At 62.2% G+C, this 57,029-nt stretch carries 54 protein-coding genes, 1 tRNA gene and 1 pseudogene (2 of these 56 only partly in view); 42 read left to right on the plus strand and 14 right to left on the minus strand.

Annotated elements, in window-relative coordinates; all coding sequences use genetic code 11:
* The 7 genes from infB to pnp all read left to right on the plus strand — a co-directional run.
* Window positions 1-710, plus strand: partial view of a translation initiation factor IF-2 gene (infB, locus tag FHS75_RS08875; RefSeq protein ID WP_179407309.1) — the end only. The gene continues 1,888 nt to the left of window position 1, outside the view; only the last 710 of its 2,598 coding nucleotides appear in the window; its start codon lies beyond the left edge, outside the window; the stop codon is at window positions 708-710.
* Between the two features lie 39 nt (window positions 711-749).
* Window positions 750-1,163, plus strand: coding sequence for a 30S ribosome-binding factor RbfA (gene rbfA / locus FHS75_RS08880; protein WP_179407310.1), 414 nt, complete (start codon window positions 750-752; stop codon window positions 1,161-1,163).
* Window positions 1,164-1,175: 12 nt separating this feature from the next.
* A complete protein-coding gene (locus FHS75_RS08885) occupies window positions 1,176-1,754 on the plus strand; it encodes a thymidine kinase (RefSeq protein ID WP_179407311.1) in 579 nt (192 codons plus the stop codon).
* A gap of 24 nt (window positions 1,755-1,778) precedes the next feature.
* Window positions 1,779-2,465: a site-2 protease family protein gene (locus FHS75_RS08890; protein ID WP_179407312.1), complete on the plus strand. Its 687-nt coding sequence runs from the start codon at window positions 1,779-1,781 to the stop codon at window positions 2,463-2,465.
* Window positions 2,462-3,451, plus strand: a complete 990-nt coding sequence (truB, locus tag FHS75_RS08895; protein WP_179407313.1) for a tRNA pseudouridine(55) synthase TruB — start codon at window positions 2,462-2,464, stop codon at window positions 3,449-3,451. Before FHS75_RS08890 ends, truB begins: the two co-directional genes overlap by 4 nt.
* A gap of 5 nt (window positions 3,452-3,456) precedes the next feature.
* Window positions 3,457-3,726: a 30S ribosomal protein S15 gene (gene rpsO, locus FHS75_RS08900; RefSeq protein ID WP_179407314.1), complete on the plus strand. Its 270-nt coding sequence runs from the start codon at window positions 3,457-3,459 to the stop codon at window positions 3,724-3,726.
* 165 nt (window positions 3,727-3,891) lie between these two features.
* Window positions 3,892-6,192, plus strand: a complete 2,301-nt coding sequence (gene pnp / locus FHS75_RS08905) for a polyribonucleotide nucleotidyltransferase (protein WP_179407315.1) — start codon at window positions 3,892-3,894, stop codon at window positions 6,190-6,192.
* Window positions 6,193-6,249: 57 nt separating this feature from the next.
* On the opposite strand, the gene FHS75_RS08910 is transcribed toward pnp, so the two are convergent.
* The 3 genes from FHS75_RS08910 to FHS75_RS08920 all read right to left on the minus strand — a co-directional run bounded on the left by FHS75_RS08910 (window position 6,250) and on the right by FHS75_RS08920 (window position 9,589).
* Entirely contained in the window at window positions 6,250-7,830 is a 1,581-nt protein-coding gene (locus FHS75_RS08910) for a hypothetical protein (RefSeq protein ID WP_179407316.1), read from the minus strand.
* Complete coding sequence (locus tag FHS75_RS08915; RefSeq protein ID WP_179407317.1) at window positions 7,827-8,351, minus strand: DUF1993 domain-containing protein; 525 nt, start codon at window positions 8,349-8,351, stop codon at window positions 7,827-7,829. Before FHS75_RS08915 ends, FHS75_RS08910 begins: the two co-directional genes overlap by 4 nt.
* Window positions 8,352-8,437: 86 nt before the next feature.
* Window positions 8,438-9,589, minus strand: a complete 1,152-nt coding sequence (locus FHS75_RS08920; RefSeq protein WP_229735521.1) for a GGDEF domain-containing protein — start codon at window positions 9,587-9,589, stop codon at window positions 8,438-8,440.
* A gap of 157 nt (window positions 9,590-9,746) precedes the next feature.
* On the opposite strand from FHS75_RS08920, the gene FHS75_RS08925 reads away from it, so the two are divergent.
* A complete protein-coding gene (locus tag FHS75_RS08925) occupies window positions 9,747-10,985 on the plus strand; it encodes a L,D-transpeptidase family protein (RefSeq protein ID WP_229735522.1) in 1,239 nt (412 codons plus the stop codon).
* A 2-nt stretch (window positions 10,986-10,987) separates the two neighbouring features.
* Window positions 10,988-11,668: a M23 family metallopeptidase gene (locus tag FHS75_RS08930; protein ID WP_179407318.1), complete on the plus strand. Its 681-nt coding sequence runs from the start codon at window positions 10,988-10,990 to the stop codon at window positions 11,666-11,668.
* On the opposite strand, the gene FHS75_RS08935 is transcribed toward FHS75_RS08930, so the two are convergent.
* From FHS75_RS08935 to FHS75_RS08955, 5 genes are read right to left on the minus strand one after another with little or no spacing between them, the layout of a single operon-like run.
* The gene (locus tag FHS75_RS08935) at window positions 11,669-11,899 is read right to left on the minus strand and encodes a hypothetical protein (RefSeq protein WP_179407319.1); all 231 of its coding nucleotides are present in this window, start codon (window positions 11,897-11,899) and stop codon (window positions 11,669-11,671) included.
* Window positions 11,896-13,335, minus strand: a complete 1,440-nt coding sequence (locus tag FHS75_RS08940; RefSeq protein ID WP_179407320.1) for a radical SAM protein — start codon at window positions 13,333-13,335, stop codon at window positions 11,896-11,898. The genes FHS75_RS08935 and FHS75_RS08940 overlap by 4 nt, the downstream gene beginning before the upstream one ends.
* The gene (locus FHS75_RS08945) at window positions 13,313-14,035 is read right to left on the minus strand and encodes a prolipoprotein diacylglyceryl transferase family protein (RefSeq protein WP_218845166.1); all 723 of its coding nucleotides are present in this window, start codon (window positions 14,033-14,035) and stop codon (window positions 13,313-13,315) included. The genes FHS75_RS08940 and FHS75_RS08945 overlap by 23 nt, the downstream gene beginning before the upstream one ends.
* Window positions 14,036-14,054: 19 nt before the next feature.
* Window positions 14,055-14,690, minus strand: a complete 636-nt coding sequence (locus FHS75_RS08950; protein WP_179407321.1) for a peptidylprolyl isomerase — start codon at window positions 14,688-14,690, stop codon at window positions 14,055-14,057.
* A 44-nt stretch (window positions 14,691-14,734) separates the two neighbouring features.
* Window positions 14,735-15,427: a GcrA family cell cycle regulator gene (locus FHS75_RS08955; protein WP_179407322.1), complete on the minus strand. Its 693-nt coding sequence runs from the start codon at window positions 15,425-15,427 to the stop codon at window positions 14,735-14,737.
* A 77-nt stretch (window positions 15,428-15,504) separates the two neighbouring features.
* Between FHS75_RS08955 and FHS75_RS08960 the strand changes: the two genes are divergently transcribed.
* Window positions 15,505-16,386 (plus strand): ABC transporter permease, encoded by an 882-nt coding sequence (locus FHS75_RS08960; RefSeq protein ID WP_179407323.1) that lies wholly within the window; start codon window positions 15,505-15,507, stop codon window positions 16,384-16,386.
* Window positions 16,387-16,416: 30 nt separating this feature from the next.
* Here FHS75_RS08960 and hspQ read toward each other — a convergent pair whose 3' ends face one another.
* Entirely contained in the window at window positions 16,417-16,797 is a 381-nt protein-coding gene (gene hspQ, locus FHS75_RS08965; RefSeq protein WP_179407324.1) for a heat shock protein HspQ, read from the minus strand.
* Window positions 16,798-16,956: 159 nt separating this feature from the next.
* Here hspQ and FHS75_RS08970 point away from each other — a divergent pair.
* The 12 genes from FHS75_RS08970 to FHS75_RS09025 all read left to right on the plus strand — a co-directional run bounded on the left by FHS75_RS08970 (window position 16,957) and on the right by FHS75_RS09025 (window position 31,895).
* Window positions 16,957-17,046, plus strand: a tRNA-Ser gene (locus FHS75_RS08970).
* A gap of 324 nt (window positions 17,047-17,370) precedes the next feature.
* Window positions 17,371-17,952 carry an ANTAR domain-containing response regulator gene (locus FHS75_RS08975; RefSeq protein WP_179407451.1) on the plus strand — a complete coding sequence of 194 codons (582 nt, stop codon included), beginning with the start codon at window positions 17,371-17,373 and terminating at the stop codon, window positions 17,950-17,952.
* A gap of 1 nt (window position 17,953) precedes the next feature.
* Complete coding sequence (locus FHS75_RS08980) at window positions 17,954-19,162, plus strand: ABC transporter substrate-binding protein (protein ID WP_179407325.1); 1,209 nt, start codon at window positions 17,954-17,956, stop codon at window positions 19,160-19,162.
* A 224-nt stretch (window positions 19,163-19,386) separates the two neighbouring features.
* Entirely contained in the window at window positions 19,387-20,814 is a 1,428-nt protein-coding gene (locus FHS75_RS08985; protein WP_179407326.1) for a CmpA/NrtA family ABC transporter substrate-binding protein, read from the plus strand.
* A gap of 32 nt (window positions 20,815-20,846) precedes the next feature.
* Complete coding sequence (locus FHS75_RS08990; protein ID WP_179407327.1) at window positions 20,847-21,893, plus strand: ABC transporter permease; 1,047 nt, start codon at window positions 20,847-20,849, stop codon at window positions 21,891-21,893.
* A gap of 30 nt (window positions 21,894-21,923) precedes the next feature.
* Window positions 21,924-23,603: an ABC transporter ATP-binding protein gene (locus FHS75_RS08995; protein ID WP_179407328.1), complete on the plus strand. Its 1,680-nt coding sequence runs from the start codon at window positions 21,924-21,926 to the stop codon at window positions 23,601-23,603.
* Between the two features lie 176 nt (window positions 23,604-23,779).
* Window positions 23,780-25,009 (plus strand): alginate export family protein, encoded by a 1,230-nt coding sequence (locus tag FHS75_RS09000; protein WP_179407329.1) that lies wholly within the window; start codon window positions 23,780-23,782, stop codon window positions 25,007-25,009.
* A gap of 286 nt (window positions 25,010-25,295) precedes the next feature.
* On the plus strand, window positions 25,296-27,785 hold the full coding sequence (gene nirB / locus FHS75_RS09005) for a nitrite reductase large subunit NirB (protein WP_179407452.1): 2,490 nt from the start codon (window positions 25,296-25,298) through the stop codon (window positions 27,783-27,785).
* Window positions 27,785-28,153 (plus strand): nitrite reductase small subunit NirD, encoded by a 369-nt coding sequence (nirD, locus tag FHS75_RS09010; protein ID WP_179407453.1) that lies wholly within the window; start codon window positions 27,785-27,787, stop codon window positions 28,151-28,153. Before nirB ends, nirD begins: the two co-directional genes overlap by 1 nt.
* 4 nt (window positions 28,154-28,157) lie before the next feature.
* Entirely contained in the window at window positions 28,158-30,731 is a 2,574-nt protein-coding gene (locus FHS75_RS09015) for a nitrate reductase (protein WP_179407330.1), read from the plus strand.
* Between the two features lie 37 nt (window positions 30,732-30,768).
* Entirely contained in the window at window positions 30,769-31,551 is a 783-nt protein-coding gene (gene cobA, locus FHS75_RS09020) for a uroporphyrinogen-III C-methyltransferase (RefSeq protein WP_179407331.1), read from the plus strand.
* 89 nt (window positions 31,552-31,640) lie between these two features.
* Window positions 31,641-31,895 carry a hypothetical protein gene (locus tag FHS75_RS09025; protein ID WP_179407332.1) on the plus strand — a complete coding sequence of 85 codons (255 nt, stop codon included), beginning with the start codon at window positions 31,641-31,643 and terminating at the stop codon, window positions 31,893-31,895.
* Between the two features lie 70 nt (window positions 31,896-31,965).
* Here the strand turns inward: FHS75_RS09025 and FHS75_RS09030 are convergent, their stop codons facing one another.
* Complete coding sequence (locus FHS75_RS09030) at window positions 31,966-33,279, minus strand: MFS transporter (protein WP_179407333.1); 1,314 nt, start codon at window positions 33,277-33,279, stop codon at window positions 31,966-31,968.
* 142 nt (window positions 33,280-33,421) lie between these two features.
* Window positions 33,422-33,622, minus strand: a complete 201-nt coding sequence (locus tag FHS75_RS09035; RefSeq protein ID WP_179407334.1) for a hypothetical protein — start codon at window positions 33,620-33,622, stop codon at window positions 33,422-33,424.
* Window positions 33,623-33,873: 251 nt separating this feature from the next.
* Between FHS75_RS09035 and FHS75_RS09040 the strand changes: the two genes are divergently transcribed.
* Together FHS75_RS09040 and FHS75_RS09045 are read left to right on the plus strand one after the other, a co-directional pair.
* A complete protein-coding gene (locus FHS75_RS09040) occupies window positions 33,874-36,375 on the plus strand; it encodes a TonB-dependent receptor (protein ID WP_179407335.1) in 2,502 nt (833 codons plus the stop codon).
* Between the two features lie 274 nt (window positions 36,376-36,649).
* On the plus strand, window positions 36,650-37,729 hold the full coding sequence (locus tag FHS75_RS09045) for an NADP-dependent oxidoreductase (protein WP_342356011.1): 1,080 nt from the start codon (window positions 36,650-36,652) through the stop codon (window positions 37,727-37,729).
* Window positions 37,730-37,843: 114 nt separating this feature from the next.
* Here FHS75_RS09045 and FHS75_RS09050 read toward each other — a convergent pair whose 3' ends face one another.
* Entirely contained in the window at window positions 37,844-38,599 is a 756-nt protein-coding gene (locus tag FHS75_RS09050) for an SDR family NAD(P)-dependent oxidoreductase (protein ID WP_179407336.1), read from the minus strand.
* Between the two features lie 296 nt (window positions 38,600-38,895).
* Here FHS75_RS09050 and FHS75_RS09055 point away from each other — a divergent pair, with 296 nt between their 5' ends.
* The 15 genes and pseudogenes from FHS75_RS09055 (at window position 38,896) to FHS75_RS09120 (ending at window position 53,706) form a co-directional block, all read left to right on the plus strand.
* Complete coding sequence (locus FHS75_RS09055) at window positions 38,896-40,140, plus strand: cytochrome P450 (RefSeq protein ID WP_179407337.1); 1,245 nt, start codon at window positions 38,896-38,898, stop codon at window positions 40,138-40,140.
* A 61-nt stretch (window positions 40,141-40,201) separates the two neighbouring features.
* Window positions 40,202-40,906 carry an EthD domain-containing protein gene (locus FHS75_RS09060; protein WP_179407338.1) on the plus strand — a complete coding sequence of 235 codons (705 nt, stop codon included), beginning with the start codon at window positions 40,202-40,204 and terminating at the stop codon, window positions 40,904-40,906.
* 480 nt (window positions 40,907-41,386) lie between these two features.
* Window positions 41,387-42,397, plus strand: coding sequence for a phosphotransferase family protein (locus tag FHS75_RS09065; protein WP_179407339.1), 1,011 nt, complete (start codon window positions 41,387-41,389; stop codon window positions 42,395-42,397).
* Window positions 42,398-42,399: 2 nt separating this feature from the next.
* Window positions 42,400-42,543 (plus strand): annotated as a pseudogene (locus FHS75_RS18245) (zinc ribbon domain-containing protein); the annotation flags it as partial.
* Window positions 42,544-42,603: 60 nt separating this feature from the next.
* Window positions 42,604-42,810, plus strand: coding sequence for a hypothetical protein (locus tag FHS75_RS17840; RefSeq protein WP_229735523.1), 207 nt, complete (start codon window positions 42,604-42,606; stop codon window positions 42,808-42,810).
* Between the two features lie 132 nt (window positions 42,811-42,942).
* Complete coding sequence (locus tag FHS75_RS09075) at window positions 42,943-44,034, plus strand: thiolase family protein (RefSeq protein ID WP_179407341.1); 1,092 nt, start codon at window positions 42,943-42,945, stop codon at window positions 44,032-44,034.
* Window positions 44,031-44,816, plus strand: coding sequence for an SDR family NAD(P)-dependent oxidoreductase (locus tag FHS75_RS09080; RefSeq protein WP_179407342.1), 786 nt, complete (start codon window positions 44,031-44,033; stop codon window positions 44,814-44,816). The genes FHS75_RS09075 and FHS75_RS09080 overlap by 4 nt, the downstream gene beginning before the upstream one ends.
* Before the next feature lie 10 nt (window positions 44,817-44,826).
* Window positions 44,827-46,350 carry a class I adenylate-forming enzyme family protein gene (locus tag FHS75_RS09085; RefSeq protein ID WP_179407343.1) on the plus strand — a complete coding sequence of 508 codons (1,524 nt, stop codon included), beginning with the start codon at window positions 44,827-44,829 and terminating at the stop codon, window positions 46,348-46,350.
* Between the two features lie 50 nt (window positions 46,351-46,400).
* Window positions 46,401-47,708: an acyl-CoA dehydrogenase family protein gene (locus tag FHS75_RS09090; protein WP_179407344.1), complete on the plus strand. Its 1,308-nt coding sequence runs from the start codon at window positions 46,401-46,403 to the stop codon at window positions 47,706-47,708.
* Between the two features lie 5 nt (window positions 47,709-47,713).
* Window positions 47,714-48,466 (plus strand): SDR family NAD(P)-dependent oxidoreductase, encoded by a 753-nt coding sequence (locus tag FHS75_RS09095; protein ID WP_179407345.1) that lies wholly within the window; start codon window positions 47,714-47,716, stop codon window positions 48,464-48,466.
* Between the two features lie 25 nt (window positions 48,467-48,491).
* Complete coding sequence (locus tag FHS75_RS09100) at window positions 48,492-49,502, plus strand: Rieske 2Fe-2S domain-containing protein (protein ID WP_179407346.1); 1,011 nt, start codon at window positions 48,492-48,494, stop codon at window positions 49,500-49,502.
* Window positions 49,495-50,232, plus strand: a complete 738-nt coding sequence (locus FHS75_RS09105) for a DUF2889 domain-containing protein (protein WP_179407347.1) — start codon at window positions 49,495-49,497, stop codon at window positions 50,230-50,232. The genes FHS75_RS09100 and FHS75_RS09105 overlap by 8 nt, the downstream gene beginning before the upstream one ends.
* Window positions 50,233-50,498: 266 nt before the next feature.
* On the plus strand, window positions 50,499-51,389 hold the full coding sequence (locus tag FHS75_RS09110) for an enoyl-CoA hydratase (protein WP_179407348.1): 891 nt from the start codon (window positions 50,499-50,501) through the stop codon (window positions 51,387-51,389).
* A 38-nt stretch (window positions 51,390-51,427) separates the two neighbouring features.
* A complete protein-coding gene (locus tag FHS75_RS09115; protein ID WP_179407349.1) occupies window positions 51,428-52,618 on the plus strand; it encodes an acyl-CoA dehydrogenase family protein in 1,191 nt (396 codons plus the stop codon).
* Window positions 52,615-53,706 (plus strand): acyl-CoA dehydrogenase family protein, encoded by a 1,092-nt coding sequence (locus tag FHS75_RS09120; protein WP_179407350.1) that lies wholly within the window; start codon window positions 52,615-52,617, stop codon window positions 53,704-53,706. Before FHS75_RS09115 ends, FHS75_RS09120 begins: the two co-directional genes overlap by 4 nt.
* An 18-nt stretch (window positions 53,707-53,724) precedes the next feature.
* Here FHS75_RS09120 and FHS75_RS09125 read toward each other — a convergent pair whose 3' ends face one another.
* The gene (locus FHS75_RS09125) at window positions 53,725-54,354 is read right to left on the minus strand and encodes a TetR family transcriptional regulator (RefSeq protein ID WP_179407351.1); all 630 of its coding nucleotides are present in this window, start codon (window positions 54,352-54,354) and stop codon (window positions 53,725-53,727) included.
* A 258-nt stretch (window positions 54,355-54,612) separates the two neighbouring features.
* Between FHS75_RS09125 and FHS75_RS09130 the strand changes: the two genes are divergently transcribed.
* From FHS75_RS09130 to FHS75_RS09140, 3 genes are read left to right on the plus strand one after another with little or no spacing between them, the layout of a single operon-like run.
* A complete protein-coding gene (locus FHS75_RS09130; RefSeq protein ID WP_179407352.1) occupies window positions 54,613-55,410 on the plus strand; it encodes an SDR family NAD(P)-dependent oxidoreductase in 798 nt (265 codons plus the stop codon).
* 28 nt (window positions 55,411-55,438) lie between these two features.
* A complete protein-coding gene (locus tag FHS75_RS09135) occupies window positions 55,439-55,891 on the plus strand; it encodes a nuclear transport factor 2 family protein (protein ID WP_179407353.1) in 453 nt (150 codons plus the stop codon).
* Entirely contained in the window at window positions 55,869-56,795 is a 927-nt protein-coding gene (locus FHS75_RS09140; protein WP_179407354.1) for an LLM class F420-dependent oxidoreductase, read from the plus strand. The genes FHS75_RS09135 and FHS75_RS09140 overlap by 23 nt, the downstream gene beginning before the upstream one ends.
* Window positions 56,796-56,817: 22 nt before the next feature.
* Here the strand turns inward: FHS75_RS09140 and FHS75_RS09145 are convergent, their stop codons facing one another.
* Window positions 56,818-57,029, minus strand: partial view of an acetyl-CoA C-acetyltransferase gene (locus FHS75_RS09145; protein ID WP_179407355.1) — the 3' end only. Its footprint extends 1,042 nt past the window's final position; only the last 212 of its 1,254 coding nucleotides appear in the window; its start codon lies off the right edge, out of view; it ends in the stop codon at window positions 56,818-56,820.

The raw sequence follows: 57,029 nt of genomic DNA on the forward strand, positions 1-57,029 counted from the left end.
CCGAGTACCGCCAGGAGAAGGCGACCGAAAAGCGCACCGCGATGGCTCCGGCCAGCCTCGACACGATGTTCTCGGCGCTTGCCGACAAGCAGAACGTCATCGAGTTCCCGCTGCTGGTGAAGGCCGACGTGCAGGGTTCGGTCGAAGCGATCAACAACGCGCTGCACAACCTGTCGAACGACGACATCAAGGTCCGCATCCTGCATTCGGGCGTCGGTGCGATTACCGAGAGCGACGTCACGCTGGCGTCGGCCTCGGGCGCGCCGATCATCGGCTTCAACGTGCGTCCCAACGCCAAGGCGCGCGAGCAGATCGAGCAGAGCAAGACGCGGATGATGTATTACGACATCATCTACCAGCTCACCGAGGAGATCGCCAAGGAGATGGCGGGCGAACTCGGCCCCGAGCGGATCGAGAACGTCGTCGGTCGCGCCGAGGTCAAGCAGGTCTTCCCTGCGGGCAAGAAAGACAAGGCCGCCGGGCTCCTCGTCGAGGAAGGCGTCATCCGCAAGGGCCTGTTCGCTCGCCTCACGCGCGACGACGTCATCGTCTCGAAGACCTCGATCGCCTCGCTCCGCCGCTTCAAGGACGACGTCGACGAAGTGCGCGCCGGCCTCGAATGCGGTGTCGTCCTCGAGGACACGAACGACATCAAGGCGGGCGACCGTCTCGAAGTCTTCGAAGTCGAGGAACGCGAACGCACGCTTTAACTTCAGCCCCTTCCGCCCGCGGGAGGGGAAGGACCACGAATGCCACGCCAGCAATTCACGCCAGAGCAGCATTCGGTTCGCCTGCTTAAGGTGGGCGAGCGCGTGCGCCACGTGCTTTCGGACATTTTCGCCCGGCAGCAGGTGCACGACGATGTGCTGACGGCGCATTCTGTCTCGGTCACCGAAGTGCGCATGACGCCGGACCTGCGGCAGGCGAAGGTCTACGTGAAGCCGCTGCTCGGCACCAACGAGGACGAGGTGGTCAGGGCATTGCGCCAGAACACTGCCTTTCTCCAGCGCGAGGTGGCCAGGCGCCTCGGCCTGAAGTTCGCTCCGAAGCTGCAGTTTCGCGCCGACGAGACGTTCGAGGAAGCGAGCCGGATCGACCGCCTGCTAGACGATCCGCGGGTGAAGCGCGATCTGGATGCGGACGAAGAGCGGGACGGGGACTGATCCGGCCGCGCCATGGCCAAGCTCTATTTCTTCTATGCCAGCATGAATGCAGGGAAATCGACCACCCTGCTGCAGGCCGATTTCAACTATCGCGAACGCGGAATGGCGACGATGCTGTGGACCGCCGCGCTCGACGGCCGGGGCGTCGACAGCGCCATCGAAAGCCGCATCGGCCTGGGTGCCGACGCGTACCGCTTCGATGGCGACACCGACCTCTGGGACCGGGTGAGCGCGGCCCATGCGGTCGAGCCGCTAGCCTGCGTCCTCATCGACGAGGCGCAGTTCCTCTCGCCCGGGCAGGTCTGGCAATGCGCCCGGCTGGCGGACGAGGCGAACATACCCGTGCTCTGCTACGGCCTTCGCACCGATTTCAGGGGCGAGCTCTTCCCCGGCTCGGCGGTGCTGCTCGGCATAGCCGACGCGCTGGTCGAGCTGAAGGCGGTGTGCCACTGCGGGCGCAAGGCGACGATGAACCTGCGCGTCGACGAAAGCGGCGGCGCGGTCCGGCGGGGCGCGCAGACCGAGATCGGCGGGAACGAGCGCTACGTCGCGTTGTGTCGCAGGCATTTCCGCGAGGCGCTGGCGCGCTGACCGGCGCGCCCCTATCTATCGGCCATGTCCGAAACCGTGCTCCTTGCGATCATCCTCATCCCCTGCCTGATCGTTGCGATCGTCTTCCACGAAGTCGCGCACGGCTGGGTGGCGAACGCACTGGGCGATCCGACCGCGAAGGAGCGCAAGCGGCTTAGCCTCAACCCGATCCGCCACGTCGATCCGGTGGGGACGGTCATACTTCCGGGCATCCTGGCGCTGACCGGTGCGCCCGTCTTCGGCTGGGCCAAGCCCGTCCCGGTCATCAAGCAGCGGCTCAACAATCCGCGCTTCGGGATGATGGCGGTTGCGGCTGCCGGGCCGGGCACCAACTTCGTCCTGGCCTTCATCGGCGCTATCGCGCTCGGCCTGCTGGCGGGATCGCTATCGGCGCCGCCGACAGGATGGCTCGAGATCCTCGTTTCGGGTCTCAATTACTTCATTGTCATCAATATCTTCCTCGCTCTTTTCAACCTGCTGCCGATCCCGCCCTTCGACGGATCGCATATCGTCGAGGGACTGCTTCCGCGCGAGGCGGCGGCGGCGTACGAAAAGCTGCGTCCGCTCGGCCTGCCGCTCCTTTTCCTGCTCCTGCTCGTCATCCCCTGGCTGTTTCCGGGCCTTGGCATCGTCGAGAACGTGGTCCTGCCGCCCGTCGAATGGGCGCGTGAGCAATTCCTCAAGATCGCCATTCTGGTGGCCGGAGGATGACCGCCCCCCACGGCTGGATCGTTCTAGACAAGCCGCCCGGTCTGGGCTCGACGCAGGCGGTGGGCGCGGTCAAGCGCAACTTGCGCGAGGCGGGGCTGCCCCGGGTCAAGGTCGGCCACGGCGGCACGCTCGATCCGCTGGCCGAGGGAGTGCTGCCGATCGCGCTTGGCGAGGCGACGAAGCTGGCCGGGCGCATGCTCGATGCCAGCAAGACCTACGAATTCACGATAAGCTTCGGGGAGGAAACCGATACGCTCGATGCCGAGGGCGAGGTGATCGCCCGGTCGGAGAGGCTGCCGCCACGCGCCGCCGTGGCGGGCGTGCTCGACCATTTCACCGGAGAGATCGAGCAGTTGCCGCCTGCCTATTCGGCTCTGAAGGTCGACGGCAGGCGCGCCTACGACCGGGCGCGGGCGGGTGAGGATGTGGAACTGAAGCTGCGCCGGGTCACGATCCATTCGCTCGAACTTGCCGGCGGCTACGAAGCGCGCCCGCTGCTCGACTCCGCCTTCGCGACCACGAGCGGCAGGCCCGATCCCTACGATCCCTCCGCCCCGCTCGAACTGGCGGAAAGCGCGACGCTGGTGGCAAAAGTATCGAAGGGTACCTATATCCGGGCCTTGGCGCGCGATATCTCCCATGCGCTCGGCACTCTCGGGCACGTGACCATGCTGCGGCGTACGCAGGCCGGGCCGTTCGACCAGTCGCAGGTGATTTCGCTGGACAAGTTGAACGATATCGGTAAGGGCGCGCCGATTGAACGAATACTCTTGCCGCTGGAGGCGGGGCTGGACGACATCCCGGCCATCGACCTTGGTCCGGAGCAGGCAGGGGCGGTCCGACAGGGCCGCGTTCTGACCGGGCTGTCCCTGAAGGACGGATTGTTCTGGGCACGATCGGGCACGGTTCCGGTGGCTCTCATGGAACTGGCGGGCGGCGAAGCCCGCGTCGTCAGGGGCTTCAACCTTCCCGATGTCGCGGAGTAAGATACATGTCGGTTACCGCCGAGAAGAAACAGGAAATCATCAAGGACAATGCCCGCGATTCGCAGGATACGGGCAGTCCCGAAGTGCAGGTCGCGATCCTCACCGAGCGCATCGCCAACCTGACCGAGCACTTCAAGTCCCATCACAAGGACAACCATTCGCGCCGCGGCCTCCTCATGATGGTCAACAAGCGGCGCAGCCTGCTCGACTACCTCAAGAAGAAGGATGTCGAGCGCTACAACGCCCTGATCCAGAAGCTGGGTCTGCGTAAATAAGCAAACTGGAAAGCGGCCCCGAGGCGGGCCGCTTTTCGCATGGGTCGTACCCGCAATCCGGCGGGTGGCCTTTGGGGCGAAGACAGGCCCCGCACCGGACCGGGACGGTATCCCGGCAGTAAACCCCGCGCGGCAATAGGGTCCGCGGGTCCAAGGAAAAACCAAATGTTCGACACGAAAACCGTATCGATGGAGTGGGGCGGAAAGACCCTCACTCTGGAAACCGGGCGCGTTGCCCGTCAGGCCGATGGCGCCGTTCTGGCGACCTACGGCGAAACCGTGGTGCTGTGTGCAGTCACCGCGGCCAAGTCGGTGAAGGAAGGGCAGGACTTCTTCCCGCTCACCGTCCACTATCAGGAAAAGTTCTCCGCTGCCGGGCGCATCCCGGGTGGCTTCTTCAAGCGTGAACGCGGCGCCACGGAAAAGGAGACGCTGACCAGCCGTCTCATCGACCGTCCGGTCCGCCCGCTGTTCCCCGAAGGCTTCTACAACGAGATCAACGTGATCTGCCAAGTGCTGTCCTACGACGGCGAGACCGAGGCCGACATGGTCGCGATGATCGCCGCGAGCGCCGCGCTGACCATTTCGGGCGTCCCCTTCATGGGTCCGATCGGCGGCTGCCGCGTCGGCTTCAAGGATGGCGAGTACCAGCTCAACCCGTCGATGGCCGAAGTGGCCGAGGGCAAGCTCGACCTCGTCGTCGCAGCCACGCACGAAGCCGTGATGATGGTCGAATCCGAAGCCAAGGAACTGACCGAGGACGAGATGCTCGGTGCCGTCATGTTCGCGCACGACGAATGCCGCAAGGTCATCGAAGGCATCATCAAGCTGGCCGAGCAGGCAGCCAAGGAGCCCTGGGAACTCGCCGCTTCGGACGACAAGTCCGCGATGAAGGAAGAGATTCGCGGGATCGTCGGCGATCGTATCGCCGCTGCCTACGACCTCGTCGACAAGCAGGAGCGTTCCAATGCGCTCAACGCCGCGCGCGACGCAGTGAAGGCGCACTACGCCGAGGCCGACGGCCAGACCACGATGACCGCCATCAAGCTCACCAAGAAGCTGGAAGCGGAAATCGTGCGCAACGCCATCCTCAAGGACGGCAAGCGCATCGATGGCCGCGCGGTCAACGAAGTGCGCCCGATCGAGGCGATGGTCGGCTTCCTGCCTCGCACGCACGGCTCCGCGCTGTTCACCCGCGGTGAGACGCAGGCGATCTGCACCACCACGCTCGGCACCAAGGATTCCGAGCAGATGATCGACGGCCTCGACGGCCTGAGCTATTCGCCGTTCATGCTGCACTACAACTTCCCGCCCTATTCGGTCGGTGAAGTGGGTCGCTTCGGCGCTCCGGGTCGTCGCGAGATCGGCCACGGCAAGCTCGCATGGCGTGCGCTGCGTCCGGTCCTGCCGACGCAGGAAGACTTCCCGTACACGATCCGCATCCTGTCAGACATCACCGAGTCCAACGGCTCGTCCTCGATGGCGACAGTCTGCGGCGGCTGCCTGTCGATGATGGATGCAGGCGTTCCCGTCACCCGTCCCGTCTCGGGCATCGCGATGGGCCTGATCCTCGAAGGCGAGGACTTCACCGTGCTGTCCGACATCCTCGGCGACGAGGATCACCTCGGCGACATGGACTTCAAGGTCGCGGGTACCGAGGAAGGCATCACCAGCCTCCAGATGGACATCAAGGTCGCCGGCATCACGCAGGAGATCATGAAGACCGCGCTGGCGCAGGCCAGGGAAGGCCGCGCGCACATCCTTGGCGAGATGACCAAGGCGCTTGGTTCGGCCCGTACCGAGCTTTCCGCGCATGCCCCCCGTATCGAGACGATGCAGATCGACAAGACGAAGATCCGCGACGTCATCGGCACCGGCGGCAAGGTCATCCGCGAGATCGTTGCCGAGACCGGCGCCAAGGTCGACATCGACGACGAGGGCGTGATCAAGATCTCGTCCAGCGACCTTTCGCAGATCGAAGCCGCCAAGAAGTGGATCGAAGGCATCGTCGAAGAGGCGGAAGTCGGCAAGATCTACACCGGCAAGGTCGTCAACATCGTCGATTTCGGAGCATTCGTGAACTTCATGGGCGGCAAGGACGGCCTCGTCCACGTTTCCGAGATGAAGAACGAGCGTGTCGAAAAGCCGACCGACGTCGTGTCCGAAGGTCAGGAAGTGAAGGTCAAGGTCCTCGAGATCGACAACCGCGGCAAGGTTCGCCTGTCGATGCGGGTCGTCGATCAGGAAACCGGCGAGGAACTCGAAGACACCCGTCCGCCGCGCGAACCGCGCGGCGATCGCGGCGACCGGGGCGGCGGCGACCGTCGCCGTCCGCGTGGCGATCGCGGTGACCGGGGTGGCGATCGCGGCGGCCGTGGCGGCCGCGGCGGTGGTCGCGGGCGCGACCGCGACGACAAGGGCGGTGGCGATCCGGACCACATGCCGGCCTTCCTCAAGGAAGACTGAGGCACCGGACAACCGGGAAACAAGGGGCCGGGGGAGCGATCCTCCGGCCCTCTTGCGTCAGCGCCTCTCGATCCTTGGCGCGTGGTCGGGCACCTTGCCTTCGGGGCCGGGCGGAAGCGAAGCCGCGCGTCCCGAAACCCTGGCCGCCACGTTCGGTCCGAACGATCCGCGCCAGACGAGCGGCGCGGCAGGCCGCAGGTTTTCGGCTTCGGCCAGCGGCGTGGCGCTGCTGACGATGTCGAGTGCAACGTCGTCGGTGAGCATGTCGCCCGGCTGGCCATCGCCTCCGGCAAGCAGCACGAACGCGTCGGTCGTCCGGTCGGTAACGAGCTCTACCCGGAGATCGACATGGCGCGCGCCTTCGCCGAACACGGCCGGGGACCCGAGGAAGAGCGCGGTGTCGACCAGCCGCAGCCGCCCCTTCAGCCAGGATCCTGCATAGGCCGGTCGTGAATTGCGGCACGTGATGTCGAGCGTACCCCAGGGTGCCTCGCCGGGGTCGACCTCGGTCGGGGCATAATAGCGCGAACGTTCGCTCTTGCCGTAGCGCCCGCCCTGGAGCGCGAAAGCCGATCCGCTGCCGCCGATGCCCTTCTTTCCGAAGCAGTCGACGATCTCGGTCGCGACGATCCGTCCGCCGCGTGCACCCATCCAGCCCTCGATGCCGATGAAGCAGTCCTCGATCCGCGCGCCTCCCACGTCGACCATGCATCCTGCAGTGTTGAGGCCCTGCGCGTTCGAATGCGCGAACTCCGAATTGCGGACGGTCAGCGTCGCGCCCGGATCGTTCGATGCATAGACCGTCTCTCCGCGCCACCCGGTGAAGCTGCAATCGACGATCTCGATGTCCCAGCCCTCGCGGTCGAGTTCGGACCAGATGCCCTTGTGCGTCACGTCCCACCCGTCGCCGGTTCGCGGATCGGCACCCGGCGCGGAATTGGCGGTGCGCTTCGTACCGCCGTCGACGACCAGTCGCTCGAGACGAAGGCGCTGGGCCTTGGGCCCGGTTAGGCTACCCTTCGAAAGGTCGACGCGTTCTGCGCCCGGCAGGTAGAAGCCCGAACCGCGCCAGACCTTGCCGTCGACCACCTGGAACGCGCGGCCCGGCTGGTTGCCTCCGAACGAATGCCCGCCGCGCGATCTGAACGCGAGGCGGGAGGGCTCGGTCCCGGTTCCGACGAAGGCGATGCGCTGGCCGGGATGCAGGACGATGGGCCGCCCGTCGAGGGTGCGATGATCCGCGCGCGGGTCGAGGTACCGTTCGGGACACCGGATGCTGTAAAGCGGCTGCGCCAGCGTGATCCTGGGAAGCGCGAAGGCTGCGGCGTAATCGACCGCGGCCTGGAACGCCGGCTGGTCGTCGTGAGCGTTGTCGGCGGCCGGGTCGCCCCGGGCCCCGGCCTGCTCCACGGCAATCGCGCCATCGGCAGCCTCCAGCCGGAAGTGCCTGCCGTTCGCGGTGGCGGTGCAGAAGCGGGGATGCTCGCGGGCCAACGCGGCGTCAGCCTTGTCGTCGGCGATGTACTCCGCCGCGCCAAGCCCGTGTCGAGACCAGCCCTCGGTGCGGATGCGCCGGACGTCTCGCGGGATCGACAGCTGCGCGAGGCCGATGAAGAGCCCGGCGTCGTCGGTCCTCAAGCGGGCTCGGTCCTGAGCGGGCCGTAATAGTCGGCCTTGCCTACCGGGACGCCCTGGTTGCGCAGGATCGCGTAGGCGGTCGTCACGTGGAAATAGAAGTTGGGGATCGAGAACGTCAGCAGGAATTCGGCGACGGAGAACGGCGCCCGGATCGCCTCATGCCGCAACTCGACGTCCTTGTCGGCGATGGTTTCGAGTTCTTCGGGCGTGACGGTCTCGAGGAAGGCGATGGCATCGCTCACCATCGCGCGCAGATCGTCGAAGCTGCAATCGACGGGGGCCAGGTCGGGGTAATAGGTACCTTCGCGCATGGCGCGAACGGCGCGTTCGGACAGCAGCACGACCTGGTCGATCTGCTTGGAAAAGTCCCACATGTCATCGGACAGGCTCGCGGCAAGCAGCGCCCTGTCCTCCATGTCGGCGTCACGGCAGTGCTGCTCGGCCTTGTCGAACATGCCGAGCACGTTGGGCAGCATGTGAAGGTAGGCCCCGACGGTCGCGTCGTGGAGGGATATCGGCATCGCAGGCTCCGGTTCGATTGTCCGGGCAGGCTAGGGCGTGCCGCATCGCGCCGCAATCCATTCCGCGTGAGCTCTTTCCGCGTCACCTATTCCGCAGTCGTCACCTCGCCAGCCCAGACGATCCTGTCCTTGCCCGCAGCCTTGGCGGCGTAAAGCGCTTCGTCCGCTGCCTTGAGGGCCTCGCGCGGATTGTCGTAGGCCAGCACGTCCGCCATCCCCGCCGAGAACGTGATGCGCCCGAACGGGATGTCGTTGGCGCGGTTCACCAGCTTGCGATTGCCGAGGGCGGTCCTTGCCCCGTCCAGCGTGGCAAAGGCGGCTTCGTGCGTTTCTCCCCGGAACAGGACGACGAATTCCTCGCCGCCGTGCCGGGCGACGTGGCATCGGTCGTCCGAAATCTTCGCCAGCGTGCGCGCGATCGTCTTCAGGATGCGGTCTCCTGCGGCGTGTCCGTGGCGATCGTTGATGCGCTTGAAATCGTCGACATCGCAGAACGCGATGGTCAGGGCCTCGTCGTTCGCGATGGCAGCGGCGTGCTCCTCCTTGAGCGAGGCTTCGAAGGCGCGCCGGTTTGGCAAGCCGGTAAGGTGGTCGATCTCGGCTTCGCGGCGCGCGGCTTCGAGGCTTTGCCTGAGCGCTAGCGTTTCCTGCTCGCTGCGCGCCATGTCCTCTTCGATCTCGCGCGTGCGGTCGAGCATGACGCGCGCGATGGCGGCAAGCTCGGTGATGACGACGCCGGCCTTGCCCACCTGCTCCAGTTCGCCGACGTGGGCTTCGAGGGCATCGTGATACTCGCTCGTCGCATGGCGCGCATCGCGGGTCGTGCTGCCGAATTCCTCGATCGAGGATTCGAGCTTGGACATCAGCTTCGCGAGCATTTCCGCGCCGTCTGACCGACCGCACTTGCGCGCCGCCTCGTCGAGCCAGCCCAGCGTCACGGGCGCGCGTTTTTCGACCTGCTCCTCGATCAGCACGGCCAGCCGAGGGTTCGCGCCGGTGATGACATCGTGCGCGACGGCCAGCGTGAACGTGTTCACCTCGAGCCGATGGGTGATGAGGAAGCTCGACACGTCGGCCAGCACCTGGCGCCTGCGCTTGTCGCGAGGATCGTGCGGCATGAGGTTCGTGCTCTCATCGCCATCGGGCAGGGGCGCCTCGTCCAGGCGGGCCGACCGGCGGTCGCGCCATCGGGAGAGCCAGCCGGCCTTGCGGGAAAGATCGGGATCGTGCGCTGTCATGGGTTGGTTAACGTCGCGTCGCGCCGGTTTTTAAGTCCGACAGGAGCGGTCCGCCCGATGCGACAGTGCACGCCATCGGGAGCCAAGGCATCGCCGAGGCGTTGGTGGTGTCGGGAGGCGGTTTCGGCCGCTAGCGACGGTTTCGGAGAAAAGACCAATGCGTGCAATTACTTGTGTCCTGCCGCTGCTGGCCGTGCTGGCCGGATGCAACGCCGATCCGACCGGCGCGGGATCGTCCGGAAAGGAAGCCGAAGTTTCTTCCAGCGCCAATCCCGAACAAACCGACGAGGACGCGCTTGCAGCGCGCGACCCGGCACCGGGCGAGCAGGCGCAGGTCGACATTCCCGACCCGGAGAAGCGACCCACGATGCAGATGCAGGTCGTCCTCGACCGTCTCGGCTTCACGCCGGGCGTGGTCGACGGCAGGATGGGCATGTCGACCCGCAACGCGATCGAGGGGTTCCAGGAGGCCAACGACATCGAGGTGACCGGCGAAGCTGACGAGGAAACCAAAAAGGCGCTGGAGAAGTGGAATAACATTCCCGCAACCCGCGTCGTCACTATTCCGGCGAGTTTTGCCAGCGAACCGTTCAGGAATATACCCGACAGTGCCGCCGACAAGGCGGAGATGGAACGGCTGGGCTACACCTCGCTCGACGAGAAGCTGGCAGAGCGGTTCCACACCACCGTCGATGTCCTGAAGCGTCTCAATCCGGGCGGGCGGCCCGCAGGCATGGAACAGGCCGGCGCTTCGCCATCCGAACCCGCGCGGCTGGGTCTTGCCTCCCCGAGTGCATCTCCGAGCGCCACGCCATCCGCCGATGCGGGCGGCGATGCCGAACGCGCCCAAACGTCGATGTTCGCCGCAGGGCAGCAAATCCGCGTCCCCAACGTCGGCAACGACAGGATCGAGGACGGCGCGGTCGAAAATGCACAGTGGCGCAGCACGCTGGCAACGCTGGGCATCGGCACGAACCAGCCCGAGGCCGCGCGTGTGGTGGTCAGCAAGTCGGGCGGCACGCTCAAGGTCTACGACGATGCCGACAAGCTGGTCGCCATGTACACGGCAACGATGGGATCCGAGCATGATCCGCTGCCGCTCGGCGAATGGAAAGTGGTCGGCGTAGCGCACAATCCCCCGTTCCAGTACGACCCCGACCTGTTCTGGGACGTTCCCGACAGCGAGGAGGACCGCATGCTTCCGCCTGGCCCGAACGGCCCGGTCGGCGTGGTCTGGATCGACTTGTCGAAGGAGCATTACGGCATCCACGGAACGCCCGAGCCGCAGACCATTGGCCGCGCGCAGAGCCACGGGTGCGTCCGGCTGACCAACTGGGACGCCGCGCGCCTTGCCGAAATGGTTTCGCCCGGCACGCAGGTCCTCTTCGAAGCCTGAGCATGCGGAAACGTCCGGGCACCCTGCCGCGCACCATCGCCGTGACGGCCATCGTCACGTCGATGGTGTGGATCGGCCTCGGGGCCTGGCTGTTCAACCGCCATATCGTCGCCGAGCACGATCAGGCAGGCTTGGTCGCCGATGCGGGCCTTCAGCAACCCGAACCGAGGGGAGCGCAACCTGCCGGGCCGGATCCCGCGGATTATCCGGCGCTCGGGATTCCAGTCGACCGCGTCAGGATCGCGGCATCGGGCCTCGCCATACCCGTAGCGGGCGTCGCCCAGTCGGACCTCGTTGATACCTTTGCGGATTCCCGCGCCGCCGGTGCGCGCAGGCACGATGCCATCGACATCATGGCTCCCGACGGAACGCCGGTGCTGGCAGCGGCGGAGGGCACCGTCGAGAAACTGTTCGTCTCGGACGCTGGCGGCAAGACGATCTACGTGCGCACCCCGGACGGTCGCCGTATCCATTACTACGCGCACCTTGCCGATTATGCCGCCGGGCTGAAGGAAGGCGAGACGGTTGCGCGGGGGCAGGTGCTTGGCATCGTCGGGAGCAGCGGCAATGCTGATCCCGAAGCGCCGCACCTTCACTTCGCCATCATGGCTACCGAGCCCCAGCGGTCGTGGTCGGACAGTTCGGCGGCGCTGAATCCCTACCCGTTGCTGGGCGGCCGCTAGCTATTGCTCTCGGTCGCTGCGGACCAGAGCAAGTCCGCCGACGATCATGGCGACGCCCAGCGCGAAGGGTATCCCGCCGATCGCAAGCACGGTGGGTATTCCGGACATGTCCGCCTCCCCGGTGGTGACGGGCCACAGGATAGTCGACAGCACCAGGCCGGTGCACAGCCCGCTGACGAGCGCGACAAGTATGCCGATCGCCAGCAGGATGCCTCCGAGCAGCTTCTTCATGGCCGTGCTCCTGCCCGCAACGCGCGGTGTCGCGCCACCACTGCGGCACCCTCCGCGTCTTGCCTGTAGAACGTGTTGTAGGTGTCGAACGGGACGATCTGGCCCTCGGGCGTCACGAAATGGACGCAGCTGCGCTTCACCGTGCCCAGATCGAAGTTGTAGCGATCGAGGAACTGCAGGATCACCACCCGGAAGCTGTTCGCGTAGGAAAGGTCTGCAGGAACAGTTGCTTGCGGCAGGCAGCACAGAACGCCTGCGAGCTTCTCCTCGGTATTGCACTGGCTGGTCGCGAGCGACAGCAGTTCGAGCAGCGATGCGCGCAGTTCGGGGTAGGCTTCGTAACTGATGGTGTTCGGCCCCGACAGAATCAGGTCGCGCGGCAGGAGCGAGGTGATCGCAGTGACGCTGCGACCCTGTCTGAGTCCGTACCCGATGCAGATCTGGTCGGGATTGCAGGGCAGGGGGATCATGTCCTCGATACCGAAGACGCCCGCCCTGGCCACTTCGCGCCTCAGCCGTGAAAGGATCGTGCGGTTGTCGCTTCCGAACCCCTCGTTGCGGCCTGCATCCTGCACCGGCTGGAAGGTCACGCCGCGCACACAGGTCCATTCGAGCGCGTGTTCGACGATGTCCGCCACCTCGTGATCGTTCACACCGGCTTTCACGACTGCGACCAAAGTCGTTGAAAGACCGACCCTTTCCAGTTCCTCCAGCGCACGCTGCCGAAGCCGGGACAGGCGCGCGCCGCGCAAGTCGACCAGCGCCTCGTCGCTGAGCGAGTCGAACTGCAGGTAGACTTCGAGCCTCGGTGCGTAAGTTGCCAGTCTCTCGACGAAATTCCGGTCCTGGGCGATGCGCACACCGTTGGTGTTGATCATGACATGGCGAATGGGGCGGGCCTTCACCGCGTCGAGGACCGCGAAGAAATCGGGGTGGATCGTCGGCTCCCCGCCGGAAATCTGCACGAGGTCGGGCTCGCCTTCGCTTGCGACGAGCGTGTCCAGCATCGCCTCGATCTGCGCAAGCGGGCGATGCGCGCCGTGCACGTCCCCGGCATCGGCGAAGCAGACCGGGCAGGCCAGGTTGCAGGCACTGTTGATCTCGACGATGGCGAGACACGAATGCTGTTCGTGATCCGGGCACAACCCGCAATCGAACGGACATCCCGCCTCGGTCCGCGTTTGCGTCGCGAGCGGCCTGTCGCCGGGCTTGAGCCAGAGCTTCTGCTGGCGCCAGTAATCGAGGTCGTCGCTGATCAGCGTCTTCTGCACGCCGTGATCTAGGCAGCGCTTCAGATAGAAGACGTTCTCGCCTTCGATGATAACCTTGGCGGGAACGGGCTCGAGGCAGGTCTCGCAGAGCGACGTCGTCTGGCCGTGGAAGATGTAGGGCGCCACCTTGCGCGGCGATGGGTCAGTACCGTGCGCCTGCTCCATTGCCGCGCTTCCACCAGGCGATCCCATATGCAGCAAGCCCCACCATCAGCAGGTGAAAGCTGTTGAAGGGCCCGAACACCGGCGGGTACGGCTTCAAGAACTCCCACGCGAAACGCTGGGCAGCATAGAAGATAACCAGCGCATGGAAAGCGTGTTCGCATGCCCACGCGCGACCCGCGATACGAGCGCGCGCACAGGCTGCCGCGAACCCGGCCATTGCAGCGCTCTCGTAAAGCTGGACGGGGTGCCTGCCGATGCCGTCGCCCAGGTCCACTGCCCAGGGCAGCGTTCTCGCCGTGCCATGGGTATAGTCGTCGATGCCGGAAAAGAAGCAGCCCAGCCTGCCGATTGCGATCCCGACCGCGATCGGCAGGGCGAAGGCCCCGCCGGTCGAATGCCGGATGCCATGCCGCCACTTCCAGGCCTCCACCGCCGCGATCCCCCCGACAAGCGCACCCGCGATGGAATGCGACGGCGCGGCGGCGAGGCTGCGCAGCGAATTGGCCGAGCCGAAGATCCACGCGCCCGCAACCGCGCCAAGGGCGAGCGCGACGAAGTAGGAGGGCGAGGTCACCTTTGAAAGGCCATGTGCCTGTGCCGGCCAGCGCCGGTGTTGCCAGCGCGCTGCCAGCGCCGCTCCGGCCCAGGCAACCGCGTCGCCGGCATAGTGGGCCCACCATGCCGTCGGGATGTCGATCACGGAAATGCCCGGAGAAGCGCTATTCGGCCTCGATCCGGCGCACGCTGACGATCTCGACCGGGTCCTCGATCATCTGGCCTTTCATCACGCCCACCCCCTTCGTCTGCGAGAGCGGCACGTCGTAGATGGCGTTGACCACGTCCATTCCCTCGACCACTTGGCCGAATGCCGCGAAGCCGAGGTTGTTCGAAGCCTCGTCGGCATCGAGCCCGGTCATGTTCGAGGTCATGATCGTGAAGTCGCCGGTCGCTGTCCCCGGATCGTACCGCGCCATCGAGATCGTGCCGGTCGTGTGGCTCAGACCCGTCTGCGATGTCGGCTCGTGCGCGATGGGAGGCAGGACCCGCTTCGGCGCATTCTGCGTGCCGCCCTGGATCAGTCCGGCGCGTTCGCCCCAGGGCATGCGCATGACCCGGTAGAACTCGGTCCCGTCGAAACGCTTCTCGTCCACGTACTTGAGGAAATTCGCGGTCGTCACCGGAGCGCGGCCTTCGTCCAGCTCGAGCACGATCGTACCGAGCCCTGTTTCCATAGCGACGCGGACGGTCTGCTCGACCTCCGCCTCGTCCGCCGGAAGGGGATCGGGCGGAGGCGGCGTGGCCGCCGTCAGCAGGAAGAGGACGGGAGCGGCGGCAAGGGCGAATCGCTTGAGCATGGGCCGATCATGGCCAAAGCCCGGGCGATGCGCCAGATGCCGCGTCAGCGAACTCGCGGGCCGCCGAACGGAAGCGGCGGAGGCGGACGGCGCGCACCACGCGGAAGCTGCGCCTGGAACGCCCGGCCGCAATGCTCGACGCAGTAGGGGAAGCCGGGGTTCACCTTCTCGCCGCAGAAGTGGAAATCGGGTTCGCCGGGGTGCCCCATCGGCCAGCGGCAGATACGGTCGTTGAGATCGAGCAGGCTCGTCTTGTCGGCGATTTCCGGGCTGGGCTTGGCAGGGACGAGGCGGCGCGGCGGTGCGGGCGGGATCGGTGCCTGCTGGTCGCCCGGTCCCTGGCGAAGGAAGCCGCCGGGGCCGACCGAGACGATCCGCGGCTGCTCCTCTGCCGGCTTCTGCTCCGGCTGCGGGGCAGGCTCCGAGGGCGCGGCCTTCGGTTCGGCGGCGGCGGGAGCCGGGGAGGGTGCGGGCGATGCCTGCGGAGTCGGCTTCTGCGGCTCGGCCTTGGCGGCGGGCTTGGGTGCCGGCGATGCCTTCTTCTTCGCGGACTTGGGCTTTTCGGCCTTGTCTCCCGCCTTGACCGGCGAGGGGCGAGCCTTGAGGCCGAGGCGGTGCGCCTTGCCGATAACGGCGTTACGGCTGACGCCGCCAAGCTCGTCGGCAATCTGGCTGGCGGTCGCGCCGCCTTCCCACATCTTCTTGAGTTGCTCGATGCGTTCGTCGGTCCAGCTCATCAATTATCCATTCGTCAAAGTCGGCGCCCGGTGCGCCGGTCTTGCCACGGCAAGCGGCAGCCGATAGTCGCCGCGCCATGGCCGATCAATCCTTAACGTCCGACGACTTGCGAAACCCCGCATCGCATTCCGGGGAGCGCAGGTTTCCGGCGCAGGGAGAGCCCGTGATCCACCAGGTCAACTGGGTGGGCTTGCGAACGCTCTATATTAAGGAAGTACGGCGGTTCTTCAAGGTTCAGACGCAAACGATCTGGGCTCCCGCGATCACCACGCTCCTGTTCCTCGTGATCTTCAGTCTCGCACTGGGACGAGGCGGGCGCGAAGTGCTCGGCGTCAACTTCGCGACTTTCGTCGCGCCCGGCCTGATCGTCATGGGCATGATGCAGAACGCGTTCGCCAACGCCAGCTTCTCTTTCCTTGCCGGGAAGATCCAGGGCACGATCATCGATTTCCTGATGCCGCCGCTGTCGGAAGGCGAACTGATGGCGGCGATGACCGCCGCCGCGGTCACTCGCGCGATCCTCGTCGGCCTTGCGCTCTACCTTGCCATGCTGCTCTGGCCGGGCGTCGACCTGTCGCTGGCCCACCCGTGGGCAGTGGCGTGGTTCGGCCTGATGGGAGCGATATTCCTGGCGATGCTGGGGTTGCTGTCCTCGATCTGGGCGGAGAAGTTCGATCACAACGCGGCGATCACCAATTTCATCATCGCGCCGCTCTCGCTGCTGTCGGGCACGTTCTACGTGATCGACAACCTCTCGCCCGTGTTCCAGGCGATCAGCCGCGCCAACCCGTTCTTCTACATTATCTCGGGATTTCGCTTCGGCTTCCTCGGAGAAAGCGACATCGGCAATACCAATACCGCGGTGCTGCACGCCGCGATCGGCATATTCGTGCTGAACCTGCTGATTGCTCTCGTGACTTACGCGGTGCTGCGGTCGGGCTGGAAGCTCAAGAGCTGAGCGCCCCCGCCGCACTCTGCGAGGTCGCGATCAGTGCGTCAGGCCCAGCCTCAGGCGATAGCGCCCGCTGTCGTATTCCTCGAACAGCTGGTCGAGCGAGGGATGCTCGACCGGACCGGCTTCCCCGTCCTCGAGCAGGTTCTGCTGGCTGACGTAGGCGACATAGCTCGAATCGCCGCTCTCGGCGAGCAGGTGGTAATAGGGTTGCTCGCGGCTCGGCCGGACGTCCACGGGGATCGACTGATACCATTCCTCGCTGTTCGCGAAGACCGGATCGATGTCGAAGACGACCCCGCGAAAGTCGTGATTGCGGTGGCGGACGACGTCGCCGATGGCGAAGCGGGCCCTCGTCTGGCGGGGGGCATCGATCACCCGCCCGGCCTGAGGAGAATAGAAGGTCGCACGGTTCATGACCCCAGATATAGGCCTTTGAGGACGCACGAACAAGCGAGCGTGCCCTTTCGTCCCCCGAAATGGCGCTTGCAGGGGCTTGGCAAACGCATCGCTCTCCGCTAACCGCCGCGCTTCGTCGACCGGGGTGGTCCCTCGAACCGCCCCTCGCGCTTCTGCGGAGAGGTGCCGGAGTGGTCGAACGGGGCGGTCTCGAAAACCGTTGTGCCCTTACGGGTACCGAGGGTTCGAATCCCTCCCTCTCCGCCATTGATAAGCCAATGATGACGAACAAATTTTCTCGCGGCTCGGAAGGGTGCGATCCAGCGGCGCTTGGCCGCCTTCTGGCCGCTTTTCCCTTTCGGGCGGTGACATGTCGGCAAGGTCTAGGTGAGGGCACCCGCGAGGCGCGATGAACACCTGCGGGTTGCGCGCCTGTCAGGCAGCCACCTGCCATTCGTCCAAGGTCAGATATTGTCGGGCAGGGTGGTCCAAAGCGGATCGCAGTCGGTGAACGTTGCCAATGTGCTGCAGATCGAGGACCTAGCCCTGCGCAGGGATTGCATCGGCCTTGCTGCAGTGCAATATAAGCTGATGCGCATTGCCATTGTCGATGAGAGCGCCGCGCGCGCAACGATCATTGAGGAAGGCTTGGCCAATGTCGACGATTGCGAAATATTCGTTGTCAACGAGCGGCGCGGTCTGGTGGCGCGGATCGAGGACATCGCGCCCGACATCGTCCTGATGGATCTAGGAAATCCGTCGCGCGACGTACTGGAGGAGTATTTTGCGGTCAGTCGGGCGCTTGCGCGGCCGATCGCGATGTTCGTGGACGATTCGGACGACGAGGCCCTCGTCGCCTCGGTAGAGGCAGGGGTTTCCTCGTACGTCGTGGATGGCCTTTCGCCCAACCGGATCCGGCCCATCCTTGACCTTGCGATCACGCGCTTCAATGCCTTTTCGCGCCTGCAGAGCGACCTTGCGGAAGCGAAAGGCAAGCTTGCTGAGCGCGAGATGATCGACAAGGCGAAGCGCATTCTCATGACGTCACGCGGGCTACCCGAACCCAAGGCCTACGCCGAGCTTCGCAGTACCGCGATGAATAAGGGCAAGCGCATCGTCGACATCGCGGAAGCGATCGTCACCGCACAGAAACTCTTGGAGGGGGGAGCATGAAGTGCCCGACGAACTGACCATCGGTTTCCTGCCGCTCGTCGATGCCTGTTTGCCTATCCTTGCCCACGAGCACGGGTTCGCCGAGGAAGAAGGGCTGTCGCTTCGGCTCGTCAAGGATGCGACGTGGGCAACGGTCCTCGATCGTCTGCTTTACGGGCATAGCGACGCGGCCCACATGGTCGCGCCCCTGGCGATTGCTGCCACTTTGGGCCGAGGTCGACCCGCGCAGCCGATTTCCGTTCCATTCGTGCTCGGGCTGAATGGAAATGCGGTCACCCTGCACCCTGAACTGGCGCGCGAGGTACGACCAGAACCGGAAATGGGCGATCCGGCAGAGACGGGCGCGCGATTGCGCTCGATCGCGATGCGCAGGTCCAATGCAGGCGATCCCGTGCGGTTCGGTGTCGTACACCGCTATTCGAGCCACAACTACATGTTACGGTACTGGCTGGCCGCTTGCGGGATCAGGCCGGACCGGGACGTCATCATTTCGACCATTCCGCCGCCGTTTTGCGCCGATGCGCTTGCTGCCGGGGAAGTCGATGGCATCTGCGTGGGAGAGCCCTGGAACAGCGTCGCGGTTGAGCGGGGAGCGGGCGAGATCGTGCTTGCGACTGCGCAGATTTGGCGGCGTGGAGTGGAAAAGGTACTCGCATTGCGGGAAGAGGTGCTGGAGGAAAAGCTCGATAGCGTTCAGCGTCTGATCCGCGCCCTGTGTCGCGCCGCATCGCATTTCGTCGATCCGGTCCACTGGGAGCGCAATGCAGCCATCCTCGCGCGGCCGGAGTATCTCGACGGGCACGAAGGCCTGATCCGCCGGGCCATATCGGACCGGTTGCTACTCGCCCGGGGAGGCAGCCTCATCACCTATCCCGACCTGATGTTCCAGTATCGCGAGGCCGCGAACTTTCCGTGGGTGAGCCAGGCCGAGTGGCTCTACACGCAAATGGCGCGTTGGGACGGCACTCCGTTCGATCCGGCCGAGGCCGCGAAGGCGGCACGGGTTTTCAGGCCCGACGTGTATCGCAATGCACTCGTCGGGACCGGGGAACCGCTACCCGGAGCCAGCTCGAAGGTAGAGGGCAGCTTGGGATCGGCCACCGCAGTGACGACACAGCAAGGCAACATGACACTGGAATCAAACCGCTTTTTCGACGGCATGATTTTCGATCCTCACCATTCGAAAGAATACCTCGAATCCCTGCCATGATCAAAAAATCATGCCGCATTGCAAAAAAGGGCTTTGCGTTTAGCGAGCGAATCGCTTAATCAGGCTGCATCGCAACCGGTTGGGCCCCAAGGGTGGGATGCCCGGACGCCGGACTGCGAAACTTCTGCAATCAGTGGCAACGTCGCCGCCCGTCAGGTCCTCTCCGGGACCCTGTCGAGGCGGTTTTTTGCGTTGGCCAGTCGCGAAACGGGGTTGGAAGCAAGATGGTCAAGGATCGGGGTTTCAGGTTCAGCAGGCGCTCGGCGATGGTGGCGCTTCTCGCCAGCTTGGCGCTTGCGGGTTGCGGCAATACCGGCGATGCCGCCACGGCGGAAGCGGCAGGCGCGAATTTTGCGGCAGGTGCGGTGGAGAAACCGGTCCTCAAGTTCGGCTTCATCAAGCTTACCGACATGGCTCCGCTCGCGATCGCCAAGGAGAAGGGCTTCTTTGCGGAAGAGGGCCTCAACGTGACCCTCGAACCCCAGGCGAACTGGAAGGTCTTGCTCGACGGTGTAATCGGCGGGCAGCTTGACGGGGCGCACATGCTTGCCGGGCAGCCCATCGCAGCCACCATCGGCTACGGTACCAAGGCGGATCTGATCGCACCGCTCAGCCTCGACCTCAACGGCAACGCGATCACGGTTTCGAACAAGGTCTGGGAACAGGTCAAGCCCAACCTGCCAATGGAAGGTGGCAAGCCGAAGCACCCGATCAGCGCTTCCGTGCTCCAGCCCGTGGTTGCAAGCTTCAAGCAACAGGGCAAGCCATTCAACATGGGCATGGTCTTCCCGGTTTCGACGCACAATTACGAATTGCGCTACTGGCTCGCGGCAGGCGGCCTCAACCCCGGCTACTACACGCCCGGCGACGTCGGTGGCACGGTAGACGCAGACGTGCAGCTTTCGGTGACGCCGCCGCCACAGATGCCGGCGACGCTCGAAGCGGGAACGATCGAGGGGTATTGCGTCGGCGAGCCATGGAACCAGGCGGCCGTCCAGAAAAAGATCGGTGTCCCGATCATCACCGACGACGAAATCTGGAACGACAATCCCGAAAAGGTCTTCGGCCTGCGCAAGGATTTCGCGGACAAGTACCCGGCCACCACGGCTGCCATGCTGCGCGCAATCATCAAGGCCCAGCAGTGGCTGGATGCCGACAACGGCGCCAACCGGGTGGAGGCGGTCAAGATCCTGTCGCAGCCGAACTACGTCGGTGCGGACGAGGAAGTGATCGCCGCCTCCATGACTGGCAAGTTCACCTTCGAACCCGGAGACACGCGCGATGCGCCTGGCTTCAACATCTTCTTCGACAAGTACGCCGGCTATCCGTACTACTCCGATGCAATCTGGTACCTCACGCAGATGCGCCGCTGGGGCCAGATTCCGGAAGACCATCCCGACCAGTGGTACTTCGAGCGGGCAAAGGCCGTGTATCGCCCCGATCTTTACCTGACGGCAGCCAATGCCCTCGTCGAGGCGGGTACGATCCCGGCGGATTCGGTCCCCAAGACGGATGGTTATCGCGGCGAGCAGTCGGGCTTCATCGACGGCATCACCTATAATGGCAAGCAGCCCAACGCCTACCTGGCGAAATTCAAGATCGGCCTGAAGAAGGGTCAGAAAGTTTCGGCGTCCGGCGTGACCGGCAGCTGAATTCAGCGGACACGAAAGCAAGGAGACGTCCCATGGCCACCGCTTATGCAGATCTCGCGGGTTCTGGCGAGACTTGCCAGGATCGCCGCACGATGCCGGAAACCGGGACTGAAGCGACAGGGAGCGAAGGCGCGGTGCGCTCATCACCGGTCCCGCCCGTCTTCAACATGCGGGCAATCACCTCCAAGTTCGGATTGAGCCTGGCAGCACCGATCCTCGGTGTCGTCGCATTCCTGATGGCCTGGGGCGTTCTGGCTCCGCAGGTCGATACTTCGCTCGGGGCGTTGCCGGGGCCGGGCGAGGTGGCCGAGCAGGGTGTAGCCCTGTTCGAGGAATGGCAGGCCGCCAAGCAGTCCGAAGCCGATTTCTATTCAGCACAGGATGCCCGCATTGCAGCCGGAACGCAGCCACAGGCCTTCGACTATGCCGGACCGCCGACCTTCCTCGACCAGATCGTGACCTCGCTTCAGACCGTGGCGCTGGGTTTCGCCCTTGCCAGCATCGTGGCCGTACCGATCGGTCTCGCCGCGGGCCTTTCACCGCTCTTCAATGCCGCGATCAACCCGCTCGTGCAGATCATGAAGCCGGTCAGCCCGCTTGCCTGGCTGCCCATCGTGACGATGGTCGTGTCCGCCACGATTACCAGCGCCGATCCGACCCTGGCCAAGAGTTTCGTGATCTCGGCGATTGTGGTGATGCTCTGCTCGCTCTGGCCGACGTTGATCAACACCGCCGTGGGAACGGCTTCGATCGACAAGGATTTGCTCGCGGTCGGTCGGGTCCTCAAGCTGGGCACGTTCGCGAAGCTTACCAAGCTCGTGCTGCCCAGCGCGCTTCCCTACATCTTCACCGGCATGCGACTGTCGCTGGGCGTGGGCTGGATGGTGCTGATCGCGGCCGAGATGCTCGCTCAGAATCCCGGCCTTGGAAAGTTCGTCTGGGACGAGTTCCAGAACGGCAGCTCGCAGTCGCTCGCGCGGATCATGTTCGCGGTCATCGTGATCGGCCTCATCGGTTTCCTGCTCGATCGCCTCATGATGGGCGTGGAGAGGTTTGCCGGTCGCAACCGCACTGTCTGAACGGCAATTACGAACGCAGGGAACATATTCATGGCAACGATCCTCTCCATCAAGGGCGTGACCAAGAGCTACAAGGGCCAGACCGGCGGCGTGACGCAAGTTCTCGACGGCATCGACCTGGACGTGGAGGAAGGCGAATTCATCGCGATCCTAGGCTTCTCGGGTGCGGGCAAGACCACGCTGATCTCCTCGGTCGCCGGGCTGGTCGAGCCGGACGCCGGAGAGATCCTGCTGCACGGAAAGCCGATCGAAGGTCCCGGAAAGGAGCGTGGCCTGGTTTTCCAGTCCTATTCGCTTTTCCCCTGGCTGGCTGTCGAGAAGAACGTCGCGATGGCGGTGGATGCGGTGCACAAGGACCGCACGCCGGCCCAGCGCGCAGAACTGGTGAGGCAGAAAGTCGAGCTTGTAGGGCTCGGTCATGCCATGGACCGCAAGCCCGCGCAGCTTTCTGGTGGCATGCGACAGCGCGTCTCGGTGGCGAGGGCACTTGCGATGGAGCCCGAAATACTGCTCCTCGACGAGCCGCTTTCGGCTCTCGACGCGCTAACCCGGGCCAAGCTGCAGGACGAGATCGAGCGCATCCGCAAGGAAGAGAAGCGCACGATCATCCTTGTGACCAACGACGTCGACGAGGCACTCCTGCTGGCGGATCGGGTGGCCATCCTGACGCCGGCCCCGGCAGCGCGGATCGGGCGGGTCTTCGATGTCGACGTTCCACGTCCACGCGATCGGGAGGCAGTAAACGACGATCGGCATTTCCAGTCGCTCCGCCGCGAGATCGTCGGCTATCTCGGCAAGCTGAACGAGCAGGGTTCGACCGTAGGCGAGAGCGCGACGGAGCTTCCCAAAGTCACTCCGCTCGACCTGGCGCCCCCGCCCAAGGCCTATCGCGAGGCGGGCCAGTCTCCGGTCGAGACACGCTATCTGGAGTTCTTCAAGCTCTCGAAAGTCTATCCTACGCCGAAGGGGCCGCTGACGGTGGTCGAGGACTTCAACCTCCTGATGGACAAGGGGGAATTCGTTTCACTCATCGGCCACTCCGGATGCGGCAAGTCGACGGTTTTGACGATGGCGGCAGGCCTTAACGAGATCAGCGGCGGCGGAATCGTGCTGAACAATCGCGAAATCGCCAGGGCAGGTCCGGACAAGGCGGTGGTATTCCAGGCTCCGAGCCTGATGCCCTGGCTTACCGCACGGCAGAACGTCGAGCTGGGAGTGGAGCGCGTCTATCCGCATGCACCGAAGGGCGAACGCCGCGATATCGTCGATTACTACCTCGATCGCGTTGGGCTGGGCGATGCCAAGGAAAAGCTTGCCGCAGAAATGTCGAACGGGATGCGCCAGCGCGTCGGCATTGCGCGCGCGTTCGCCCTCAGTCCGCGACTGCTGCTGCTGGACGAGCCATTCGGCATGCTCGACAGTCTGACGCGCTGGGACCTCCAGGATGTGCTCGTCGAGACCTGGAACCGCACGAAGGTGACTGCGATCATGGTGACCCATGACGTGGACGAGGCAATTCTGCTCGCCGACCGGGTGGTGATGATGACCAACGGTCCGAATGCCACGATCGGCAAGATTCTGAAGGTAGACCTGCCGCGACCGCGCAACCGCAAGACGCTTCTCGAGGATGCGAGGTTTTACCAGTATCGCCAGGAGGTCCTGCATTTCCTTGCGGAATACGATCACGGTCCAGCCGCGAAGGCTGCCTGACGCAACAGCGCAGGGTCCGCGAACGGGCCCCTGGCGGACAAGGGGGTCCGCCGGCAAAGCGCAAGAACGACCCCGCCGGGGGGTGGGAACATCCGGGAAAACCCGACGGGCAATGGCGCCTGTCTTCGATCCAATCGCATCGCAGCCAGCAACGGCTGCAGTCGGAGACTTTGCGCATGAAAACCGTACTTTCGCTTTCTGCTCTCGCTGCTTCCCTGGCCCTCGCGGCACCCGCCGCCGCCAAGGCGGGCGATCCGGTGCAGGTGAACGACACGCTCACCATCGACCCGATCATAGACGGCCGGGTCCGCTACGAAGGGGTCGACCAGGACAATGCGGCTGGCGATGCCGACGCATTCACGGTGCGGATGAGAGCCGGCGCGGAAGTCTCGGTCGACGGTTTTTCGGTGCTTGCCGAGGCCGAAGCCACGCTTGCGCTTTCAAACAACTACAATGACACCATCCCCGGCAACAACGGGTACCTCGGCGCAGAGCCCTATTCGGTCGTCGCCGATCCGGAGAGCGTCGAACTCAATCGACTCCAGGCGGGCTACAAGGCAGGCGGATTGGGCCTGACGGTCGGGCGCCAGCGGATCATTTACGATAACGCCCGCTTCGTCGGTAACGTTGGCTGGCGGCAGAACGAGCAGACCTTCGATGCCATTCGGGGCGAGGCGAAGTTCGGCCCGGTCGCATTCGACGCGACCTATGCGATTTCGCAGCGCACCATCTTCGGCAGCGAAAGCCCCAACGAGCGATTCAAGGGAGACATCGTGCTGCTTAACGCGGGTCTCGCCAAGGACTGGTACAAGTTGAAAGGCTTTGCATACCTCATCGGCTACGACGACCGGATCGCCTTCTCGAGCAAGACATTCGGTGTCCTTGCGAACGCTTCTGTACCGCTCGGCTCGTCCTTCAAGGTCGACATTCAGGCGAGTTACGCAAGACAAAGCGACTACAAGGACAATCCGGTCGATTATTCCGCCGACTATATCCAGGCGGAACTCGGAGCGTCGATCGCGGGCTTCGGTGTCAAGGCCGGGTACGAGGAATTGGGCAGCGACGATGGCGTCGCCGCCTTTCAGACCCCGCTCGCCACGCTTCATGCCTTCAACGGCTGGGCCGACCTGTTTCTGACGACACCGACTGCCGGTCTGCGCGATTACTATGCTTCCGTGGGCAAGACCCTTGGCGATGCAGGCCCGCTCAAGGGCCTGAAGGCAGCGGTCGTCTATCATAAGTTCGAGAGCGACGTCGGCGGCCTCGACTACGGTTCGGAATGGGATGCGAACCTCGGATTCAAGCTCGGGAACTACGGCATCCTCTTTAAATATGCTCGTTACGACGCCGAGGACTTTGCGGTCGATACCGAGAAGTTCTGGGTTCAGGTCGAGTTTTCGTACTGATCCCGTGTTGTGAAGGCAGGCGCAATCCCCAATCTTGGACCGGCGCCCGCCACGCCCTCCTCGAAATCTACGCTGCAACGCAAAAACGGCTTGTCGCGGAGACTTCGGGCGGGTACATCAGGTGAAGGCAACCGTGCGCCGTCCGACGCTGGACGATCGAGCGCCTGGCCTTCAAGTTTAAGTCATACGCGTGGCAATGGAGCCGCCCGTGCATTCCCGCAAGGAATGCTCGTGGCGGCTTTTTCATTGTGCGTGTCGCAGACGGAGTCGTGACGTGAATGCACCCATGAGCATCAAGGGCCGGAGCAGCCCGGCACGAGGTCGGGAGAGGCTCGTAGTCATTGGCAACGGAATGGCAGGGTGCCGAGCGGTCGAGGAAATACTGGCCCGCGCACCCGACCGCTACGACATCACGATCTTCGGCGCGGAGCCGCGCGTGAACTACAACCGGATCATGCTTTCGCCCGTGTTGGCGGGCGAAAAGCGGTTCGAGGAAATCGTCATCAATCCGCAGGAGTGGTACGATGACAACGCGATCACGCTCGTTTGGGGCGATCGGGTCGACTATATCGATCGCGAGCACAAAAGCGTCGTCGCTCGATCCGGCCGGGTCGAACCCTATGACCGGTTGCTGATCGCCACAGGATCCGACCCCTTCATCATTCCCGTTCCAGGCCATGATCTCGACGGCGTGGTCACCTTTCGCGATCTCGACGATGTCGACAGGATGCTCGCCGCCGCCGAAACGGGCGGCGACGCGGTGGTGATCGGCGGTGGCCTTCTCGGACTGGAGGCGGCGCATGGCCTCTCGCTCCGCGGGATGAAGGTCACCGTCGTTCATCTCATGCCCACGCTCATGGAGCGCCAGCTCGACGAAGCGGCCGGCTGGCTGCTCAGGAAAGAGCTTGAAGGCCGGGGGCAGACCATCCTGACCGGCGCCAACACGAAACATATCCACGGCGTCGACGGGAGGGTCGTCGGGATCGAGCTTGAAGACGGTACGCGCGTCAAGGCGGACATCGTGGTGATGGCTGCCGGCATCAGGCCCGCGACCGGACTCGCCAAGGCAGCGGGCCTCGACGTCGAGCGCGGCATCCTCGTCGACGATCACATGGTAACGTCCGATCCGGCGATCCTGGCAGTAGGCGAATGCGTGCAGCACCGCGGTCTTTGCTATGGCCTCGTGGCACCGCTGTGGGACATGTGCCGTTCGCTCGCCGACTTCGCAACCGATGCGCCCACCGGCTACTCAGGGTCGGTTACCTCGACGAAGCTCAAGGTCTCGGGCATCGACCTCTTTTCGGCGGGCGATTTCTCGGGCGGAGAAGGCTGCGAGGACATCGTTCTTCGCGACGCTTCGCGGGGCATTTACAAGCGCATCGTTCTCAAAGACGACCGGATTGTCGGCACGGTTCTCTACGGAGATACAGCGGACGGTAACTGGTATTTCGATCTCATGCGCAGGCAGGAGGACCTCTCGGACATTCGCGAGGGACTCATCTTCGGTCAGGCATTCGCGTCCGGAGGTGCGCTGGCGGACCCTAGTGCGGCCGTTGCGGCGCTCTCCGACGATGCGGAGATCTGCGGCTGCAACGGCGTTTCCAAGGGGACCGTAGTCAAGTGCATCGAAGGTGGGGCTCATTCGCTCGACGCGGTTCGCGCAGGCTGCAAGGCGTCAGCATCGTGCGGATCGTGCACCGGTCTCGTCGAAAGCCTGCTTTCGGTCACCTTGGGGGGTGACGTAGAAAGCGGACCAAAGGCGATGTGCAAGTGCACGAGCTTCACGCATGGCGATGTACGCAGGCAGATCGTCGAGAAGGGCCTGAGAGAAATTCCACAGGTCATGCAGGAACTGCACTGGAGCACACCGGATGGCTGCGCCTCGTGCCGACCTGCGCTCAATTATTATCTGCTGTGCGCCTGGCCGGGCGAATACGTGGACGACCAGAAGAGCCGTTTCGTCAACGAGCGCATGCACGCCAACATTCAGAAAGACGGAACCTACTCGGTCGTCCCGCGAATGTGGGGCGGCATCACCAACCCGCGCGAGCTTCGCGCGATCGCCGATGTGGTCGAGAAATATGACGCCCCGATGGTAAAGGTCACAGGCGGCCAGCGGCTCGATATTTTCGGGATCAGGAAGGAGGACCTGCCCGCGGTCTGGGCCGACCTCAATGCCGCCGGAATGGTTTCGGGCCATGCTTACGGGAAGTCTCTCCGCACGGTGAAAACCTGCGTCGGGTCGGAATGGTGCCGCTTTGGCACGCAGGATTCCACCGGCCTTGGCGTGCAGATCGAACGCATGACGTGGGGCAGCTGGATGCCGCACAAGTTCAAGATCGCGGTTTCGGGATGTCCGCGTAATTGCGCCGAAGCCACGATCAAGGACTTCGGCGTGGTCTGTGTCGATTCCGGCTATGAACTGCATGTCGGCGGAAACGGCGGAATCAAGGTTCGCGCGACCGACCTCCTGTGCAAGGTGGAGAGCGAGCGCGAGGCGCTCGATCACTGTGCCGCATTCATCCAGCTCTACCGCGAAGAAGCATATTACCTCGAACGAACAGCGCCGTGGATCGAGAGAGTCGGACTGGATCACGTCAAGGAGCGGCTGTTCTCAGATCCCGATACCGTGGCGCAGCTCGCCGCGCGGTTCCGCTTTTCGCAGACTTTCATGCAGGACGATCCGTGGGCCAGGCGTGCCGCCGGTGAGCGTTCCGATCTGCACAGCCACATTGCGACCGTTCGTCCGGTTGCTGCCGAAATGGAGAAGGCATGATGTTCGGAGACTGGCTGGATATCGGGCCCGTCACGCAAATCGAGGCCGGGACCGCAAGGACGCTACCCGTCCAGGGTGGTGAGGAAATCGCGGTGTTCCATACCATGCGCGGTGAATTCTTCGCGCTCGTGAATGCTTGCCCGCACAGAAAGGGGCCGTTGAGCCAGGGCATCGTCCATGGCGATGTGGTCACGTGTCCGTTGCACAACTGGACCATTTCCCTGCGTTCGGGCAATGCGCTGGGATCGGATGAAGGTTGCGTGCCGAGCATTCCGCTGAAGGTCGACGCGGGGCGCATCTACCTCAAACGTTCCGCAGTCGTGGCGCCGCGCGCCGGACCGGCCGGAACCGGGGCTCGGGCGGCCTGACCGGGTGAAAGCTATACGCACCACCTGCGCCTATTGCGGCGTTGGCTGCGGAATCACCGCGCGGGTCATCGGCGATCGTTCGGTGTCGATCACAGGCGACCGCGAGCATCCGGCCAATGCCGGTCGGCTCTGTTCGAAAGGGACGCACCTTGGCGAGACGGTGGGTCTGGAGGGACGCCTGCTCCATCCCCGGATAAATGGCAATCGGGTTTCGTGGGAAGCGGCCCTCGATAGCGTAGCCGGCAGGATGGCGGCCTGCATGGAGCAGCACGGCCCCGATAGCGTTGCCTTCTACGTTTCGGGACAACTCCTGACCGAGGACTATTACGCGGCCAACAAGCTGATGAAGGGCTTCATCGGCTCGGGCAACATCGACACCAATTCGCGCCTCTGCATGGCAAGCGCGGTTGCCGCCCAGGTTCGGGCTTTCGGCGAGGATGTGGTCCCGTGTTCCTACGAAGACCTCGACGCGGCCGATCTGATCCTGTTGGTGGGTTCGAACACTGCTTGGTGCCATCCGGTCGTCTGGCAGAGGATCGAAAAAGCGCGCGAGCGAAGGGGCACGAAAATCGTCGTTATAGATCCCCGCCGCACCGAGACCGCCGAGCAGGCCGACCTTCATGTCGCCGTGCCGCCCGATGGCGATGTCGCGCTGTTCAATGCCCTCTTGTACCAGATGAGGTCGCGCGGACTGCTCGACGAGGCTTTTCTCGCAGATAGGGTGGAGGCCGATGCCGACTTCTGGAGTTCCCTTTCACCGGGCCACGGCGTCGATCCAGGCGCGTTTCGCAAGCTCTGCGGCTTGCTCGCAGCGCACCCTCGCACCGTCACGCTTTTCAGCCAGGGTGCCAACCAGTCGATTTGCGGCACTGATAAAGGTAATGCGATCATCAACCTGCATCTCGCTACCGGTCGCATAAACCGGATCGGCGCAGGTCCCTTTTCCATCACCGGCCAGCCGAACGCGATGGGTGGGCGCGAAGTTGGGGGGCTTGCGACCATGCTCGCCTGTCACCTCGGGTTTTCGGCTGACGAGCGCGAAGCGGTTGCGGGTTTCTGGAACGCTCCGACCATCTGTTCCGGACCGGGCCTCAAGGCCGTCGACATGTTCCGCGCGATCCACAGCGGCAAGATCAAGTTTGTCTGGATCATGGCCACCAATCCGGCCGTTTCGCTTCCCGATTCGGGCTTCGTTCGCGAGGCGCTGGCGCGATGTCCCAACGTAGTGGTGTCCGAGGTCATCTCCGATACCGATACCGCCCGCTTCGCGCATGTCCTGCTCCCTGCCCATGCGTGGGGAGAGAAGGACGGCACGGTGACCAATTCCGAGCGCCGCGTCAGCCGCCAGCGAGCTTTTCTTGCGCCGCCGGGCGAGACGCGCGCCGACTGGGAAATCATCGCCGGCGTCGCATCCCGACTGGGTTGGGGCGATGCGTTTTCCTGGCAGCATCCCGCCGACGTTTTCCGGGAATTCGCGGCGATGACTGGCCTTGCCGCCGAACGCGGCAAGGCGCTCGACATCACCGGATACGCCGGGCTCGACCGCAACGGATACGAAGCGCTGGCCCCTTTTCAGTGGGGCGGCGAGCGGCCCCTGGCATCTGGATTTCCGACAGCGGACGGCAGGGCTCGGCTGGTCCCGGTCAAGCCCGCCGGACATGCAACCGGCAAGGACTTCCCGCTTCGCCTCAATACCGCCCGTTACCGCGATCAGTGGCACACAATGACGCGAACCGGGCTTTCCCCCACGCTCTCGCAGCATCGTCCCGAACCGATACTGGAAATCTGCTCCGCCGATGCTGTCCGGGCTGGACTGACGGATCGGGGACTTGTCAAAGTGGAAACGATGTCCGGGGAATCGGTCTTTCGCGTTGGCATTACAGATGCACAGCGCGCGGGCGAAGTGAGCATCCCGATGCACTGGTCCGATGCGATGGCGGGGGAAGGGCGTACCAACCGCCTGCCGTGTCAGGATGTCGATCCTGTCTCCGGACAGCCCGGCTTCAAGAATACGGCCGCCCGGGTCAGTCCGGTCAAACCTGCCTGGCGCGCCTTCATGGCAACTTCCGAGGCGTTCCATCCCGACGGTTTACTTTACTGGTCGCGCAGCCGGGTTTCCGGAGGCTGGCTTTACGAACTTGCCGGAAACGGCCCCATGACACTCGATGAATGGCTGCCGGATGGCGAACAACTCGAGGCGCTGGACAAGGCACGCGGCATGCGACGGATCGCCGTACGCAACGGCGATGGAGCACTCGTTGCCGCTGCGTTCATCACACGAACCGGCGAACTTCCATCCAGGAGATGGATCGCGAGCCAGCTCGGCACACTTGGCGCAAATGCGTCCGAAGTGCTTGCCGGTCGCCCCAGCAAACCGGCTCCCGACCGGGGGCCGATCGTGTGCGTGTGTCATGGCATCGGGGAAAAGGACATCGCAGTGGCCCATGCCGGCGGAGCGCAAAGCGTCACTGAAATCGGCAAGGCCACCTGCGCGGGCACCAATTGCGGCAGTTGCCGGCCTGCACTTGCCATACTTCTCGATCGCTGCGCCGTGCTTGCAGAGGAGGAACTGTCATGACTCTCCCGGTATTGGATCGCTTCGAAGGATCCGGAACATGATTGCGCCGGGCGAAGTCTGGCTCGTTGGCGCCGGGCCGGGCGACCCCGACCTCCTGACGCGCAAGGCAGAGCGACTCATCGCGTCTGCCAGCATCATTTTCCACGATGCCCTTGTCGGACAGGGAATTCTGAATCTGGCCCACCGATGCGCCACGCTGATACATGTCGGGAAACGCTCGGGACGTCATTCGAAAGACCAGAAGACCATCGATCGAATGATCGTAGAGGCGGCGAATGCCGGAGGGAGGGTTGTCCGCCTCAAGGGCGGAGACCCCTCGATATTCGGGCGCGCCACAGAGGAACTGGAGGCATGCCGCCGCGCTGGCATCACGGTTGGAATCTGTCCGGGGATCACTGCGGCAAGCGCGGCAGCGGCGAGTATCGGCGCATCCCTCACACTTCGCGGAATGGCCCGCAAACTGACTTTCGTTACCGCGCATGCACGCGCGGGCGAAAAGCTCGAGATCGACTGGACGACACTCGCCGATCCAGAAGCGACGCTCGCTGTCTACATGGGCAAGTCCGCAGCGGAGGAAGTCGCGGTCCGTCTGCTCGAACACGGCCTTTCCGCCGATACACCCGTGGCACTGGTCGAGAATGCCAGCTTGCCCGACGAGCGGATATTCCATACACGCCTCGACCTTCTCGGACTTACCAGCAAGACCGCCCTGGGTGACGGCCCCGCAATCCTTCTGATCGGACAAGCGCTGGGCTGCTCCCGGCGAAAAGTAGAGAAAAGGCACTCTAACATGTGCGCCGGTTTGCCGCTCACAGCCTGAGCCTTTCCAACGCAGGTCGAGCTGTGGCCGATGGAGAGAAGCTGCGTTCAGACCATCAGCACCGCCACGCCCCCCACCAGGCCGCGAGGATGGAACTTGGCAACGCAGCGAAGCAGAAGATCGGTCGCTATGCCAGCGGCCGCGCCGAGAACAGCCGCCTACCATTCCGACGACGAGAGCGTGCGATGCTCTGGTTCCGGCAGATGAAGTCTTTACAGAATTTCGCTTCAGTCCATGCATCATTGCACAACCACTTCAGCCAGGAACGCCATCTCGCCGAGTGGAAAACCTATAAAGAACGCCGCTTGGCTGCATGGGCCGAGTGGCAGTCTCTCGTTGCCTGACACATCGCTGTCATAGGGATCGCTCCGCCCAATGGAGAGCCTTACACAGAGAACTGACAGCACCGTTGGCTCAGCCAGCGTACATTTGGTGCGCCTGAGCTCGAGCGATATCCTCGCGCAGATAGACCGAGGACAGGACGAACAGGAGCGATGCAGGCAATGCGGTCAGAGATACAAGCGTCAGCGCAATAGCCAGCGCATTGTCTGAATCAAGTGTCCAGCCTGCAATCATATCGCTCAGAATCCCGGTCAGGAACGGTCCTGCCGCGGCACCGAGACCCGCCGTCACTACGATGCACGCGGCCGAAAGGGCTCGGTCGGCGGGGTTCACCACGAGCTGGCCAAGCGCTGCCTGTGGCGGCATCCAGCAATTCAGCAATATCGCACAGATCACCCCTGCCAGGAGAGACAATGACAAAGAGGGCGCCAAGAGAAACTGGGCCATTGCAAATGCTGGTGCGACGCCGACTGCGATAGCGGGGAACCAGCAATACCACCGCTGATCGCGACGCCCGAGAATATCGCTGACAAATCCGCCGCCGATCATTCCCAGAATGCCGCCCACGCCAGCGGTGAGGGCAACAACATAGGAGACCTCCTGGATCGGCAGCGAATAGCTGCGACCGTAGAATGGTGCATTCCAGTTAAGTACTGCATTGAGAGGAATGGCGGCCATGAAGCCTGCCGCCAGTAGTAGCCTGTAGCCGCGCAGCGTCAGCAGGGCGCGCAGCACCTTCATGGTTCCGTCGCCAGGCTCGATTGGCGCACCTGCGGCTTGAGGAGGCTCGGCGCGGGGTGGCTCCTTTAAAAATGCAAGGACAAGTGGCACGACAAGCAGGCCAACGCCGCCGAGAACGAAAAATGTCTGCCGCCAACCAAGCGCTGCACTTAGGACTCCGCTTCCGAAGATGCCTATGAGGCTCCCCAAGGGGAACACCATCTGCCACATGGCAATCGCCCGGCCCCGCTGATGCGGTGGGAAATAGCCGGCGATCAAAGCTTGGCTCGTCGGCGCGCATCCCGCTTCGCCAATCGCTACTCCCATGCGAAGGATCGCAAGGGCCAGGAAACTTTCGGCAAGACCGCAAAGCATGGTAAGCGCGTTCCATGCGATCAGGCAGATGATAATGACCAGCTTGGGCGACCTGCGATCGGACATGCGGGCAATGGGTATCGCCGCCAGCGTGTAGACGAGCGAAAACGAAAGTCCGGTGATCGCCCCAAGCTGTGTATCGGTAAGACCGAGATCCGCCTTGATGGGAACCTGAAGTATAGAAATACTGAGACGATCCATATAGTTCGTCAGCCCGATCAGCATGAGCAGGACTAGCCCGAACCATTTGTAGGACGTCGAAGGCATCACCATCGGTTCTCTCGACTTCATTTTCTCCTCCCCGTTTTACTTATCTCGAAGAACCAGCTGCCTCTGCCCGGGGAGAGCCGTGCCACATGCCAGTCCGCTGTGCCGAACATCGAACCGATCGTGAGGATTCGTTTTCGGTAATGACCTACCAAGCATTCGTCGGTCATGCCCATGCATGGGACATTGCGACATTCCGGGCATTGCGGCTTGGCGGTCGATTGAGGGTCAGCCGCGCGATCCCTTGTTCGATTTTGTCGTACAAAACAGACGGTTCATCGCTCATCTGGAAGCGCTCTATCAGAATGGAAAACATGAACAGCGGATCATAAACTTCCTGGTTCCTGATCCCGGTAAAGTCGCGCACTCGCACTAAGGCAAATCGCGCGTCACCGGAAACGGGTGAAACATTTCCCATATATTTCAGTGTGTTGACCGATCCCCGAAGGCATCTACAGACTTTTTTCGATCCACTTGCTCCATGCAGGATACCTAGCGCAGGAAAAGTTACATGTCATACTTGATATGATTGACGGATCATTTTTTTTTGCGCTTGATGCACTTGCATGGTGCGCAGGTGGATAATGCCTGACGCATTTTCTTGGGAGGGGAGCGAAAATGACGGTTTTGAGAGAATCTCCGGTGGGTTCGCGTTTCGTCGCGTTGGGAGCGCTTGCGATCGCCAGTTGTTTTACGACACCGGCAATTGCCCAGACCAGCGAAGACGAGTCGAGGCAAAGCGCGTCGCAGGGCGGTCTTTCCGACATCATCGTAACTGCACGTAAGCGCGAGGAGAGCGTACAGAACATCCCGGTTGCCGTGATTGCCGTGACGTCCGAAGAACTCGCCAATCGCAATCTGAACAACATCGAGGCGATCTCGCAGTCGGTACCGCAGTTCGTCGTTGCACGAGGAAGTACCGGCAGCGGCGCGAATTTAAGCCTGCGCGGGATTGGCTCCAACTTCACAAGCATCGGTATCGAACAGTCAGTTTCGGTAAATGTCGACGGTGTCTATTACGGGCAGGGCCGAGTCTTGAACGAAGCCGTATTCGACATGCAGCAGGTCGAAATCCTCAAGGGGCCGCAGGCGCTGTTCTTCGGCAAGAACTCGACTGCCGGCGCCCTTTCTTTCACCACTGCCGACCCGGGGCCAGATTTCGAGGCCATGGCGCGTGCCGGTTATGAATTCCGTACGCAGGACAAGTATTTCGAGGGCATGATTTCCGTGCCCCTGACCGACACCCTCGGTGCCCGTTTCGCAGGGCGTTTCACCGATATGGATCAGGGCTACATCCGTAACCAGTCTACAGGCGGCACGTTCCGGGTCACCGACACGCCGACGGGGACCATCACTGACTACAACGTACCGCCAGCAACCCGCTATGGACCGCTCGAACGCAACCTGAACCTGCGCGGTACACTGAAATGGGAGCCTGACAACCAGTTCAGCGCGACGATCAAGGCTTCCTTTGCAGACCGAAAGGCAACTACGCCGGGCTTTCTGAACGAACTCTTCCTCTGCCCGATCAACGGTACGTCACAACTGCAGCCGGGCAACGAGTGTAACAAGAACTGGAAAGGCTACTGGGATGATCTTCCCTCGGGCCTGGTAAGCGGCAGCCCCCTCCTCGGCAGAAAGGATGGCAAGAATTATGACGAGTACCGGTCCTACACAGTAACGGGTACGATCAGGTACGACACCGACAAGTTATCGCTGAACTGGGTGAATGGTTACCAGAAATTCCAAAACCAGTTCATGTTGAAGTCGGACACGACGTCCAACGCAAACCGCGGAACATATGCAGGAACCGACACGAGCTATCATGCCTATTCAACAGAGCTGAGGGCGCAAACCAGCTTCGACTTCCCTGTGAACGTGCTCGTTGGCATCTATTACCAATCTTCTCAGCTGGATTTCCAGCAGGATATCATTTTCCCGGGCTCACCTACTGCCGGTCACGCGATAAACTCGGCAGCTCCCGACCCCTCGCTGGTCCCCCTCACAGTCCGCAAGCTGAGCGACACCGAAGGCAATACGTTTGCTGCTTTCGGTCAGCTACTCTGGGACATCGTACCGACAGTTCAGATGACGGCAGGTGGCCGACTGACGCACGAAACCAAGGATTCGAATTACGCGCAGCCCTACGTACATCCAAATCTTCGCGGCTTCTTCCGCATGCTCGATCCGACCGTACCAGCAAGTCAGTTCATCTATCACCAGAAGTTCACCGACTTCTCACCCGAAGTCACTCTTACCTGGCGACCCGACAGCAATCTCACCGTCTATGGTGCTTACAAGACAGGCTACAAGTCCGGTGGATTCTCGATCAGCGGCCTCAACACGATCACGACATCCGTCAACGATCTGGCCTTCCAGCCGGAGACCGTCGATGGCTTCGAGGCAGGCATTCGCACTCAGCTGGCGGATAACCAACTGCGCCTCAATGTGACTGCCTTCACGTACGACTACAAGGATCTTCAGGTCGACTTCTTCAACTCGGCAATTACAACCTTCGTCACGTTCAATGCCGGCACCGCCCGGACTCGTGGCATTGAATTCGATGCGGAGTGGGCGCCGCGCGCGGCTCCCGGACTAAATGTCCGTGCGGCATTCGCGTACAACGATGCAGAGTACACAAGATTTCCTGGTGCGCCGTGCTACGCGGGCCAGACTCCTGCCCAAGGTTGTATGGCGGCAACCGCGACAATCCCTTACGTGCACCAGAATCTGAAAGGTACGCCCACCCAGCTTGCTCCGGAGTGGACCGGTTCCTTGACCGTGAACTACGAAACGGAAATCGGATCCGGACTAAAGGCGGGCCTGACCACGAACCTGCGCTACAGCGACTCCTATCTCGTCAGCCCGTTCGGGAACCCGCTGGACCGGCAGTCGGCATATGCAATGCTCGATGCATCGCTCCGAGTAGGTGCCGAGGATGACCGCTGGCAGGTTGCGCTGATCGGCAAGAACCTGACGAACAAGTACGTACTCACCTATGCGCAGGACGCGCCGAGCACGGGTTCCGGAACTGGCACCGCTGCGGGTGTTCCAGCCGACCAGTTCGGTTTCCCCCTACCTCCGCGTACCGTCGCGCTTCAAGCAACGGTTAGGTACTGATTGCTCGCGGGGCTGGAAGGGAGCGCGGCCACACCGCGCTCCCTTTTCAATAGCAGGGCAGGGCACCCGATTGAACGTGAGTATCTGCCAAAGGCCTAGGACTCACGCGTCATCGCGGCCCGAGTCTGCTGCATTGCGTCAAGTCCCTTGCCGAGCGGCGGCTTAATAGGCATCACCACTCAGCCGGCAATCCTCGTCGAAAGCGCGCCACTGTATTCTAAAGCTTGCCGGCGCAATCGCGCCGCGATGGTGAAAATCGGCCGAGCATGTACTGGTGCCGATTTGCAAATCCGGCACAGCTTTTGTTAGTTTCAATTATCGGGATATGGATGTGGCTCTGAATAATCGACGCTGGCTTCTTGCCAGCCGGCCTGACGAAAAGATGGCCGTCGAGAATTTTCGTTTCTCTGAGGAGGAATTTCAAAAGCCGGACCTGGCCGACCGCCAGATCCTGGTCCGCAACCGGATGTTCGCGTGTGCGCCCACCTTGCGCAACTGGGTGAATCAGGAGGGCAAGAGCTACAGGGCTTCCGCACAGCTCGAAGTGCCGATCGTCGGGATGGCCGGGGTCGACGTCATCGATTCGCGCCACCCCGATTTCCCCAAGGGTTCGAGGCATATTCTACTTTCGCGGTGGGAAGACTATTCCGTGATCGAGCCGGACAAGTTCGCGACGCCTACCCTGCCGGTCGCCGCCGATCTGCCCTTCGAAAAGGCGATGAGCATTTTCGGATTGAACAGCATGACGGCTTACTTCGGTATCACCCGGATCGGTCGCCCCGCCAGAGGTGAAACGGTGGTCGTCTCGGGTGCTGCCGGATCGACAGGATCGATGGCCGCGCAGATTGCTCGTATCATCGGCGCGCGGGTCATCGGAATTGCCGGCGGGAAGACCAAATGTGACTGGCTTCGCGACGAGCTCGGCCTCGACGACGCCATCGATTACAAGACCGAAGACGTGGGCGCGCGGCTTGCAGAACTCTGCCCCGATGGCGTCAACGTATTTTATGATAACGTCGGCGGCGAAATCCTTCAGGCTGTCATGGATAACATAGCCCGCAAGGGGCGTATTGCGGTCTGTGGTCAGATTTCCGCCTACGATTCGGACAAGCTGTCGCAGGGACCGAATGACATGATGAAGCTCGTATACTGGTCCGTTCGCATCGAGGGATTCCTGCTCGGCGATTTTGTCGATGACTTTGATGAGGCCCGATCCAGCCTCGAAAAGTGGTACGCCGAGGGCTTGCTGGTAAATCGCACGGACCTGCGCAATGGGATCGAAAACCTTCCTGCCAGCTTCCTCGACCTTTTCAGCGGCCGGAATGAGGGAACTCTGCTGGTTTCAGCAGATTGAGCGATGACAAGACTCCGGCCCGCGCAGGCGTGGCCGGGCCATGCATCTCTGACGAACGAAGCAGGTGGAATGGTTTACGTTCCATGCGCTGCGCAATGTCATGGATCTCGGCGGTTAGGTAAGTTGCATGCCACCATCGGCGACCAGTCCTGTTCCAGTTACGTAGGCGGCTTCCGAAGTCGTGAGCCAGACGGCCGTAGCCGCAATCTCCTGACTGGAGGCAACCCGCCGGATCGGCATCATCTCGCCAAGCGCGTCGATCCCCGCATCATCAAGCGATCCCTCTAGAAGCGGCGTCCTGGTAACCCCGGGCAGTATGGCGTTGACCCGGATATTCCGGGGGCCATAGTTCAGGGCGGCACTTCTCGTCAGTGCAAGGATTCCCGCCTTTGTCGCCTGGTAGTCGGGCTGGGTCCAAACTGGCTTGAGAATCCCGGCCGACGACATGTTGACGATTGCGCCGCCACCGGACCCCAACATCGCCCCGATCTGATACTTCATGCAAAGGAACGTGCCGGTAAGATTGACAGCGATCGTTTCGGCCCAGTCCATGTCCGCAATGTCGCCGATCGGAACGCACGGGCCGGGGACGCCCGCCGCGTTGAAAGACGCGTGCAGGCTTCCGAATGTCTCGACCGCCTTGTCGACGCTGGCTGAGACCTCTTCCGATTTACTTACGTCCGCCCGGATTCCGAGTGCATCACCGCCCGACCGGGCAATCTCGCTCGCGGTTTGCAGGGCGGTCTCCTCGTTGCGGTCGACAATAACGACCCTCGCGCCTTCCTTGGCGAACAGCAGGGCTGCAGCCTTGCCGATCCCACTTCCGCCGCCAGTAACCAGGACAGTCTTGCCTTCGCATCTCCGTTGCACCCAGTCTCTCCTCTGTCTCACCCCTTGGCGCCCTGGCTTTTAACCTTCGTCCATCTCCGAGGCAAAGCCGATGGAGCTAAATATCATGAACTTTGATTCAGCAGTCACCAAGGTGCTTGAAGCGCTCATGGTGTCGCGGTAGAATCCAAAGCACAGAGTTTCCGGAAGAGCTTCCGGCGCAATGAACCGTCGGCACGGGGAGATATCCTTTACAGCTGACAGAGCTGGCCAGCCGCAATCCTGTCGCTCCCTTCACGGGCCGGTTGCCTGCGGGTCTCGAAGAAAAATTTGGGAGCATGGCAGAAGTGGATTACTCAACAGAATTTAACCCCTCGCGTTACGATTTCGGCGAACTCTATAAAACGTTGGAAGAAATCAGAAGTAACGAGCCTTTCTTCTGGTCCAAGAGATATAACGCGTGGGTAGCGACAACCTACGACACCGTGCTGCAAGTGGTCAGGAGCGACCGGTTCTCAATCGAGGGGTCCCTCGAAGCGGCGCAGCCGCACGGGTACTGCCCTGCCGCTCGCGAAGAGCTGGGAAAGGGCGTCGACTGGCTGGTCACCGAGAATCTCCTCACGGGGGAAGGCGAAACGCACCGTCGGTTCAGAGGCGCCATAACCAGCGTGGTCACGCCCACGCAACTCAGGGAGATAAAGCCGGTCATCGAAGGCCTCGTTTCAAAGCTGATCGACAACCTTGAAGGCCGCAACGAGTGCGATTTCGTCAGTGACTTCGCCTATCCCCTGGCCGTGCTGACGACCTTGCGCATGATCGGCTTCGACGATGCCGAAAAAGACATGCATCGCATTCCCCTGTGGGTCGATGAGACGTTCAAGTTCTTTGCAAAGGCGATGGACGACGAAGAGCAGGTCGTTGCCGCAAGAAACGCGGTCGAGTTCCAGCATTACATTCGCGACCACATCAACTCGCGTCTCCAAAGCCCGAAGGACGATCGCCTGAATGCGGTCATCGATATTCTCTCGTCGGAGCCGTGGAACCTGTCTGTCGACGAGATGATAATCACCTTTACGCACACTTTTGTCGGGGCTGGCCAGGAGACGACCAAGTTGGCGCTGAGCAATATGATGCTTCACATGCTCCGCGATCGGGATCACTGGCTTGCCGTCATAGAGAATCCCGGATTGATTCCTGCCTATGTTGACGAAATACTGCGCCTCGATGCGCCGCTTCTCGGGATTTACCGCACGTGCCTTGAAGACACGACCATGCATGGCCATCAGGTGAAGAAGGGCGAGAAAATCTTTGTTCTGCTCGGATCGGCAAACCACGATGGCGCTCGCTTCGCCGATGCGGAAAGCCTGTGCCCGGTTCGACCGGACAGCCCGCCGATGATGACGTTCAATACGGGCAAGCACTTTTGCGTCGGGGCCGGTCTTGCCAAAATGGAAATGGCGATCTCTCTCGAGCAGCTGACGGCCCGGCTGCCGAGCATGCGGCTCAAGAACGATGGTGGCGTCGAGTACGAAGCCAACGACGTGAACAGGTTTCTCTCGGCGCTGAAGCTCGAGTGGGACTGATCACATTCGCGAACTGCGATGGCCGGGTCGAATTGCAAACGCAAAAGTTTTGGAGAGGCCGATGACTGTACCGCTCAACAGGAAAATTGTTCTTACATGTGCCTTGGGCAAGAACGGCGCCGCCGAAGCCAAGGATTTACCATCGACCTTACGCGCTACTCGCGCTTCCATCGGAAACCAAGTTTCTCTCAGTATCTCGATTCTTGTCGAAGAGACGGGCTTGCCTCCGACACCTCACCAGATGCTGACTTCCGAAGGCCCGAAGCCCGCCAATCTCGTTTGCGAACTTTCATCGGAATCGTCGGAGGGCTGGAGCGATCTCTTCTCGGCTGCCAGTGAAGTCGTAGCGCAGCTCGGTTCGGCAATCGACCGATCCAGGTCCAGCGCATTTGCCGGCAACGAAGTGGCGATCACGTCGGGAACGGGGCCGGCGTTGCTCGTGTTCGGGCTTCGGCGGCAGCAAAACCTGTCGCACAAGGAATTCATGTCGCACTGGTTTGGCGACCATCTCGAGGTAGGAAAGGATGTCGAGGGGGTAAGGTACAAGCAATGCCACGTCGACGAAGGTGCGAGCAAGGAACTCGCTGCAAGGTTAGGTTTCTCCGATCGGGTATGGGATGGCGTTGTCCTTTCCTATTTTGATGATGTCGCCGCCGGGGTTGCGCTGATGTCGAGCGAAGCCGTCAGTGGCGCGATCGAAGATGAGAAGGCCTTTGTCGATCACAGCCAGTCCAGTTTCGGGTATTACCAATCGATAACTTCGTGAAATTGCTCCTACGATCGTCCGAGTTTCGCTCTCGGCGTATAGGCAATTGGCAAGGTTCCGGGGCCTTCGCAACGGTACCAACCGGCAAGGTCAGTGCCATCGTCTCACGGTAAGACAAAATGTTTTTTGGCGATGTATGCGATTGTTTCGGGCAACGCCGGCTCCACGGAGGCATAGAAAGCGAAGGGCTCATTCGTTATGACTGATAAATCATTTTCTTGACGACGCGAGGCGTTTGGCGCTTGATTATGACTGGCCAGTCATAGATAATCGACGCTCGTGATAGGTGCGGGATCGCACTGTCTCAACGAGGTAACTCATTCCCTCGACGTGGGCTTGGAGCAGGAAAGTGTCATGGAGAGGAATGCCGTGCACCTGCTTGACGCCCGATGGAAAGGACAAAACTAGTCAGGTCCGATGGATCTGCCTTCTTGTATCAAGATGACCGCCGAACCGCTTTCTCCAAGTCCCTCCGCCTTGATGCCCCCGGCCGCGGTGATCGACGGTCTGCAGGCATGGGCAGCGAGGTTTTGCGGACCGCTTGCCAGGGTCGAAAGCGTGCGGGATCTTGGCGGTCACTCCGGCGAAACATTCTGCTTCACCGTCATCGAGGGCGACCGGCACCGCGATCTCGTCGTCCGGCTTGCGCCACCCGAACAGGGCGACAGGGCAGCCGATAATCTCATGCGCCAGGCCTCGCTTCTTCGCCTGCTTTCGAACGCAAGGGCGAAGGTGCCGTCAGTCGTGGATGCGTCGGCAACCGGGCAGGACTTTGCCGGAGCTCACATGATCGTCGAGATGCTGGCGGGCAGACCTCTCATTATGGGGCCGGAAGGCGGTAAGCCGTGGCTGCCTCCAGAGGACCGCCGGTCGGCCTACTGCGCCGCCGCAAGCGAACTGGCGCGCTTTCACGAGCGTTCGGTCCTGGACCGGCTCGATGGATGGGACACGCAGCGCACACCTGCTGAAGAAGTTGCCCTTTGGCAACCGGCCCTCGATCGCTCGGCCCAGGCGGACTGGACCGGGATCGGCATGGAACTGGCGGATGCCCTCGCGAAGTCCGCACCGGCGGAGTGGACGCCCGGGCTCTGCCACGGCGATTTTCAGACGAACAATATCCTGTTCGATCGGAACGATAGCGGGGTCGTCGTTACCGGTGTGGTCGACTGGGAAGTCGCCCATATCGGTGCCACAGAGCTCGATATTGCATGGTTTATCATGATGAACGATCCGCTTGCATGGGATCCCGTCGAGCGACGTGGTGAAGGACTGGACCTGGCGAGCCTTGTCGCATCGTACGAGGAGGCGGCGCAGCGCGCCGTTGGCAACCTTGACTGGTTCCATGCGCTCGCGTGCTATCGCATCGCGCTTATTGCGGGCTACAAGATCAAGCTTCACAGGACCGGCCGCAAACGCGACGAAGCCTGGGAGCGCGCTTCATCGTCCGTGCCAAGGCTTTTTTCACGCGCGGCCGATTTGCTGAGTTCGTGAAAGTGTCCGTTCAACCACTCTCCAGGGCGCCAAGGCAGGCCAAGTGGCTCGAACCCTATTGGGAGGGGTTGAACGATGGACAGTTGCTTTTGCCGCGCTGCTCGGAATGCCGGGCATGGCAATGGTATCCTGGCGCCGGTACATCTCATTGTCCCGGCGCATCGATCGAATGGCGTCCGGTCGGTCCGCTGGCGAAGGTATTTACCGTGACGCGCGTCGAAAGGCCGCTCCTCGAAAGCGTGCGGGAGCCATATTCTACCGGCCTTGTGGTGACCGAGGACGCACCCGAATGCAGGATCGCGGCCTTCTTCGACGAAAGCGCAGGCGCTGTCGCGATAGGAGACACCGTTCGTCTGCACGTTACATACGGAGAACAACCGTTCCCCTATTTCCGCCGGGACGCAGCCTCGTGATCGCCTGCGTCTACTTCTTGATTGGTGCCGAATGGCCCAACGAGTCCATACCGGAAAACGAATCTGGCCGTGCGTGACGTCGCCATAGTCGGTGTAGGCGAAACGCGTCCGGTCCGTTCGGAACCACGGTCGATGCATGCCATGACCGCCGAAGCGGCGCAATTTGCGCTGGCCGACTCCGGACTGACGATAGCGGAGATCGATGGCTTCGTGACAGAATCCTCCTCGATGCCGCACGAAGTGCCGGCCGAGGAACTCGTCGCTGCTCTCGGTGGCCGGATGCCTGCATCACCCTTCATTGCCTATGGGATGCGATACGGAGCGGGCCTCGTCGCAGCCGCGGAGCTGGCAGACCATGCGCTGAGGTCGGGACGCGCGAATTACGTAATTTGCTGGTTCGGGCTTCAACTCAGCAAGCAGTCGCAGGGCCCCCGCGAGATTTATGCGGCCGATCCTGTGAAGGCCGATCTGGAGATGCCCAGCGGCTGGTTCGGCCAACCCGTCTATTTTGCCGGGATCGCTCAGCGGTATGCTCATGAGTACGGATTGCCCGAAGCGGCCCTCGCGGCTATCGCAATCGAGGCGAGGGAGCACGCGATCCGAACGCCCGGTGCGATGAAGCAGAAGCCGCTGGATTTCGACGGCTATCTAGCGTCGCCTGTCATAGCCTCTCCGTTGCGCGGCCCGGACTGTGCGCTCATCAGCGACGGTGCGATCGCGTTTGTTATGACCACCACCGAGCGCGCGAGGGACCTTGCCCATCCGGTCGTGTCGGTGCGGGGTATCGGCATCGGCTCGACCCCCGTGCCGGGCGACACATGGTTCACCCAGAACCCGGACTACCTCATAACGCCGGCTGCAATCTCGGGACCGATGGCGTTCGCTGAAGCGCAGATGTCCCCGGGCGACATTGACTTTGCCGAGCTCTACGATTGCTTCAGCATCAACACCCTTCTCCAGTTCGAGGACCTCGGCTTCGCGCCAAGGGGAGAAGGAGCAAGGTTCGCAGTCGAGAAGGGCCGCGGCCTTTCGGACCGTTTGCCGACCAACACGCACGGTGGCCTCCTGGCGCATTCGTTCTCGCTCGGAGGCGGACACATCATCGAAGCGGTGAGGCAATTGCGACACGAACGCGGGGCGGGGCAGGTGCCCGGTGCGAGAACCGGACTGGTCACCGCGCTCGGCGTACCCAATCACGCCACAATGATTCTGGAGAGGTCATGACCGGAAACGATACGGACAGGGTCGCCCTTGTGACGGCGGCAACCAGCAGTCTGGGGCGAGCCATGGCGGAGCGCCTTCTTGCCGATGGGTTTCGCGTAGTCATAAGCGGTCGAAACACGGAAAAGGGCGCCAGAGCCGCGGAAGAGCTGTCCTCCGATGGACGGGCAGTGTTCTTCGCCTGCAACGCCCTCGACCAGAGCCAGTCCGAAGCGATGGTCGACGAAGTCGTCGAAAGGTTTGGACGCCTAGATGTCCTGATCAATAATGCTGGCGGTTCGAGCGGGTTTGCTCCGGTTCACGAACTTGCGGACGAGGCCTGGGAGCAGGCATTCTTGTGGAACGTGTCTTCGGCGTTCTGGACCGTCCGACGGGCGATACCGACAATGCTTGGCAACGGCTTTGGCAGGATCGTGAACATCAGTTCGGTGCAGGGAAAACAGGCCAACAGGCCCAATACCAGCCACTACGTTGCCTCCAAGCATGCCCTCAACGGCTTCACCAAGGCCGTGGCGCTCGAATACGGACAACGGGGCGTGACCTGCAACGCGATCTGCGTGGGCGCGGTCGAAACCGATCTCATGCAAACCGCCGGGCGCAAGGCGGCGGAGGCTGCGGGGGTGAGTTACGAGGACTACAAGCAGCGCTATGCCGATGCGTCGATGATCCGCCGGCTGAATACGACGGATGAGGTAGCCGCGATGGCTTCGCTGCTTGCCTCCGACGCGGGCGCCGGCATCACGGGCGCCATTCTCAATGTCGATGGTGGCACGTGCCCCTACTGAAAAGCCCAGGATGACACAGATGATGCCAGAGAACCTCGCCGCGCGCTTCGATATCCATCGCAGGACCGATCCGGACGCAATCGCGTTGGTCGTGGGTGACGAGAGTTACGATCGCGCCGCAGTCGGCGAGATGGCCGATCGCGCCGTGGCCATGTTGAAGGAGAACGGCTTCAAGGCGGGAGACCGCGTAGTCGTCCAGTACGATACCTCCGTCGAGGATGTGGCGGTGGCGATAGCGACGGCACGGCTTGGCGGAACACTGATCCCGGTGCCCAAGCGCCTTGGCGTTCGAGAAATCAATTTTCTTCTTGAGCGATCGCAGGCGGCTCTTTTCTGTCACGTCGGGACCGAACCGACAGAGGGTCTGGCCCCGCCGGCATCCGCCCGCGTCATCAGCACCAGGTCAATCGCATCATTCGAGCCTCTATCCGCCGAGGTCGTCGAAACGCCTGGCGACCATTGCGCCCTCATCGGCGTTACATCCGGCTCTACCGGACAACCAAAGGGGGTAATGCACAGCTGGTCCGGCGTTGCATGGTCCGCAGAGCGGATGCGGGCGCTCGGGAGGGTGCAGGACCGCGAAGCCATTCTCATGACCGGCGCAGGAGCGGGCGCACCGGGGTTCACCTTCTTCACTTACATGCCGCTCGTGACGGGCGCGACGGTAGTGCGCGCTTCGCGCTGGAATCCGGTTGAGGTCCTTCGTCTGGCCAAGCGGCACGATTGCGTCTGGTCGTGCATGGTGCCGACCATGCTGCGGATGCTGCTCGACGCAGGGCCGGAAGCTCTGGGCGGTCGCAAGCTGGAGGCGATGCGTTCGGTCAGCATGGGCGGCGGCTTCATGAGCCTGGAACTGATCGATCGCGCGCGTTCCGAACTCGGCATGGAAGTCCTGCGCATGTATGCGATGGCTGAGTGCATGTGCAACGCGAGCACCGAGCTCTCCGATCCTGTAGAGGTACGCAATGTGCTCGACGGTCGACCCGGACCGGGCGCGGAACTGGCGGTCTTCGATGACGAACGCCAGCCCCTTCCAACGGGCAGCAGGGGCGAAATCGGTCTGAAGGGTCCGTCGCTACTGCTTGGCTACCTCGGTGAACCCGACGGGAAATCGAGCTTGATGACGGCCGACGGCTTTTTCCTTTCGGGCGATATCGGGGTAATCGACGAGGCTGGCTTCGTCAGAGTCGTCGGGCGCAAGAAGGACATGATCAATCGCGGCGGCTACAAGATCGATCCGTCCGAAGTTGAGGAGCTGATTGGCCGCAACCCTGCGGTCGGAAAGGTGGCGGTGGTTGGGTTTCCCGACGATCTCTACGGAGAGCGTTCTTGCGCTGTCGTCGAATTGCGCGACGGTCACTCGCTCGAATTCGATGACCTGAAGAGTTATCTCGTCGGCGAGGGCCTCTCGAAGGAGAAGCTGCCGGAACGCTTCGAGGTGTGGGATGCTTTGCCGCTATCGCCGGACGGGAAGATCCTGAAGGGAGCGGTCAAGCAACGGGTCGGGACAGACCCTGCCTCGGCTCTGGGCTGAATTCGTGCATTGCCGGCGGTCGGAACCCGACGATCTTCAACGAGGACAAGATGATAGATTTCGAACTTGAGGACGAATTCAGGAAGAAGCTCGATTGGGTGCGGACCTTCGTCGACGAGAAGGTCGAAAAACTCGACGTTCTCTGGCCCAGTCCGGCGAGCCCGCACGACAAGTCGCTCGTCGAGGCACGCAAGATACTGGCTTCGCTGCAGCGAGAGGTGAAGGACCGCGGATTGTGGGCGGCGCACCTGGACAGGGAACTGGGCGGTCCCGGTTATGGTCAGGTCAAATACCTGCACATCGCTGAAATCCTCGGGCGGACCAACTGGGGCTCGGTCGTGTTTGGTTGCCAGGCGCCAGACTCCGGCAACTCGGAAATCCTGGCACGATATGGGACGCAGGAGCAGAAGGAGCGCTATCTGGCGCCGCTGCTCGACGGCGAGATTTACAGCGCCTTCTCGATGACCGAACCTGAAGGCGGGTCGGATCCCCGCTACTTTACCTGCAGCGCGGAAAAGGACGGCGACGAGTACGTCATCAACGGAGAAAAGTGGTTTTCCAGCCACGCGAATTACTCCGAATTCCTCATTGTTATGGCTGTAACCGATCCCGACGCCGATCCTTACGAGCGGGCGTCGATGTTCATCGTGCCAACTGCCACGCCGGGCGTCGAATTCGTTCGCGAGACAGGGGTCTTCACCGAATCCCACGATGAACGCGGCGGACACCCTTACATCCGGTACGACAATGTCCGGGTGCCGGCTTCGGCGATGCTAGGCCCGCGCGGACGTGGTTTCGAAGTCGCGCAATCCCGCCTCGGCGGAGGGCGTATCCATCACGCCATGCGCACGATCGGGCTTTGCCAGAAGGCCATCGACATGATGGCCGACAGGGCTGTCAGCCGCAAGACGAGCGGTGTCCTGATCAAGGAGAAGCAGTCCGTTCAGTTCGACATCGCGGATTCGCAGATCGCGCTGCATCAGTTCCGGCTGATGGTGTTGCACTGCGCCTGGCTTGCCGATCAGGCGGGGCGCGAGCGGGAACTGCGGGCAGCCATTTCCATGATCAAGGTCGCCAGCGCCGACGTCGCCGAAAAGATCATCTGGCGCGCGATGCACATGCACGGGTCGCTGGGCGTTTCCAACGAGATGCCATTCGCGCACATGCTCTTCATGACCGGAATGCTGGGACTGGCCGACGGACCGACCGAGGTTCACAAGGTCTCGGTGGCACGGCGGGTGCTTCGTAATGCAACACCCCACGAAGGCTTCTTCCCGCCGCAGCATTTGCCGACGGCGCGGGCGATCGCACTGGAAGAGTTCGGCCTTACCGAGGAAACGGTCAACAGGCGGGGGTGATAGCCATGAGGGATCCTTTCGATTTTACCGGCAAGGTCGTCCTGATCACGGGCGGCAGTCGCGGTCTCGGCAGGGAGATGGCGCTGGGTTTCGCGCGTCGGGGAGCCGACATCGTCGTCGCTAGCAGGAAGCTGGAGGCGTGCGAGGCCGTGGCGGACGAAATCCGAGCACTCGGGCGCGAGGCCGCTGCCATTGCCGTGCACGTGGGCAAGTGGGATTCGGTCGAAGCTCTGGCCGACGCTGCCTACGAGCGCTTCGGCAGGATCGACATCCTGATCAACAATGCGGGAATGTCGCCGCTTGCGCCGTCGATGGCGGAAGTCAGCGAGGAGCTTTTCGACAAGGTTGTCCAGGTCAACTTCAAAGGCGTATATCGCCTTTCCGTCCTGATCGGTTCGCGAATGGCGGAAGGAGAGGGCGGATCGATCATAAACGTTTCGTCGGTGGGATCGCTGCTGCCATCGCCCTATTTCCCCGTGTATGCCGGAGCAAAGGCTGCAGTGAATGCCCTTACGACTGCGCTGGCGCGCGAATATGCCCCGAAGGTGCGGGTCAACGTGGTTTGCCCCGGTGGGTTCCTTACCGACGTCGCTGGTGACTGGGCCGAGGATCCGGAGGCCCTGGAAAGCGTGATGCTGAACAGGTTTGCGCAGCCCGACGAATTGCTGACAACCGCGTTTTACCTGGCAAGCGAAGGATCGAGCTTTACGACCGGAGCACTCATTCGCGTCGATGGCGGCGCCATGTACACGAAATGACGATGAACGAAGCAGGACGACAAATATGCCTCTAGCCGACCAAACCGACGGGTTTCCGCATGAAGGTTTTCCCAGCGGATGGTATCAGATCGCGTGGGCAGCCGAACTGGAAGTCGGCGACGTAAGGCCGCTGCATTATTTCGGTCGCGATCTGGTTCTTTATCGCGGTTCGAACGGATACCACTTGCTCGACGCATTCTGTCCGCACATGGGTGCGCATCTCGGCCATGGGGGAAAGGTCTCAGGCGAAAGCATCGTCTGCCCCTATCACGGCTGGCGGTGGGGCCCCGACGGGGTGAACAAGCTCGTGCCCCTGGAAAAAAAGGCCACCGACCGCTGCACGATCAGGGCTTGGGAGACGGTTACGGCAAACCAGATCGTATGGATGTGGTTTGACGAGCTGGGCCGTCCGCCGCTGTTCGACCCGCCCGTGGATCTTCCGGGGGTCGCGGAGAGGAAGCGGTATGACCTGTTCCCCAACTGCACCAAAAGCTGGCGGAACGTGCGGACGCGACCGCAGTACATCCCCGAGAACAACGTGGACATCGAGCACTTGCGATGGATTCACGGTGCGAAGGGGCCGATCGAGACTACGCGGCTCGAGGAGGAAGGCTACAAGCTGCATATCGCCAACACGATCGTCTACGGCTACGGTAAACAATCGACAAGGCTTACCCCCGATGGCCCTATCGAGGTGGAAGTTGCAGCCGAACTATGGGGGCTCGGGTTCCAGTACACCATCTTTCCAGCTCCCGATCACGCGATAAGCATTCAGGCCCAGACGCCGGTGGACGACGATCACTGCGACATGTTCCAGTCCGTCCTGGTATTGGGCGAGGAAGGGTTCGACCCCGCGGCGGCGCCGACGGGACTGGCCGCCGTGCGCGTCCGCGAGCAGCTGGTCCAGATCGAGCGCGACATTCCGATCTGGGAGAACATGCGGTATCTGGCCAACCCGTCCCTGTCTCCGGGGGAGAGTGAGGTTCTCGGCAGGGTAAGGCAATGGGCAGAGCGGTTTTACCCGACAAGTGCCTGAAGCTCGTCCGATCATCAGGCGTGCGATCGCATTGTTCCACCCTGAACCGGACGTTACCGTTGGCTGGCTGGAGGATAACTACCACCACTTCGGCGTGACGCTCCGGCACGAGGGAGGCGTCGTGAGGGCGGTTTCGTCACGGGCGGTCCGGTTTCCCTGGACGACCTGCGGCGGAGCGACGGAAGTGCTTCATGCAGTCACAGGGCAACCCTTGCTGCAAAGGGCGCAGGACCTCTCGAGGAGACTGGGTGTCCATGACCACTGCACCCATCTGTTCGAGCTGGCTGCGCTGGCGATGTCGCACGCGGCGCGTTCGGGCCCGGATCTTCGATACGATGCCTCAGCATACCATGACCCGAAAACGCCCGAGCGGCACGAGGTGGTCCTCAGGCAAAGCGGACGTGAAGTCCAGTCCATGGAAATCCTTGATCGACGGATTGCGGCGCCGTCTGCCTATGCGGGTCACCACTTGTACGAAGGGTTCCGCGAGTGGCTTGCAGGATTGCCTGCCGAGGAAGCGGATCGCCTGTGGATCCTTCGCCGCGTGTTCTGGCTGGCAGAGGGCTATCTGCAGTTCAAGCCAGGCGAAGTTGCCGCGGACTCCGGAATGGGAGCCGTGTGCTATACTTTTCAGCCCGAGCGTCGCACGATCGCTCTCGCATCCGGCACTACGCTCGATCTGAGCGATCCCGGCATCGAGTTGCTTGCACATTCCCGTGAAATACCTTGAACATAAGGTTCGGTTCCGCCGTTGCTTCCAGAGCATCGACCCAGAAATATGACTGGACAATCATAAATGGGTGACAGATTCCGGAGGCCGTGCTAATCGTCGGAACACGGGCCGATGATGGCGATACGTTGGCCTGTTCAGTTCGCGGTTTGGCGGATAGCTATCCAGGCTTGTTGTCCAACGCATGCGGGCGGGGTCCTCAAGGGCCGAAGGGAACGGCGTAGCGGTGCCGCTTTCGATCGCCGAAATTTTCGGGGAGCAATGATTTGTCTGAGACCGAGGCCCTGGTTCTGTACGAACTCGACGATGCCGGCGTCGCACGGATTACCATGAACCGGCCCGGCGCCAGCAACGCGCAGAACGTGGCGATGACTTATGCTCTGGACGAGGCATTCATGCGTGCCGCCAAGGACAACGCCGTTCGGTGCATCATACTTCGGGGAGCAGGCCGGAATTTCTCGGCCGGCCACGATCTTCGCGATCGGAATCATGATGCGGTGGGGCGCGATTACCCGCTGACCGGCGTCTGGGGCGATGTCGAGACGCAGACCGTCGAAGGTTGGATGGGCTGGGAGCACGAGACCTATCTGGATGCCTGCCGGCGCTGGCGCTCGATTCCGAAGCCGACGATCGCCCAGGTGCAGGGAGGTTGCATCGCCGGGGGACTGATGCTCGCGTGGGTCTGCGATATCATCGTTGCTGCCGAAGACTCGGTGTTCCAGGATCCCGTGGTGAACATCGGGGTCCTCGGCGTCGAATACTTCGCACATGTCTGGGAATTGGGCCCCCGAAAGGCCAAGGAACTGCTGTTCACTACCGAAAGCTGGAGCGCTCAGGAAGCGCACCGGATGGGCATGGTGAATCACGTCGTCCCTGGCGAGGAGCTTTCGGACTTCGTCGAGGCGATGGCGAAGAAGATCGCAACAAAACCCACACTCGCCATCAAGCTTGCGAAAGAGGTGATCAATTCCTCGGTAGACATGCAAGGCCTTCAAAGGTCGATGGACCTGGCCTTTGCCTATCACCAGCTCAACCACGCGGACAATCGCCTGCGATTCGGCGGATTGCTGAATCCCCACGGCATTCCCGAGGTTGTCAGGCGAAAGGGCAATCTAAGCGAACTGGTCGTTGGCGACGGCCGCGACACCGAGAATTGAATTCCTGCGCCCTCGTGGCGGAGAAAGGGGCAAGTTGCATGTCCAGATCGGGTGAACTGGCCGAGTTCCGGAAAGAGGTCGCGGACTTCTGCGAAAGCCGGCTGCCAGAGGACATTCGTCGCAAGGTTCTGCTGAACCAGCATCTCGAGAAGGGCGATTTCGTTCGCTGGATGCGGATACTGCACGAGAAAGGCTGGCTGATCGCGCACTGGCCAGAGGAATATGGCGGCAAGGATTGGCCACGCCTGAAGCGGTGGGTTTTCGAGAACGAGTTGTACAGGCTTGGCTCGCCCTGGCTTGCGCCGTTCGGCGTTACCTACGTCGGACCCGTGATCTACACTTTCGGCACGGAAGCTCAGAAGAAGCGCTGGCTGGGTCCGACTGCCAGACACGACATCTGGTGGGCGCAGGGATACTCGGAGCCCAATGCGGGGTCCGACCTTGCAAACCTCCAGACCCGCGCCGTTCGCGATGGCGACCACTATATCGTCACCGGTCACAAGATATGGACCTCAATGGCGCAGTGGGCGGACATGATCTTCGCGCTGGTCCGAACCGATCCCGATGCGAAGCCGCAACACGGGATTTCCTTTCTGCTCATCGACCTGAAAAGCCCCGGCGTTTCGATACGGCCGATAAAGAGCATCAATCTCGTCGAGGACCTCAACGAGGTATTTTTCGATGCCGTCCGCGTTCCCGCCGATAACCTGATCGGTGAGGAAGGGAGAGGCTGGACTTACGCCAAATTCCTGCTCGACAACGAACGTCTTATTTCGGCAGAAGTCGGGAAGGCGCAGCGTCTCATGGAGCAATTGCGTTTCTTCCTTCGGGAGACCAGCGCGGGCGGCCGCCCGCTTATCGAAATGCCGTCCTGGCGTTCGCGGATTGCCGAGCTCGACCTGCGGCTGCGGTCGCTGGTCAGCCTTTGCAATGCGATGTTCGCCGAACTCGAGGCAGGGGACGATCCGGGCCTTTCCGCATCGATGCTAAAAATCGAAAGTGCAGAACTGCTTCAGGCAATATCCGGCGCCCAGATCGATGCCTTGTCTGAAGGCGGGCTCTCCTATCAGGCGGAAGCCCTCGATCCCGATAGCCCGGTGCCGCACGTCGCGCCTGAAGGCGCGAGTGGGGCTCTTGGCGAGTATCTGCATGGCCGCGTCTATTCGATCTGGGGAGGCTCCAGCGAAATTCAGAAGAACATCATTGCAAAGGCGGTGCTCGGACTGTGAAGCACGAAGCAAACCTCGACGCGGAAGTTCGCCGTCTTTTCGCGGCAACGGTAGAGAAACTGGCGAAGCAACACCACAGTATAGAGAGGTGTCGCGGGCCGCGGTTCGAATGTTCAGACGAGGAATGGTCGGCCTTTGCCGAGCAGGGAGTCTTTGCGCTCGGCATTGATCCCGAATACGGCGGCCTGGGCGGAGGAATCTCCGATCTCGCCGCGGTGATGAGGCAAATCGGATATAACCTGCTTGCGGTGCCCTTTTTCGAGAACGCGGTGATGGCCGCGCTCCTCGTCAATCGTTTCGGCTCCGCAGACTTGAAGGAATCGCTGCTGCCGCAGATTGCGGAGGGATCGGTGCGCATGGCCGTGGCGCTTCGCGATCCGGGTACTGTCGGCGCGGATGCAAATCACCGAGCGCAATTCGCTGGAGACACGATTTCCGGCGTGAAGGACCAGGTGATGGACGCGGAGAATGCGTCGAAGTTCCTGGTCGGCGCCCATGATGTCGACGGAAAGATGGTCCTGGGCATGATAGAACGCGACAGCCCCGGACTGTCAGTCCAGCACTATCGCCTTCCGGACAACCGGATAGCAAGCAGGCTGACGCTGGATTCGGTCGTGGCCACGATCCTCGCCGTCCCGGACCCGGGCGACATTCAGGCGATCTTGGATGCCGGCGCGGTGTGTCTGGCTTCCGAAACCGTCGGCGCCATGGCGGCGGCTAATCGGATCACTCTGGACTACGCCAAGGTTCGCAGGCAATTCGGTCGCCCGATCGGAGACTTTCAGGTGCTCCAGCACCGTATGGTCGACATGTTCATCGCCGAGCGGAGGTCGCGTGCCGTCGTCGACGAGGCAGCCGCGGCCCTCGACAATAGTCTGTCCGACCGGACGATGGCAGTTTCCGTCGCGAAGGCGCAGGCCGACAAGTCGGGTCGGTTCGTGGCGGAAAGCGCCATCCAGATACATGGTGGCATGGGCCTTACGGACGAATGCGCAATTGGCCACTACCTGAAGCGGATTTTGCTGAACGGCTCGCGGCACGGTACAGCAGCCTGGCATCTGAACCGGTTGTCGCTGCTACAACGCTGACCCAGCGCGCGCGGGCGTTCAAATGCCCAGTCCATTCGAGGCGAACTTCACGTAAGTCGCGATGGTCCTCGCGATAAAATCCTGATCGGCAGCGGTCTTCCTGTTCACCCGAAAAAGAAGCGCTGTGCGGGCATTGACGAGCATTCGGGCAACCATGTGCAATTCCTCGTCGCTGGCATCGGCGAAGGCACCGCTCGTGAGTGTTCGCTTGAACGAGCGCACGTAGCTGTCAGTGATCCCCTCGAGCCAAAGGCTATAAGACTTCGGCGCGAAGAGCTGCGCTTCGTAGAGGACCCTGTTCATGTAGGGGTGCGCGGCCGTATACGCGATATTGGCGGTGAAGCCGAGGCGCTCCACCTCGATCGGGTCGCTCTCGTCGCCGATCGCTTCGGCGATACTCCTCAACATGTCGTCGCCGAGCGTGGGTAGTATCGTATCGAACAATTGCTGTTGTGACTTGAAGTAGAGATAGAATGTCCCGTGGGCCATTCTGGCCTTGGAGGTAATCCTGGCGACCGAACACCCTGCGTAACCATGGCGACCGATAACCTGCGCCGCCGCATCGAGAATCTTCTGTCTGGTCGCGACCTGCCGGTGAGCGCGTCTTTCGGCGACGGAACTCGCGGTCTTGCGTCTGACCTTTCGCACTTTCGGCCCAGAGCCCTGTTTCGTCACCACACTTGCCATTCCGCTTACCGCTCGAAGTCCCCATTATCGGCAGCAACTGGTTCGGGCAACCGCCGCGGAAGCAATCCGACCACAGCAAAAAATGATCCACAAGTCATTTTTGGCTTGCGGGCATATCGAGAAGTTGCGATGCCGGCGAGCACGACAAGAGAGGTTGGCCGGGCGAGGCGCGCGTAATTCCGCTTTTCGCGATTTCCTGGCCGGTCGGAGGATTTTGCGATGGGCAGGCTCGATGATCGCGTCGCGATCATAACCGGTGGCGCACAGGGACAGGGTGCCGCGACAGCTCGCCTGTTCCTGAACGAGGGCGCTCGCATCGTGATCGCCGATGTTCGGGAGGATGAGGGCAAAGCGCTCGCCGAAGAGCTTGGCGAGCGCGCATGCTTCATTCGGCTCGATGTCTCGGACGAAGCGAACTGGCAGAGCGCAATAGGCTCGATCACGGATCGCTGGAATACGATCGATGTCCTGATCAACAATGCCGGGATCGTGCACATCGCGGCTCTCGTAGAGATGGAGCGGAAAGACTTTCAGCGCGTGCTCGACGTCAACCTGATCGGGCCCTGGCTGGGGATCAAGGCGGTCGCTCCCGTCATGATCGCACAGTGCCGTGGTTCGATCGTCAACATCCTGTCGACGGGTGCCCTCTGGTCGATGAATTCCACCGGCGCGTACATGGCAGCCAAGTGGGGGTTGCGCGGTCTTACCAAGAACGCTGCGATGGAGCTTGGGTGGCAGGGCGTGCGCGTCAACGGAGTTTTTCCCGGCGGCGTCAACACGCCCTTTGCGAACATCGGCAACAAGTCGACCGAAGAGATGAACAAGCTCTACGTCGGCCAGACCATCCAGAGGATCGGCGAACCCGAGGAGATTGCAGAGGCAAGCCTGTTCCTCGCCAGCGATGCCTCGTCCTACATGGCGGGTTCGGAACTCACGGTCGATGGCGGGATGACTCTGGGCGTATTCCACGATTATCTGCCCGGAGCGCCGCCCAACGCGTCTGAGGGGCAAGATTGAACGGGATGCAGAACGGGAAAGATTTGCGATGACCGACGATTTCGCAGAACGGCTTAAAAGGCTGGAGGCAGCCGAAACGGCGCGCAACGCAATCAACAAGTATTGCCTGGCACTCGACCGGCCCGATCTAACGATCCTGGAAACGCTGTTCTACAGGGACATAACGCTGCGTGGCTATTATGTCGGACGTTTAGAAGGCCGGGAGGACGCCTTGGCCTACTTCGCCAAGGCGGTTTCCACGCCTTGCAAACATCGCAAGCATTACACGACGAACTCGATCGTCGAAGGCATCGACGGCGATATCGTCACGGCGCAATGCTACTTCTTCTCGTGTCATGGCGATCCCGAGAAGATGAACGTCGCCTGGGGTCACTACGAGTACAAGGTGCGCCTGCAGAGCGATGGCGGAGAGATTTGCGACCTCAATATTATCCTCGATCAACCTGTGACGCCGATCGGTGCCCTCGAACCCGCCACCTGAAGACAAGCGGCACCTGTCGCACGATCGCTCAAGCCGGAGATTTAGCATGAAGTTTGGAGTGGCCCTCTTTCCGCTGCGTGTGGAACAGATGAAAGAGCTCGTACCCGCCGCGGAAGAGATGGGTTTCGATTCGGTCTGGTTGGGCGAACACGTGGTCACGCCCCTCAAACACGATTCTAAATTCCCGTATTCGCCGGAGGCCGGGAAGGATTCCCACGACGCCTTTCATGCGAACCTGCCGTTCTACGACCCATACGCCGCGCTGGGGTACCTGGCGGCGATTACCAGTACGATGAAGCTTGCGGTCTCAATCTCCATCGTGCCTCTGCACGACCCCTTCCACCTCGCCAGATCGGCGATGACACTCGACCTTTTCTCGAACGGTCGCTTCATGTTCGGCGCGGGCAGCGGTTGGCTGAAAGAAGAATTCGACATCATGGGGCGCGATTTCAAGACCAGGGGCAAGCGCCTCGACGAGACGCTCGATGTCATGGTCAGCCTCTTCAACGAAGAGGTCACGACCTACGACGGGGAAACTCTCAAGATTCCACCTGTCGCGATGAGCCCGAAGCCGGCGTCACGTCCCAACCCACCGTTCTTTTTCGGGGGCCACGCCAAGGTCGCGCTGCGGCGGGCCGCACACCGCGGCAGCGGCTGGCTGGCCAACGAGATGCCTCCGGAAGAGATGGTAGAGGCAGTGAAAACGCTCCAGGAATTGCGAAACGATGCCGGACGATCCGACATTCCCTTCGAGGTCAGCAACGGCCTGATCGGCGATGTCGATGCCGATATGGTCAAGCGGTATGAAGACGCAGGATGCGATCGTCTTGTCGTGCGTCCGTGGCTGCGCGGCCGCGATGCCCTCAAGAATCTGACCGAGCTGGCGGATCGGCTACTGAAATGACAATCGGCGGGATGCCGTCGGCCTAGACGCGCTCGATCACGATCGCAGGGGCCATTCCGCCCGCCGCGCACATGGTCACGAGGCCGCGCCGCAGGTCACGCCTTTCGAGTTCGTCTAGCAAGGTTCCGATGAGGATCGTTCCCGTGGCGCCGATAGGGTGGCCAAGGGCGATGGCCCCGCCGTTGACGTTCACCTTGTCACGGTCGAGCTTGAGGTCGCGAATGAACTTTTCGG

This window comes from Novosphingobium marinum, from assembly GCF_013408095.1.
Classification (GTDB): Bacteria; Pseudomonadota; Alphaproteobacteria; order Sphingomonadales; family Sphingomonadaceae; genus Novosphingobium; species Novosphingobium marinum.

Excerpts from the sequence above, each read along its gene's own strand:
- rbfA (WP_179407310.1), top strand. The coding sequence starts at position 750 with ATGCCACGCCAGCAATTCACGCCAGAGCAGCATTCGGTTCGCCTGCTT.
- FHS75_RS08885 (WP_179407311.1), top strand. The coding sequence starts at position 1,176 with ATGGCCAAGCTCTATTTCTTCTATGCCAGCATGAATGCAGGGAAATCG.
- FHS75_RS08890 (WP_179407312.1), top strand. The coding sequence starts at position 1,779 with ATGTCCGAAACCGTGCTCCTTGCGATCATCCTCATCCCCTGCCTGATC.
- truB (WP_179407313.1), top strand. The coding sequence starts at position 2,462 with ATGACCGCCCCCCACGGCTGGATCGTTCTAGACAAGCCGCCCGGTCTG.
- rpsO (WP_179407314.1), top strand. The coding sequence starts at position 3,457 with ATGTCGGTTACCGCCGAGAAGAAACAGGAAATCATCAAGGACAATGCC.
- pnp (WP_179407315.1), top strand. The coding sequence starts at position 3,892 with ATGTTCGACACGAAAACCGTATCGATGGAGTGGGGCGGAAAGACCCTC.
- FHS75_RS08915 (WP_179407317.1), bottom strand. The coding sequence starts at position 8,351 with ATGCCGATATCCCTCCACGACGCGACCGTCGGGGCCTACCTTCACATG.
- FHS75_RS08920 (WP_229735521.1), bottom strand. The coding sequence starts at position 9,589 with ATGACAGCGCACGATCCCGATCTTTCCCGCAAGGCCGGCTGGCTCTCC.
- FHS75_RS08925 (WP_229735522.1), top strand. The coding sequence starts at position 9,747 with ATGCGTGCAATTACTTGTGTCCTGCCGCTGCTGGCCGTGCTGGCCGGA.
- FHS75_RS08930 (WP_179407318.1), top strand. The coding sequence starts at position 10,988 with ATGCGGAAACGTCCGGGCACCCTGCCGCGCACCATCGCCGTGACGGCC.
- FHS75_RS08935 (WP_179407319.1), bottom strand. The coding sequence starts at position 11,899 with ATGAAGAAGCTGCTCGGAGGCATCCTGCTGGCGATCGGCATACTTGTC.
- FHS75_RS08940 (WP_179407320.1), bottom strand. The coding sequence starts at position 13,335 with ATGGAGCAGGCGCACGGTACTGACCCATCGCCGCGCAAGGTGGCGCCC.
- FHS75_RS08950 (WP_179407321.1), bottom strand. The coding sequence starts at position 14,690 with ATGCTCAAGCGATTCGCCCTTGCCGCCGCTCCCGTCCTCTTCCTGCTG.
- FHS75_RS08955 (WP_179407322.1), bottom strand. The coding sequence starts at position 15,427 with ATGAGCTGGACCGACGAACGCATCGAGCAACTCAAGAAGATGTGGGAA.
- FHS75_RS08960 (WP_179407323.1), top strand. The coding sequence starts at position 15,505 with ATGGCCGATCAATCCTTAACGTCCGACGACTTGCGAAACCCCGCATCG.
- hspQ (WP_179407324.1), bottom strand. The coding sequence starts at position 16,797 with ATGAACCGTGCGACCTTCTATTCTCCTCAGGCCGGGCGGGTGATCGAT.
- FHS75_RS08975 (WP_179407451.1), top strand. The coding sequence starts at position 17,371 with ATGCGCATTGCCATTGTCGATGAGAGCGCCGCGCGCGCAACGATCATT.
- FHS75_RS08985 (WP_179407326.1), top strand. The coding sequence starts at position 19,387 with ATGGTCAAGGATCGGGGTTTCAGGTTCAGCAGGCGCTCGGCGATGGTG.
- FHS75_RS08990 (WP_179407327.1), top strand. The coding sequence starts at position 20,847 with ATGGCCACCGCTTATGCAGATCTCGCGGGTTCTGGCGAGACTTGCCAG.
- FHS75_RS08995 (WP_179407328.1), top strand. The coding sequence starts at position 21,924 with ATGGCAACGATCCTCTCCATCAAGGGCGTGACCAAGAGCTACAAGGGC.
- FHS75_RS09000 (WP_179407329.1), top strand. The coding sequence starts at position 23,780 with ATGAAAACCGTACTTTCGCTTTCTGCTCTCGCTGCTTCCCTGGCCCTC.
- nirB (WP_179407452.1), top strand. The coding sequence starts at position 25,296 with ATGAGCATCAAGGGCCGGAGCAGCCCGGCACGAGGTCGGGAGAGGCTC.
- nirD (WP_179407453.1), top strand. The coding sequence starts at position 27,785 with ATGTTCGGAGACTGGCTGGATATCGGGCCCGTCACGCAAATCGAGGCC.
- cobA (WP_179407331.1), top strand. The coding sequence starts at position 30,769 with ATGATTGCGCCGGGCGAAGTCTGGCTCGTTGGCGCCGGGCCGGGCGAC.
- FHS75_RS09025 (WP_179407332.1), top strand. The coding sequence starts at position 31,641 with ATGGAACTTGGCAACGCAGCGAAGCAGAAGATCGGTCGCTATGCCAGC.
- FHS75_RS09030 (WP_179407333.1), bottom strand. The coding sequence starts at position 33,279 with ATGAAGTCGAGAGAACCGATGGTGATGCCTTCGACGTCCTACAAATGG.
- FHS75_RS09040 (WP_179407335.1), top strand. The coding sequence starts at position 33,874 with ATGACGGTTTTGAGAGAATCTCCGGTGGGTTCGCGTTTCGTCGCGTTG.
- FHS75_RS09055 (WP_179407337.1), top strand. The coding sequence starts at position 38,896 with ATGGCAGAAGTGGATTACTCAACAGAATTTAACCCCTCGCGTTACGAT.
- FHS75_RS09060 (WP_179407338.1), top strand. The coding sequence starts at position 40,202 with ATGACTGTACCGCTCAACAGGAAAATTGTTCTTACATGTGCCTTGGGC.
- FHS75_RS09065 (WP_179407339.1), top strand. The coding sequence starts at position 41,387 with ATGCCCCCGGCCGCGGTGATCGACGGTCTGCAGGCATGGGCAGCGAGG.
- FHS75_RS09075 (WP_179407341.1), top strand. The coding sequence starts at position 42,943 with ATGCATGCCATGACCGCCGAAGCGGCGCAATTTGCGCTGGCCGACTCC.
- FHS75_RS09080 (WP_179407342.1), top strand. The coding sequence starts at position 44,031 with ATGACCGGAAACGATACGGACAGGGTCGCCCTTGTGACGGCGGCAACC.
- FHS75_RS09085 (WP_179407343.1), top strand. The coding sequence starts at position 44,827 with ATGACACAGATGATGCCAGAGAACCTCGCCGCGCGCTTCGATATCCAT.
- FHS75_RS09090 (WP_179407344.1), top strand. The coding sequence starts at position 46,401 with ATGATAGATTTCGAACTTGAGGACGAATTCAGGAAGAAGCTCGATTGG.
- FHS75_RS09095 (WP_179407345.1), top strand. The coding sequence starts at position 47,714 with ATGAGGGATCCTTTCGATTTTACCGGCAAGGTCGTCCTGATCACGGGC.
- FHS75_RS09100 (WP_179407346.1), top strand. The coding sequence starts at position 48,492 with ATGCCTCTAGCCGACCAAACCGACGGGTTTCCGCATGAAGGTTTTCCC.
- FHS75_RS09115 (WP_179407349.1), top strand. The coding sequence starts at position 51,428 with ATGTCCAGATCGGGTGAACTGGCCGAGTTCCGGAAAGAGGTCGCGGAC.
- FHS75_RS09130 (WP_179407352.1), top strand. The coding sequence starts at position 54,613 with ATGGGCAGGCTCGATGATCGCGTCGCGATCATAACCGGTGGCGCACAG.
- FHS75_RS09135 (WP_179407353.1), top strand. The coding sequence starts at position 55,439 with ATGACCGACGATTTCGCAGAACGGCTTAAAAGGCTGGAGGCAGCCGAA.